Genomic DNA, 57,149 nt, shown 5'->3' with positions numbered 1-57,149 from the left:
ACACGGTCCGTTCGCACGGTTGTACGGCTTCCCGTCGAGCGAGGTGCCGACGACCGAGTCGTTCTACGAACGGGCGATCCATCCCGACGACCGCGACGACATCGTCCACGCGCGGGAGACGTTTCGGACCACGCCGGACGACCGCGTCGAATACGAGTACCGGACGCACCCCGACGCCGGCCCGGTCCGCTGGATTCGTTCCGAGGCGTACGTCCACGCGGGTCCGAACGGCGACCCGCAGAAGCTCGTCGGGTTGGCGACCGACATCACGCGCCTGAAGCGGCGCGAACACGAACTCGAACGCCGGAACGAACGACTCGACGAGTTCGTCAGCGTCGCCTCTCACGACATCCGCAACCCGCTGAGCGTGGCAGTGGGTGCGCTCGAACTGGCGCGCGAGGAGTGTGACAGCGACCGACTCGACACCGTCGCGGACGCGCACGACCGGATGCAGACGCTGGTCGAAGACCTCCTGCGACTGGCGCGCGAGCAGACGGCCGACGTCGAGGCCGAACCCGTCGCGCTCGCCGACCTCACCGAGCGGTGCTGGCGAGACATCGAGACCGACGGGTGTGCGCTCGCAGTCGAGACCGACCGGGTCGTCCTGGCGGACGAGACCCGCGTGCGCCACCTGCTGGAGAACCTCGTGACGAACGCCGTCGAACACGGCCGTGAGCACGGACAGGGACACGGACACGACCCTGCGGCGCGTCAGTCGGCGTCCGACCGCAGCGTCTTCGACGGGGACGTTATCCACGTCACCGTCGGCGACCTCACAGACGGCTTCTACGTCGAGGACGACGGCCCCGGAATCCCTCCCACGGAGCGCGACCGGGTGTTCGAGCGCGGATACTCGACCGCCGACCGGGGGACCGGCCTCGGGCTGAGCATCGTCGCCGACATCGCCGAGGCGCACGGGTGGGACGTCGCCGTCACCGACGGAAGCGACGACGGAGTGCGGTTCGAGATAACCGGCGTCGAGTCGGTCGAGTGACCGTGTCACGGCGCTGACGGGGCGTCGGCTCACGTCGGTCGTGACTGGTCGTCGGTAACCGCTCCATCGCACCCGAACGCGGTCCCACGCCCTTTTGTCACTCAGCCACCTCTCACGACGCGTGCTCACGAAGGACCTCCTCCGCGTCTCCCGACGAGGTGGCGGCTACCGCCCGGAGTTCGTCGACCGGGAGGAGCGCCCGCTCGCCGCGCGCGTGCTCGGCGTCTACCGCGACCACGTCGGCGAAACACGTACGACGCTGGAGACAGCCCTCGAAGGGGTAGAACGGGAGGTCGAGGACTTCAAACTCGTCCGCGGCTTCGCGGCTCTCCTCGACAGGGAGGCGACGTTCGAGACGCGCTCGGCGCTGCCCCCCGAGCGCGCGCGCCGAGCGGCGTTCGAGGCGAGCGAGGCCGTCGGCGTCGCGAGCGAGGAGGAGCGACAGCGCGCGCTCGCGCGGGCCGCCGATTCGCTCGGGTCGACGGTCGGAGCGGTCGAAGCGTCGTTGTACGCCGACCGCGAGGTGAACCAGGTGCTGACCCGGTTCGACTCCCCGTGGGACCCCGACGACCTCCTCGACCGGTACAACCTCTCGCTCGCACAGACCGCGCTGTTCGACGCGACCGAAGTACGGGTCAGGTCGTCGGACCCGCGGGCGCTCGTCTCGGCGGTCAAGCGCCTCCGACTGATGTACGAGATCAGACGAGTCGACGGCGAGCGGGAAGTCGTCGTCACCGGCCCCGACGCGCTCTTCCGTCGGACCCGGCGGTACGGGACGGCGTTCGCCCGCCTGCTCCGAACGCTGGTGAAGGCACCCGAGTGGCGACTCGACGCGACCATCGACGACCGCGGCACCGAGCGGACGCTCTCGCTGTCCGATTCCGACCTCACGCTCCCCGCCGACGAACCACTCGCCGAACCGACGTTCGACAGCGGCGTCGAAGCCGACTTCGCCGCGCGCTTTCGGGGTCTGGAACTCGACTGGGAGGTCACGAGAGAGCCGGAGGCGCTGGCGACCGGGAATCGGGTGATGATCCCGGACTTCGCGTTCGACTACCGGCCCGCAGGGTCGGCCGAGGCGACCGAGTTCGATTCGAACCCGGAGGGGTTCCGCGTTTACTTCGAGATCATGGGATTCTGGACGCCCGACTACGTCGAGAAGAAGCTCACACAGCTAGCGGAGGTCGAGGACGTCGAACTCCTCGTCGCGGTCGACGAGTCGCTCGGCGTCGGCGAGGAGGTCACGGCGCGTGACCACCGTGTCGTTCCGTACTCCGGCCACGTCCGGGTGAAGGACGTCGTCGACGTGCTCCGCGAGTACGAGCAGGAACTGGTGGCGGCGGCCGCAGCGTCGCTCCCCGCGGAACTGGTTCCCGAGGACGACGTGGTGTCGCTCGCGGCGCTCGCAGAGAACCGAGGAGTGAGCGAAGAGGCGCTCTCGTCTGTGACGTTCCCCGACCACGAGCGCGTGGGTCGGACGCTCGTCCGTCCCGCGGTGCTCGACCGCGTACGGGAGGACGTCGAGGCGGGGATGTCGCTCGCCGACGCGGAGGCCGTACTCGGCGGCGTGGGGCTCGAAGACACGAGCGCGACCCTCTCGCGACTGGGGTACCGCGTCGAGTGGGAGGGGCTGAGCGGCGGCGTGCTTCGAAAGAAGGAGTGAGGGGATGCGGAGTCCGCGTCGGGCTACTCCGGCAGGTCCTCCTGCGTGCCCTTCGGAACGACCGACCGGAGTTCGCCGTGGAGGTACAGCCCCACGCCGAGCGGGGCGCGCTCCCCGGCGACTTCCCGGGTGGCGATGAGATAGCCCCAGTCGCCGTCCCAGTCGAGTTCCTGGTCGTCGCCGGCGGCAAAGCGCGCCGCTTCTGTGGGTCGGAGGTCGACGACGTTCTTCGTTGCCCGGTGACCAAACCGCTGAGCCGCGACCGTCGTCGGCTTCCAGTGTTCCTGGCGCGTCCGGAGGAACGTCATGCCGAGTCCTTCGACGTCGGTCGTCGACGGCGACTCGCCCGCGAACACCCAGAGCTTTCCGGCACCCTTCTCCCAGAAGGAGAACTCGTCGAACGTCTCCGGGGAGACGCCGAATCGGTCGTCCCACCAGTCGAGCACCTCCTCGCGGGACGCCCGTCCGGGAACGACGCGGTCGGCGGGCGTCTCGGGGAGGCGGTCGAACCGCTGACCGTCGTTCTCTCTGTCCGCCCCGTTCTCGCTCATCCGGTCACCTCCAGTTTCGCACAGAAGAAGCCGCCCGTGTCGTTCTGGTGGGGGTAGACTCGGTGTGCCTTCTCGACCGACGGGTGGAACTCCTCGCCCTCCCACTCGGTGACGCCCGGCGACGTCTCCAGCCCCACCTCGTATTCGACGAGTCGGCACGGTTCCTCGCCGAGGACGTGGTCGAGGACGGCCTCGTTCTCCTCCGGCGCGAACGTGCAGGTGGAGTAGACGACCGTGCCCCCTTCGCGCGTGGCCTGCACCGCGCGCTTGAGGATTCCCTTTTGAATTCCGGCGACCTGCCGGACGTGGTCGAGCGTCCAGTCCTCTAGTGCCGTGGGGTTCTTCCGACACGTCCCCTCGCAGGAGCAGGGCGCGTCGACGATAGCGCGGTCGAACGCCTCGAACGCCAGGGGCTTGAGCGAGAAGTTCCGCGCGTCCTGGTTCGTGACGACGAGGTTCGTCACGCCCAGGCGTTCGGCGTTGTGTCTGAGGGCTGAGAGCCGCCCGAGGTTGTTGTCGTTGCCGACGAGCGTTCCCCTGTCCTGCATGAGCGCGGCGAGTTGCGTCGTCTTCGAACCCGGGGCGGCGCAGGCGTCCCACACCCGTTCGCCGGGCTGGGGGTCGAGCACCGTCGCCGGGAGCGCGGAGACGACCTCCTGGCCGTGGACCCATCCGAGGAAGTACGGCCAGGTCCGCCCGGCCTTCCCCTCCAGCGTGAGGAGGTCGGGGTTCCAGTCCGTCGGGGTGTAGGGGACGCCCTCCTCGTCGAAGGCGGTGCACACCCGCTCGCGGTCGGCTTTGATGGTGTTGACCCGGACGGCGTAGGGGAGCGGCCGCTCGCAGGCCGCGCGAAACGCCTCGCGGTCGTCGACGAGCGGTTCGTATCTGTCCAGAGGGTTCTGGGTCTCTGTCACGAGAGGGACCTCCCGCGTCGAGAGACGAGTGCGGGTCGAACGGGCGGAGTCATACGCCGGCTTCGACGGGTGCGCGTTTGTGGGTTTCGGAGTGAGGAGCCAGCGGAGGAGCGGCCGACGAACGTGTTCGGCGTGTGGTGACTCGTCTCGGTTTGGGAGCGGTTCACGGGACCGTCGGGAGACTCAGCGACGAGACAGCGAGCGCGCGACACACGCGGGAGTCCTGCGTTCACCGACTCCCCCGACGACCCCAGAGAGACGTGTTCACCGGCTCCCTCGCCGACGACCACCGATACACTCGCCGCGCGTCTCTCACCCGTCGCCCGTAGCGTTATCCGCCTCCCCCGTTTACACCTACTCATGGCACACGTCGACGTCCTCGCGTCCGTCGAACTCGACGCGCCGGCGATGGTCGAAGGGCTGCCCGGGGTCGGACTCGTCGGGAAGATTGCGGCCGACCACCTCGTCGAGGAACTGGGGATGGTCCACTACGCGAACGTCCACTGCGAGACGCTCCCGAAGGTCGCCGTCTACCAGCAAGGGGATGCAACGCTCCACCCGCCCGTCCGACTGTACGCCGACCCCGGGACGAACCTGCTCGTCCTCCAGAGCGACGTTCCCATCTCGCCGGCGGCGGCCCAGGAGTTCGCCGACTGTATCGGCGACTGGTTCGATGACGACCGGGTGTTCCCGATCTACCTCTCGGGCATCGGTCGGGAGAAGTCCGAGACGGTACCGGCGATGTACGGCGTCGGCGTCGGCGACGGCATCGAACGGCTCGACGCGGTTGGTATCGAGACGCCCTCCGAGACGGGACTCGTCTCGGGACCGACGGGTGCGCTGTTGAACGACGCGGTCGAACACGGCCGGGACGCCGTCGGACTCGTCGTGGAGTCTGACCCGCGCTTCCCCGACCCGGCGGCCGCGCAGGTCCTCATCAGGGACGGCATCGAGCCGCTGGCGGACGTCGACGTCGAGACGGACAGCCTCGTCGAACGGGCCGAGGAGATCAGAGCGGCGAAGGAACGACTCGCGAAGCGGATGCAGGACGCGGGCGAGGAGAGCAGTCAGGCGCGGCCGCTCGGGATGTACCAGTAAGGAGGGGAGCCCGCGGTGAGAACTGTCGGGTCGTTTCTACAGCCTTAAGCCTCGTCGGTCACTTCGTGCAGACATGAGCGACGACGCCGACATCGACGCCGACGTGGACGCCGAACACGCCGCCGAGAACGTCGAATCGGGTCCTGCGGTCAACGGCGAGTCGGTCCCGCCGGAGACGGACGGAGCGACCGAGGCCACCGGCGACGCCACAGCGGGCGAGACGGAAGCGTCGACGGAGACGGGACTCGCCGGCGAGGTGGCCGAAGTGGACGACGAACTCGCCGAGGAGGTGGCCGAGTTGGAGGCACGGGTCGCCGAACTCGAGGACGCGCTCGACGACGCCCGGTCGAAGCTGACCCGGAAGCAGGCGGACTTCCAGAACTACAAGAAGCGGATGAAGAAGAAACAAGAACAGGTCACCGCCCGCGCGACCGAGGACCTCGTCGAGCGCCTCGTCCCCGTCCGGGACAACCTCGTCAGGGCGCTCGACCAGGAGGAGGGTGCGGACATCCGACCGGGAGTGGAGTCGACGCTCGCCGAACTCGACCGCGTGCTCGACGCCGAGAACGTCACCGCCATCGAGCCGCAACCGGGCGACGAAGTCGACCCGCACCGCCACGAGGTGATGCTCCGCGTCGACTCCGAACAGCCGGAAGGAACCGTCGTCGACCTCTACCAGCCGGGGTACGAGATGGCCGAGAAGGTCATTCGGCCCGCGCAGGTGACGGTGAGTGCCGGCGAGGGCGACGCGGAGTAGGTCACCGACCAGCCCTCCCTGACTACCCTTCCCCGAGTCCCGGTCAGCCCCCGCCAACCACGCCTCCCCGGGTCCCAGCCAGTCCTCCTACCAACCTTCCCAGGCCCTGATCGACCTCTCAACCGATCTTTCCACGTCCTGATCGGCCCTCCCCGGATGCCTCAGTCGCCGTTCGCCCTCGCGGTGCGTCCGACGACGAACGCCGCGGCCGAGAGGGGTTCGTGCGAGGGCTCGCAGGGCCGTCGTCGACTCGCCCATCGTTGGGCGTGCGGTTCGTGATAAGTCCCGCGGCTCTCGACCGTCGGCACGCGAGTAAATCGCATGACAGCGGAGCCCTCATCTGTTCCGAGAGGGAGTCGAATCTAGTAACCTTTAACCGACGCAAGCCGATAGTTGAACCCAAGATGGCGAGCAACAAGATTCTCGGTATCGACCTCGGTACCACCAACAGCGCCTTCGCGGTGATGGAAGGTGGCGACCCCGAGATCATCGTGAACGCCGAAGGAGACCGCACGACACCCTCCGTCGTCGCCTTTTCCGAAGACGGCGAACGACTCATCGGCAAACCCGCCAAGAACCAGGCCATCCAGAACCCCGACCGCACGATCCGCTCGATCAAGCGGCACATGGGGGAGACGGACTACACCGTCGAGATCGGAGACGACGAGTACACGCCCGAGCAGATCTCGGCGATGATCCTCCAGAAGATCAAGCGCGACGCCGAGGAGTATCTCGGCGACGACGTCGAGAAGGCCGTCATCACGGTTCCCGCGTACTTCAACGACCGCCAGCGCCAGGCGACGAAGGACGCCGGCGAGATTGCCGGATTCGAGGTCGAGCGTATCATCAACGAGCCAACCGCGGCGTCGATGGCGTACGGCCTCGACGACGACTCCGACCAGACCGTGTTGGTGTACGACCTCGGCGGCGGCACGTTCGACGTCTCTATCCTCGATTTAGGAGGGGGAGTCTACGAGGTCGTCGCCACGAACGGCGACAACGCTCTTGGAGGAGACGACTGGGACGAGGCGGTCATCGACCACCTCGCCACCGAGTTCAAGAACGACCACGGTATCGACCTCCGCGAGGACCGTCAGGCGCTCCAGCGGCTGAAGGACGCCGCGGAGGAGGCGAAGATCGAGCTGAGTAGCCGAAAGGAGACGACGATCAACCTTCCCTTTATCACGGCCACCGACTCGGGACCGGTCCACCTCGAACAGAAGCTCTCGCGGGCGAAGTTCGAGTCGCTCACCTCGGACCTCATCGAGCGCACGGTCGGTCCGACGAAGCAGGCGCTGGAGGACGCCGGCTACTCGAAAGACGACATCGACGAGGTCATCTTGGTTGGGGGGTCGACCCGGATGCCCCAGGTCAGAGAACAGGTCGAAGAGATACTCGGTGTCGAACCGAAGAAGAGCGTCAACCCCGACGAGGCCGTCGCGCTCGGCGCGGCCATCCAGGGCGGCGTTCTGTCCGGAGACGTCGACGACATCGTCCTCCTCGACGTGACGCCGCTGTCGCTCGGTATCGAGGTGAAGGGTGGGCTGTTCGAGCGCCTCATCGACAAGAACACCACCATCCCCACCGAGGAGTCGAAGATATTCACCACGGCGGCGGATAGTCAGACTCGCGTCCAGGTCCGCGTGTTCCAGGGCGAGCGCGAAATCGCCGAGAAGAACGAACTCCTGGGAGAGTTCCAGTTGACGGGTATCCCGCCCGCACCCGCGGGGACGCCGCAGATCGAGGTGTCGTTCAACATCGACGAGAACGGTATCGTCAACGTCTCCGCCGAGGACAAAGGCTCCGGCAACAAGGAGGACATCACCATCGAGGGCGGCGCCGGCCTCTCCGACGAACAGATCGAGCAGATGCAGAGCGAGGCCGAAGAACACGCCGAGGAGGACAAGATCCGCCGCGAGTTCGTCGAGACCCGCAACGAGGCCGAAAGCACCGTCCAGCGCGCCGAGACGTTGTTGGAGGAGAACGAGGACAGCGTCTCCGACGACCTCCGCGAGGACATCGAGGAGGAGGTCGAGAACCTCGAGGAAGTCCTAGCGGAGAACGAGGAGGCCGACGACCTCGAAGCCGCCACCGACGACATCGAAGACGCCATGGAAGACCTCGCCGAGGCGCTCCAAGAGATCGGCAAGCAGATGTACGAACAGCAGGCCCAGCAGCAGGCCGCGGGCGGCGCCGGAATGGGCGGCGCCGGTCCCGGTGGCATGGGCGGCGCCGGTCCCGGCGGCATGGGCGGTGCCGGCGACGGCCCCGACGCCGACGACGACGAGTACGTCGACGCCGACTTCGAGGACGTCGACGACGACGAAGACGAGTAGTCGCTCTCGCCTGCCCATCGGAAATCTCTGATTTTTTATTTTTCAGACGTAGATAAAGACGAAGACGAGTGGTGACAGAAAGCGTGTGTCTCGGTCACGAGTGAGACAGTGGTGTGCGGGGCCAAGACGTCGTGTCGTACAGCGAGTGTGCGTCTCGAAGCGTGTTGGAGGTGCGTCGTCGAGTCCGTCGGCGAGAACAGGTGAACCGCATCGGGGCACGGGCGGTCGTCTGCGTCGCCTCCCCCTCCGCTGTCGAACAGATGCTGAACACAGTGTCCAACCAGTAGATCGACTCCACTCACCATGCCCGAAGTTCGATCCGTCGAATCGCCTGCTCACGGCGAAGGCGCGTTTTTCAAGTAGTTCGGTCGTGAATGGCCTTCTAACGGATGAGCGAGGACTTCTACGACGTACTCGGGGTGTCGCGCGACGCCTCGAACGACGAGATCAAGAAAGCCTACCGGAAGAAGGCCTCGGAGTACCACCCCGACGTGAGCGACGACCCAGACGCCGAGGAGAAGTTCAAGAAGGTCCAGAAGGCGAAGGAGGTCCTCACCGACGAGGAGAAGCGCCAGATGTACGACCAACTCGGCCACGAGCGCTTCCAGCAGGCCCAGAAGCAAGGCGGCGTGGGCGGCGGTGGAGGACGAGGCGGCGACCCGTTCGGCGGCATGGGCGGCGGCGGTGGCATGGGTGGCTTCGAGGACATCTTCAACCAGTTCTTCGGCGGCGGTGGCGGTGGACGACAGAACGGCCCCCGCCAGGGGAAGAACATCCGGACGAGCATCACGCTCGACCTCGAAGAGGCGTACGAGGGCGTCTCCAAGCAGTTCACCATCACCCGGCCCGAACGCTGTGACGTGTGCGACGGCGCGGGCCACCCCCCGACGCCGACGTGAACACCTGTCCGGAGTGTAACGGCCAGGGGCAGACCACACAGGTGAGCCAGACCCCCTTCGGGAGGGTCCAGCAGACACAGACGTGTCGGCGCTGTGGGGGCGAGGGCGAACTCTACTCCGAGGAGTGCTCGGAGTGTGGCGGCGTCGGGCAGGTGCGCCGCGAGGCCGAACTCACGGTCGACATCCCCGCGGGCATCAGAGAGGGACAGACCCTCCGGATGAACGGCGAGGGCGCGCCCGGGGAGAACGGCGGGCCGAACGGCGACCTGCTCATCGACGTCGCCATCCGCGACCACCCCGACTTCGAGCGCGACGGCGACGACCTCTACCACCAGTTCGCCATCTCGTTCCCGCAGGCGGTGTTCGGAGCGAGCGTCGAGGTGCCCACGCTCGAAGGCAGCGTCGAGATGGACGTCCCCGAGGGGACCCAAAGCGGCGAGACGTTCCGCCTGAAGCGGAAGGGGATGCCCAAACTCGACCAGCGGAGTCGACGCGGCCGCCAGCGGTACGGCGACCTCTACGTCCAAGTGCAGGTCGTCACGCCCGACGACCTCAACAAGGAGCAGCGCCGGGCGCTGGAGAAGTTCGCCGAGGCCGGCGGCGACGAAGTCGAGGTCAAGGAGGGCTTCTTCGAACGCATCAAGAACTCGTTCTAACCGGCCGCTCGGACCCTCCGTTCGGCACCGGCTATTCTTCCACTCGCACCGTCGTCGTCACCGTTTCGTTCTCCGTCCACACGCCGACCGTGTACGTCCCCGGCGAGAGGTACCGCGGAATCAACACCGGACGGGAGACCGAGTACGTTTCCTCGGAATCGAGTTCGACGGTCTCGTGGACGACCGGGTCGAGGGTCCCGTCACCGTCTTGGTCGACGCCGGCCCAGACCGTCTGTGTGCCCGCGCGCTCACCGGTGTTCGTGACCGTCGCCGCCACCCGGACGTGGTCGCCCCGCTGGACCGTCTCGGGGGTCGACAGCGGGCCGACCTCGAACCGTGGCGGGTCGGGGTCCGCGGCCTCGACGGTGACCGTCACCTCGCTGTCGATGAACCGCTCGGTCGCCGTCGGCGGGGCCGTCGCCGTCACCCGGTAGGTCCCCGGTCGGTCGAATCGGACGACGGCTGTGCCGTCCGTTCCCGCGATGGTCTGTCCACCGTCGCGCAGGAGCGTGGCGTTCACCGGCGCACCGGTGTCCGCACGGACGACGGTGAACGTGACGGGCTCTCCCGTCTCGACGGTCGTCGTCTCCGCGGAGAGTTCCAGCGAGACGGCCGTCGGCTCGGGTCGTTCGACCACCGACAGTTCGTACGGGAACGTGTCCCGTTCCCCGAATCCCGCCGCGACGACGGTGTACCGGCCGGTGTGGGCGAACGTGTGGACGAGGCTCGCGTTCAGTCCGGCCCCGCCGTCGTCGTCCTGTGCGACGACGCTCCCGTTCGGCGCGAGGAGGAAGAGGTACGGGTCCCCTCCCCGCTCCGTCGACCGCATCTCGATGTCGACGCGGACGCCCTCGACGCCCGACAGCGCGACGCGTTCGTGGGTGCCGCGGAACGCGGGTGCGAACGGGTCCTGCGGGTCGAGGACGCTCCGCCGCGTCTCGCCGACGCCGATGACACCGAGGTCACCCTGGCCGAACACCGCCCGGGTCGCGTTCAGTCGACCGTACCCGCTCGTCGTATCCGGCCCCACGGGGCCGACGTCGACGGCTCCCTCCTGGAGCCGTCGTTCCACCTCCCGGGGCGACGCGCCCGGTTTCCGCTCGCGGACGAGCGCGCTCACGCCGGCGACGTGGGGTGCGGCGGCGGAGGTGCCGGCGAACGAGAAGTACCGACTCGTCGAGACCCGGTCCGGCGCGACGACGTCGATCCCTCGCCGACCGTCGTTCGTCGGCCCCCGGGAACTGAACGGTTCGACGCCGCCGCCGAGCCAGTCGAACGCGCCGACGGCGACGACGTCGTGCGCGGTTGCGGGCGCGGCCAGACTGCTCTCGGGCGTCTCGTGTTCGAGCGACCCGGCCGCGTCGCGGGTGTACAGTTCGAGGACGTGACTCCCGTCGGCGTCGTAGTTCGCGACCGTCACGTAGTAGACGCCGCGTTCGACCGTCGGGCCGACGAACTCCGTCGGGCGCTGGAAGCCGGTCTGTGCGCGAGTCGACCGGGCGACGAGAACGTCCTCGCCCTGTGAGCGGGAACCGTACGGCGGCACGTCGCGGTAGAGGAACAGGTCGTAGTCGTTGTCCGACTGCGGCCAGTCGTTCCAGCTGAGGCTCACGCCGACGCGCCCGTCGAACGGTCGACCGTCGTTCAGGTAGTTCCGCTCGTCGCCCGGAGCGAACTCGATCCATCGGTCGCCGTCCGTGTTTCTGTACTCGGATTCCCAGTGGCGACGCGCGTAGTTCCCCGCCGAGTTCGTCCAGACGATTCCGTCGGCGACGGCTTCGTCGGCGACCTGCGAGACGAAGCCGGTCCCGTCGTACGGCTGGTTCACCCAGTTCACCGAAGCGGTGATGACGTCGACGTCGTTCGCACGGAGCCACGACACGGCGGCGGCGAACTCCACGTCGGTGTCGACCGTCGCGAGGTAGAGGCTGGCGTTCGGTGCGGTGTCGACGACCAGTTCGGACACGGCCGTCCCGTGAGAGCGGTCGTTCGCTCCGGGCTGGGTCGCCCTGAACGACCGCGAGGCGACGACGTTGTCGCGTATCTCGGTGGCCGACGGGTCGAAGCCCAGGTCGACGACGCCCACCCGGACCCCGTCGCCGGAGACGCCCGCGGCGTGAACCGTGTCGGCGTCGACGACGGAGACGCCCTCGCTGACGACGGTCGGTGTCGGCTGGGCGGGTCGCCGCACCCGCTGGACCCACGGGAGCGCCTCGACCGTCGTGACGTTCGCCGTCGGGAGTCTGACCTGAACGAGCGTGTCGTGTTCCACCTCGATTCGGGCGCCGTGCGTGCGGAGCCGTTCGCGGTACGCCGTCGGGTGCTCCCCGTCCAGTTCGACGACGACCCGGACTCGCTCCTCGGCGGGCGCCGACGCTTGTGCGGATGCCGACGCTCCCGCGGACGCGACCGACCCCGTGACGCGCTCGTCACGGAGCGACTGTGACGACTTCGAGGGCGGTCCGGGCGCTTCGGCGACAGTCGCGTTCCCGCCCGGTCCGTCTTCAGAACCGGGCGTGCCGACCGGCGTCTTCGCGTCCTGAACCGCCTCTGCCGCCCCGAGTCCGGGCGCCGCGGCGATGACGCCGGCGAAGACGACGACGAGTGTCAGACACGAAACGGCGAACCGGGACGAGTGCGACGTCATCGACGCACCCTCCCGTAGAGGCCGACCGCGACAACCGCCACCACGACGGCGACGACGACGACGAGGACGTCCGTGTTCCGCGTCGTCGGTCGGGACTCTGCCTCTCGCGCGTCCGTCTCCCGCGCAGTCGACCGAGCGTCCGGCGCAGCCGTCCGCTCACCCTTCGAGGGAGCGCTGGCCGACGCCGACCCGCTCGCGTCGGCCCGGTCGGGAAGCCTGACGTACGCCACTCCTGGCTCTTCGGCGAGCGGGACGACACGGTCGACGGGGACCCACGCCTGGACGAACGTCTCGCCGCCCACCGTCGCGGTCTGTTGGACCGTGGCGTCGTACCCGTCGGGAAGCGTCGAGCGGCCACGGAGTTCGACGACGACGACGACCCGCCCGTCCCGCAGGTCGATGCCGTGTGCCGACGCGAACGCCTCGCGGTCGTCCGCGTCGACCAGTCGATGGAGGGTCGAACTGACGTTCGGCGGCGTCTCGCCCTTCGTCTGGTCGGCGGGCGTCGGTCGCGTGGCATCGGCGGTTTCGACCGACGAGGTGGTCTCGGCGAGTGGAGGGGCGGCGACGGCCGTGGCGCTCACACCGGTCGCGACCGAGACACCCACGAGCGTCGCGGCGGCGACTCCCACGAGAAACGTCCCCCGATTGGGGGTCTCTCCTCGGCGCATGCCCGGTAGATGTCAGTCGGTGGTTTAGTCGTGTCCCCACGTCCTCTCGGAGCGGAGTGTCTGGTACGGTTCGAAGTTCCCGTCTCGGTCGCCCCGCACATACTTACCTGCGGCCCGTCTTCTCTCTCGCGCATGTCCTACACGAAGGTCAACCACCGCGACGTCGACCCGGTCGCGGACAGCATGTACTTCCTCCGCGACGCCCTCGGCTGTGAGAACCTCGGCTTTTCCGTCGTCGAGTGTGAACCGAACTGGACCGGAAAGGAACACGACCACGCCGACGGCGACCACGAGGAGGTGTACTACCTCGTCTCGGGCGAGGCGACGCTCCACGTCGACGGCGACGAGGTGCCACTGGACCCCGGCGACGCCGTCCGCGTCGCGCCAGCGTCGTCCCGACAACTCGAGAACGGACCGCGAGAGAGCACGCTCGTGGTCGTCGGCGCGCCCTGACGATTAGCTGCCGCGGTGACATTATTACCGCTCGGTCCGAACGACGCCTATGACCGACGGCTCCGACGACCGCATCCCCGTGACGGTACTCAGCGGTGCGCTCGGCGCGGGGAAGACGACGCTCGTCAACCGACTGCTCGCGAACCCCGCCGACCGGACTATCGCCGTCGTCGTCAACGACGTCGGCGACGTGAACGTCGACGCCGAACTCATCGAGGAGGAGAACGAGGAGACGGGCGTCGTCGACCTCTCGAACGGGTGCATCTGCTGTGGTCTGCAGGGTGACCTCCTGACGGAGGTGTCGCGTCTCGCCGAGGAACGGACGTTCGACTACCTGGTGGTCGAGGCGTCCGGCGTCTCCGAACCCGTCCCCATCGCACAGGCGTTCACGCTGGGGACGGAGGAGTCGGATATCGACCCGACCGAACGGTTCCGCCTCGACACGATGGTCTCGGTCGTCGACGCGTACGGCTTCTGGAAGGAGTTCGACCCCGCGACGAACCGGGAGGACTCCGCGGGCGGGGGACGGTCGCTCTCGGAGGTGTTCGTCGACCAGATCGAGTTCTGTGACGTCCTCCTCCTGAACAAGTGCGACACCGTCCCGGACGACGCGCTCGACGAGGTGGAGGCGCTGGTGCGCGAACTCCAGCCACGAGCGGTCCTGTACCGAACGGAGTACTCGGAGATCCCCCCCGACGCCGTCCTCGGCACCGGCCGATTCGAGTTCAGCGAGGCCCGACGCGCGGCGGGATGGAAACGACACCTCGCCGGGGAGGGCGGGCACGGTCACGAACACGGAGACGAAGGAGGAGGAGACCACCACGGAGATACCGAACACCATCACGCCGGTGCCTCTCACGCCGTGTCGACGTTCACCTACGAGACGGACGAACCGTTCCACCCCGAGCGGTTCGACGCGTGGCTCGACGAGTGGCGCGGCGACGTCGTACGGGCGAAGGGATTCTTCAAACTCGCGGGTCGGCCCGACACCGTGATGGGGTTGAGCCAGGCCGGCCCTTCGGTACAGGCCGGTCCGCTCGGCGCGTGGGACGAGCGCGACGACCGCCGGACGCGACTGGTGTTCATCGGGACGGACATGGACGAGGCAGAGATCAGACGGGAACTCGACGCCTGTCTCGTCGGGGAGTCGGAGTCGCTCGACAGCGTCACCGACCCGTTCCCGGCGTGACCTGCTCGCGGAGGTCGTCCCACTCCTCGTAGAAGCCGTAGTTCGTCTCCCGCGCCCGCTGGGCCGCGATGGCCTCCTGATAGACGTCGTCGTAGTCGAGAAGCGCCGTCCAGCCGTCCTCGCGGAACGTACAGTACATGCACATGGGTCGACTCAGGGGCGGCACCGTCAAGAGGCTTCTCCGCGCGGCGAACGGGAGCGGGCGGGAAGCGGACGGGAAGCGGACGGGAGTCGGTCACTCCCCGTCGTCGCGCTCCGCGCGTGCGTCCGAAGTCGAGACCGAAGCGTTCGTCGACTGATACGGGTCGAACCGGACGTTCGAGACGCCGGAGTCGGTGCGGTTCTCCGACACGGCGTCGCCGCCGCCGTCGGCGAGCGCGCCGGTGACGGGGTCGGCGAACGGCGCGTCGGGGTCAGTGGGACTCGACGGGCCGTCCGGCGCTCCCCAGCCGTTTTCGGTCGCGTTTACGACCGTCCTGCCGACGTTCTCGACGCCGAACGCCCGGTTGTCCGCGAGCAGGTTGTCGTGCACCTCGACGCCGGTCGCTTCCCGCTCTCGACCGGGTCCGAGGAACGTGATCGGTTCGACCCGGACGCCGACCCTGCCGTCGACGAGTCGGTTGTCGAGGACGCGGGTGTCGTTCCCGCCCCGGACCAGCACGTTCACCCGCCTGCTCTCCACGACGTTGTCCTCGATGGTCGTCGCCAGGGAGGGCGTGATACTCCGCCCCTGCCGGTCGCTCTGCCGACCGAAGTCGACGACGACGCCGTGTTCGTTGTCCGAGACGACGTTCCCCGCGACGGTCGTGTTCGTCGTCCCGACGAGTTCGACGCCGGCGTCGGCGTTCCCCGCGATGCGGTTGTCGCGGACGGCGACGTTCGACTCTCTGACCAGGACGCCGACGCCGTCGTTGTCGACCACGCGGTTTCGGTCGACCCGGACGTTGTTCGAGACGACGACCCCGCCGTGGCTGAAGCCGTCGTCTCGGACGCCCGCACCGTTCTCTCTGACCTCGTTGTCCGCGACGACGGCCCGCCCGCTCGCTCTGATACCCAGTTCGGCGTTCCCGACGGCGCTGTTGTTCCGGACGAGGGTTCGACCCGGCGACGACACCAGGAAGCCCATCTCGTTTCGCGCCGCGACGTTGTCCGTGTAGCTGTTGTTCTCCCCGCTGGCCCAGATTCCCTGGTCGTTCCCGACGACCCTGCTCTCGGTTATCCTCCCGTCGTCGCTGCCGGTCGGACCGATGCCGGCGTTGCGGTTGTCGGTCGCGACGCTGTCGACCACGGACCAGCCCTCGACGCCCCACAGGTCGATACCGTCGGCCCGGTTCCCGTCGGCCGTCACGTTCCTCACGCGTGCGTCCCGACTGCTCTCGATGTATATCCCGCTCCAGCCGTTGTCGGTCGTGTCGGCCGACTCGACCGTGAACCGGTCCGACCGCCTGACCTCGATGCCGTCGTCGAAGTTTCGGTGCACCGCCACGTCGACGACCCCGACCCCGTCGCTCTCGGTCACGCTGAGGCCGACCTGCGCGTTCCGTGAGACGTCGACTCCCGCGACCGTGGCCCCGTTCGAGCCATCGGCGATACTGACGCCGTTTCCGGCGTTGGCTCGGACGACTGCGTCGGTGACGGCCGTCCCCGGACTCGCGTCGAGGTCGATGCCCGCACGGTTGTTCGTCACCGTGACGCCGCGGAGGGTGGTGTTCGAGGCGTCGCTGATAGTGAGACCGTCGCCGAAGTTCTCCGTAACGGTGCTGGCCGAGAGCGTGTTGTTCGCGGGCGCGAGCGGGTCCTGTCGCCAGTCTCCCGAGTCGGGAGCGATGACGACCCCGTCGCCTTCGTTGTTCGAGACGGTGACGTTCGTGGCCCGAGTGTCACGGGTGCCGGCCAGTCGGAGTCCGTGCCCCGCGTTGCCGCGCACGACGGTGTCCGAGACGACGCTCTCTCTCGAACGCGACACCACGAGACCGGCCCCGTTGTTGTCGCGGACGAGGCTCTCCGTGACCTGAACATCGTCACCCGACAGTTCGAGGCTCGCGCGGTTGGAGTCGACCTCGTTCTCGGTCACGCGCACTCCGACGAGGCGTGCGCCGGGGGCGCCCCGGAGGTCGACCCCGGCGTCGTTGTCTCTCGCAGTGACCCCGACGAACGACAGTCCCTCGGTCCCCCTGCCGACCACGGGGTCCTCGTTCCGCTCGACCGTCGCGTTCTCGATCAGGTGATCCCGGCCGTCCTGGATCCACACGGCGAGTTCGGTTTCGGTGACGGTCAGCGTCGAAACCCGATTCCCGACGCCCTCTTCGACGTGGACGCCGGTACTCGTTACCGTGCCGGGATCGCCGCTGACCGTCGTGTTCACGAGGACGTTCCCCGCTGCGTCGTCGAGGTGGACGCCGACGGGCGTCTCGCTGTACGACGCCGACCCGACCTCACGGACCCGAACGTCGCGGAGGCGACTGTCGTCGGTCCGCAGCAACCGGACGCCGACGTCGGCGTCGACCGCAGTTATGCCCCGGACGTCCGTCGAGCGACTCCCGGAGAGGAACACGCCGACCTCGCCGCCCTCGACCGTGAGGTTCCGGAGCGCGTTGTTCGGCGCGCCGCCGAGACGGACCCCGACGCCTCGACTGTCTTCGACCCGAACGTCCCGGAGGAGCGACCCGCTCGTGGAGAAGATTTCGACGCCGTGGGCCTCGCTGTCTCTCACCTCGCTCTCGACGAGCGTGACGTCCCGACTGTTCGTGACTTCGATGCCGGTCTGTCCCGGTCTGTCGACCGCGGCGTTCGAGAGTCGAACCCCCGACGACTGGGCGACCTCGACGCCGTACTGCCCGCTCCCGACGACGACAGTCCCGCGGAGCGTGCTGTTCCTAGCGTTCTGGAGGTGAACCCCGCTCCGTTCGGTGCCGATGAGCCGACCGTCGACGATAGCAGTGTCCGTTGATCGCTCCACGAGGACACCCCGCTGGTTTCCGAACGCGGAGAGACCGACGACGGCGCTGTTCGCACTCCCGTCCGAGACGCGGACGCCCGCCCCGTCGTTGTCGACGGCGACGGCGTCTCTGACCCGAATCTCACGTGTCCGCGCGAGTCGAACCCCGTCGCCGTTCCCTCGCGCTTCGACGTCCGTCACCGACCCGCCGTCGACGTTCCCGAACCCGACGCCGACGCGCCACCCGGAGACGGTCACGTTCGAGACGGTCACGTTCGAAACCCCGGCCCGGGAGCCGACGCCCACGCCGACCGTGCCGCTCCCGCGTCCGTCGATACGGTGACCACCACCTCGGAGACGCACGTCGCTCGCGCGGACGTACAGGCAGACGTCGGTCCCTGGTGGCGCCCGAAGGTCCGTGGTGAGGACGTATCGTCCGGGGGTGTCGATGGTGGTACAACCGGTGACGGCCGTCCCCGCCGGAGACGACACGTCGCCGGCGGGGAGAGATGGCGCGGCGACGGCCGCCGTCGTACACACGAGAAGCGTCACGACGGCCACGGCAGCGACCCGCCACCACCCACGACAGCGAACGGTTCGTCCGGGCCGCCGGACCGTCTCCCGAGAAGTCATGACACGGGATTCGGAACGATGACACTTAACAAATTGTCAGTTCAGCAGGAATGTCGGTCGAACACGACGACAGTGACACCGGACGCCTCGCGGCGCGTGAGCGCTCTCAGCGCTGAGAACCAGGCCAGAAGATACATAATAAATACCAGTCGACGGGTGGTATGTGCTACAAACCCTCACGGCAACGGCGAACCGCGGTCACCGGTCGGTGTGACCACTGCGAGTGGACGGCGATAACGACGTCGTACCCGGAGATGGTCAAGTTCTACCAGGACCACCTTCGCGCCTCTCACCCGAAAGCCTGGCTCCGCGTCTGAGATTTTCCGACTGGCCGGCCCGTCGCAGCCTCGCTCGCTCTCTCGGGTCACCGTCCCGGCGACAGGTACACGCGTCTCCGTTTCCTATCGACGGACATGGTGCTCGAACGGTCCACCGACGGTGCCGACCGGGTGACCGGGCGGTGTGACCACTGCGAGTGGTCGACCGTCGCGATGGGGTATCCGGAACTCGTGCGGCGGTATCAGGACCACCTGCGCGACGCCCACCCGCAGGTGTGGCTCCGTGGGTGACGTCGGAAAAGAAATCGAGCGGTGGAGCGCTGCTGCGCTAGGGTTCCAGCAGGACCTTCGTGACGCCCTCTTCGCGCTTGTCGAACGCCTCGTACATCTCGGGCGCCTCGTCGAGGTTGACCCGGTGGGAGACGACCCACGAGGGGTCCGCGCGGCCCTCGATGATGAGGTCACGAAGTTCGCGGTTGTACTCCTTGACGTTGCACTGGCCCGTGCCGAGCTTCTGGCCCTTCTCGAACAGTTTACCGAAGTCGATTCCCAGCCGGCCTTGCGCGGCCATCTCGTCGGGTGCGCCGGGGTCGGAGGGGACGTACAGGCCCGGAATCCCGAGTTCGCCCGTGGGTCGGACGACCTGGATGAGCTGATTCAGGACCACGGCCGGGTTCTCGCGGGCCGGGTCGTACGCGTCGGAGCCGGGGTCGGTCTCGGGGTCGATGGCCTGGTAGCCGACGGCGTCGACGCCCTTGTCGACTTCGCCCCCGTGGTCGTCGATGATCTGCTCGACGGGGTCGCCCTCCTCGAAGTTGATGGGCGTGGCGTCACAGTGTTCTTCGGCCAGGTCCAATCGACTCGGAACGCGGTCGACGGAGTAAATCTTCGACGCGCCCTTGATCTTCGCGCTGTAGGCGGCCATCAGCCCGACCGGGCCGGCACCGAAGATGGCGACCGACTCGCCGGGCTGGAGGTTCGCCAGTTCCGTCCCGTGCCACCCTGTCGGGAAGATGTCGGCCAGTAGCGCGAAGGCGTCCTCGTGTTCGTCTCCCTCGGGGAGTTTGAGCGCGTTGAAGTCCGCATAGGGGATGCGGAGCTTCTCGGCCTGTCCGCCCTTGTACGGACCCATCGCGACGTAGCCGTACGCCCCGCCGGCGAAGCCGGGGTTGACGTTCGTACAGAAGCCGGTGTAGCCGTTCTCACAGTTCTGACAGAAGCCACACGCGACGTTGAACGGTGCGACGACCCGGTCGCCCTCCTCCAGCGTCGAGACGCCGTCACCGACCTCGGTGACGATTCCCATGTTCTCGTGGCCGAAGACGATCCCCTCTTCGGCCGCGGTTCGGCCCTCGTACATGTGGAGGTCCGACCCACAGATGCACGACGTCGTGATGTCGATCAGGACGTCGTTCGGATGTTGGAGCTCTGGCTCGTCTACTTCTTCGACGGCTACCTCTTTCGGTCCCTTGTACACGACAGCTCTCATGGACATTGTACTGATACCTCAGCCATTTGTCGGGCCAATGATTATTATGTTTACTGGCCGATATCTGTTCACTACCATCGTACTCATCCACCGCCGTGACGGTCCCGGGTTCGTCCACGTCGACCGTTCGGCGTGCGTCTCGAACCGCTCGACCTTTGGGAGCGACTCGCTTACCCCAGGTATGGACGTTCTCGGAGACCTCGTCGCCCGCGACCGGCGGAGCGAACGCCCCGCGTTTTACGCCGCCGAGACGAACCGCTCCGTCTCGTATCACGACTTCTGTACGACCGCGTACAAGGCGGGGAACGTCCTCCGGTATCTCGGCGTCCGCGAGGGTGCGACCGTCGCCGTCGGCGGCGGCGTCGGTCGCCACCCGCTCTGGGCGTTCTACGGCGCCGGTCAACTCGGGGCGACGACCCGGTTCGTGGACGGTGAGGCGGCAGCGACGGGCGACCCGCGCGTCCTCTTGCTCCCCGTCGCGGACGAGGAAACCGTCTCTCCCGGTCCGAGCACGAAACTCGCCACCTACGGCGGTGCGCCCGCGCAGGCGACCACGCTCCACTGGGAGAAGGAACTGTGGAGCGAGAATCCTGCCGTTCACCCGACCGACGTCGACCCGGCCGACCCGCTGCTCGCGGGAGGTGAGGAGACGTACACCCACGCGGACCTCCTCGACGCCGCCCGCGCCGTCGTCGACGCGTTCGACCTCGGCGAGGCCAGTCGAATCGCCGTCCGCGGGCCGCTCGTCCAGCCACACGTGGTCGCGGCCGGTCTCGTTGCGCCGATTCTGGCCGGGGGGACGGTCGTCGTCCCCGACGAGGGAGCGTCGGCCGACGTCGCCGTCGTCGGGGACGACGACGAGAACCCGCCCGAACCGCGGGCCTGCCGCGCCGCCGACGTGCCGCTCTGACTCTCGGCCCGACTACCCACCCATCAGGCGGCGTCTCGGAGTTCGTCGAGCGCGGCGGGGTTCTCGATGCTCGACATGTCGCCGAGGTCTTCGCCCTGGTAGATCGACGAGATGGCCCGGCGGATGATCTTGCCCGACTGGGTTTTGGGGAGCTCCGAGACGAACAGGAGTTCGCGCGGGCGGAACGGCTTGCCGTGTTCCTCGCCCACCAGCGCCGATAGCTCCGCGCGGAGGTCGTCGCTTCCCTCGAAACCGTCTTCGAGCACCACATAGGCCACGACGGCGGTCCCCGTCGTGTCGTCGGGGACGCCCACGGCCGCGGCCTGGTTTACCGAGTCGTGTTCGGTGAGCACGCCTTCGATTTCGGCCGGTCCCACCTTGCGTCCCGCGACGTTCAGCGCGTCGTCGGCCCGTCCGTGCAAAAACCAGAAGCCGTCTTCGTCTTTTTGCGCCCAGTCGCCGTGGTCCCACAGGTCCTCCCACGTCGACCAGTACTCTTCGAGGTATCGGTCGTCGCCCTCCCAGAGCGATTTGGTCATCGACGGACACGAGTCGCGCGCGACCAGAAAGCCCCGCTCGTTCGTGTCCGCAATCGAGTCACCCGCGTCGTTCACGATGTCGATGTCCATGCCCAGGCCTGGACCGCCCAGTGAGGTGGGTTTCAGTGGCTGGGTGGGCATCGGCATGAGGAAACACCCGCAGATTTCGGTCCCCCCCGAGATGTTGATGATGGGCGCGTCCCCGCCACCGACGTTCTCGTAGAACCACTGCCACGACTCGGGGTCCCACGGTTCGCCCGTCGACCCCAAGAGTCGGAGCGACGAGAGGTCGTGGTCGTCGACCCACTCGTCGCCGTGCTTGCGAAGGGCGCGGATTGCTGTGGGCGAGATACCGAACGTCGACAGGGAGTGGCGGTCGATCATCTCCCAGAACCGGTCTGGCTCTGGATGGTCGGGCGCGCCCTCGTACATGAAGACGGTGCCCCGAACGTGTGGTTGCCGATGAGCGTCCACGGGCCCATCATCCAGCCGATGTCGGACACCCAGAAGAACCGGTCCGAGGGCTGGTGGTCGAAGCCGAAGTACATCTCTTTGGCACACTGCATCTGCACCCCCGCGTGGGTGTGGACGATGCCCTTGGGTTTGCCCGTCGTACCCGACGAGTACAGCAGCATCGACTCCTGGTTCGAGGGCAACGATTTCGTGTCGTACGCGTCCGAGTGGGTCTCGATGGCCTCTGACCACCACTCGTCTCGGTCGTGCATCGGGACGTCGGCGTCGTCGCCCAACCGGTCGTACACGACCGTGTGTTCGACGTGGCCGGCCTCGTCGATAGCCTCGTCGGCGCTCTCTTTGAGCGTCAGGGGCTTTCCTCTCCGATAGAACCCATCACCGGTAAAGAGGACCGAGCATTCGGAGTCTTCGATTCGGGTGGCGGTGGCCTCGACGCCGAATCCAGAAAAGATGGGGACGGCGATGGCGCCGACTTTGAAACACCCATACAAGATGGAGATGACCTCGGGGACCATCGGCATGTACAGGCCGACCGTATCACCGGTGTCGATGCCGCTCGCTTCGAGGTAGTTCGCGATTTTGTTCGACTGGCGGGCGAGTTCGTGGTAGGTAATCTCGCGGACGTCGCCGGGTTCGCCTTCCCAGAGACACGCGATTTTGTTTCTGGTTTGAGAGTCGACGTGGGCGTGTCGGTCCACCACGTTGTGCGCGAGGTTCAACTCCCCGCCGGGATACCACTTCGAGAACTGGGGGCCGTCGGTATCGTCGCGGACCTGGTCGTAGGGGGTGTCAAAGTCGATACCGAGATACTCGGGAAGGAGGTCCCAGAACCACTCGATGCCCGACTCGTCGACGTGTTCGACACGGGAGGTGGTGCGCTCGATGAGTTCGTCGTAGTCGTCGATACCGTACTCGCGCATGAACGCGGCGACGTTGGTCGACTCGACGAACTCCTCGCTCGGTTCGTGGACGACCTCGTCGGGGTCTGGTACGCGGTCCATGTCGGCACCTGTCCCGCGAATCTACCTAATCTTTCGGACGGGTCCAAATCAGCACGATTATGAGGGAAATTCGAGACGGTTGAAACGGTATGTCGACGAGTACCAACGAGACCGCGATACAACGGTTCGGGAGTCGAATCTCCGACAGCGTCGAGCGGTGGATGCCGAGCCCGTTCCTCTTCGCCGTCCTCTTGACGTACGTCGTGTTCGTCGCCGGTGTCGTCGTCGAAGGGGCGTCACCGGTCGCCATGGCGCAGTACTGGCGGGACGGCTTCTGGGTGCTGTTGACGTTCGCGATGCAGATGGTGCTGATCCTCGTGACGGGCTACGCGCTGGCGTACCACCCGTGGGTCCAAAGCGGCATCGCGTGGCTGACGGGACTGCCGAACGACGGCAAGCAGGCGGTCGTCCTCGTGGGCGTAATCTCGATGGTCGTCGCGTGGGTCCACTGGGGTCTCGGTCTCATCGTCGGGGCCGTGATGGCCCGAGAGATGGGCCGACAAGCGAGGGAGCGCGGACTCTCCGTTCACTACCCGCTCCTCTGTGTCGCCGGCTACATGGGAATGGGGCTGACGTGGCACTGGGGACTCGCCGCGTCCGCACCGCTGTTGATGAACACCCCCGACAACGTCTTCATCCAAGAGGGAGTCGTCAGCGGACTCATCTCCACCTCACAGACCATCTTCCACCCGTACACGCTCGCACTGGTCGTCACCGGCATCGTGTACACCGCGATCGTCCTGTACCTCCTCTCCCCGCCCGAGGAGGCGACGGAGCCGATCACGGAGTACGTCCCGGAACGGGAACTCAGTTCGGCGGCGGCCGACGGCGGCGCGACCGACACGGCCGAGGCGTCCGAGACGATAGGGGACCGCATCGACAACAGCCGACTGCTCGGGGCGGTCATCGCGCTGACCGGCGTCGCGCTCTCGGTGTGGACGTTCGTCCAGCAGGGTCTGGGCGCGCTCAACCTCAACGTGGTCAACTTCCTCTTCGTCTTCCTCGGTCTCGCGCTGTTCACCCGACCGGCAGCGTACCAGGAGGCGTTCTCGGACGCGGTGCCGGCCACGAGCGGCATCATCCTGCAGTTCCCGTTCTACGCCGGCATCATCGGGATGATGAACGCCTCGGGGCTCTCTCAGACGCTCGCAGAGGCGCTCGTCTCGCTGTCGACGCCGGCGACGTTCCCCGTGGTCGCGTGGGTCACGGCCGGCATCATCAACGTCTTCGTTCCCTCCGGCGGTGGCGAGTGGACCGTCATCGGAACCACGATTCTCACGGCGGCGAACGAACTCGGCGTTCCCGCCGGACAGGCGACCATCGCCTACGCCGTCGGCGACGCGCACACGAACCTCTTCCAGCCGTTCTGGGCGCTTCCGCTGCTCGGTATCACGGGCATCCGCGCCCGTGAGATGTTCGGATACGCCGTGACGATGCTCATCCTCCTCATCCCGTTCCTCGCGGTCGCGCTGACGGTCATTCCGTACTGACTCCGGCGCCGACAAACCCTTTTACGACACCGTCGTTAACTCCCGAGCATGTACGTCCGGGATGCCAAAAACAGGGAAGAGGTCTGGTTGCTCGACCACATCGAGGCGATGGGCCTGGACGACGCGGCGTTCCGCTCTCGCGACTACGTCGTCGCGCTCGACGAGGAGTCGAACGAGAAGGCCGGCTTCGGCCGGATTCGCGTCCACAAGACCGACGAGGACGACTACTGCGAACTCACCGGCATGGGCGTCCTCGACGCGTGGCGCGGACAGGGCGTCGGCGCGCACGTCGTCGAGCGTCTCGTCGAGAAGAGCGGCGACGCCGGCTTCGACGTGGTCTACTCGTTCGCGCTCGAACCGACCTACCTCGCACAGTTCGGCTTCGAACCGGTCCCAAAGGGTGACCTTCCCGACCCGCTGCGGGAGCGACTCGAGGCGAAGCGTGAGTCGATGGCCGGCGACATCGTTCCCATGCGGCTCGCGGTCGACGCGTTCGAGATGCCCGAGCGCCTCCGCGAGGCGTTCAAACTCGCCGCCCCGGCGGCGGAAGAGAGCGCGCCCGAGGAACAACCGGAAGACTTCGGCATCGACCCCGACAGCGCGACCTACAAGTACGACACCGGCCGGTAAGCGGACGTCGAGTCAGCGAGTCGGGGAACGTCGGGAAAACTCAGGTCCGGTCCTCGAGGAAGTCCGTGCTGAAGACGATCCACGCCAGTACCGAGCAGAAGAGGATCGGTGGCAGGATAGCAAGTCCCCACAGCGGCTCGATACCCCAGAAGAGGAGGAGCACCACGTCCGCGAGCCCGATACCGAGAAACGGCAACACGGCCAGGGCGGCGCGCTTGCGGTTCTTCCCCGTCCCCTCGACGAGCGTGCTGGACATACTCGTACTCGGAATCGGAGGGACAAAAGGGGTCCGTTCCGCCCGCTTCTGCGGGGCTACTCCCGGTCCTCGGCCGCGTCGACGTCGACGTCCTCGAACCGCGACGCGAGCGTGACGAGACCGAAGAGGACGCCGAGCGAGACGACGGCCAGGAGCATCCCGTAGACGGCCATCGTCACCGGCGTGGTCGGCAGGACGAGTCCGCCGAACAGAGTGATCGTCGGCGCGACGCTGGCTCCGTTCGCGCCGACGAAGAAGCCGATGCCGCCCGCGATGAGTACCACGGTCACGGCGACCACGAGGAAGACCCGACGTCCGTCGGTGCTGTCGTCTGCCACGGGAGTCACAGCGGAACTTGGGAGTCGACCGTATAGACCCTTTCTTCCTGTGTCGAACGGCCGAGGCCCGAAGTGGTGGCGTGTGAGGAGTACGGGGAACGCACATCGCAAGGCGGACGGGTGGAGTCGTGGTCGTCCGTGTCCGCGAGAACCGGATGGTGGACAGAACCGGATGGTGGACAGAACCGGATGGTGGACAGAACCGGATGGTGCATGATACACGGGCGCGGTGATCCGCAGCCTCGTGCCTCCCCAACCGGTCGCTCGCGGACGGAACCGCGAGCGGACCCTCGCGCGTTCACTCGCTCCCGCTGGTCGCTCGTTCATCGCGCGCCAACAGCTATGAGAGAGAGAAATCGGTAGCGTGTGACGTCACGTGAGGAAACCGAGTGAACGGCTCGAAGCGGCAGAGCCGCTTCGGGGGATGGCTGAGTGAGCGGAGTGACCGAAGGAATCGGCCGGAGAGGGTGTGGTTGCGGTCACCGCGTCCGTGCACCGCGCAGTCGCCGTTCCGTCGCTTTTCAGCGTCACGCTCTCCCAGAAAGGCCCCACTGTGCCACGCATCACTGATACGCAATACCGAGAGGGCCCCCACGATCCGACTATCGCTGCCCGTTTCGTTCGCGGTGGCCGACGGGTCAAACGAACCACGCTCCGTCGACGCTATCCGGGGGTATTTCACCGGCAGCGTCGAACCCCCACACATGACGGACACGACGCGACCGACCGACGCAGACCTCGTCGACGCCGCCAGGGAGGCGCTCGCGGACGCGTACGTCCCGTACTCGGAGTACCGGGTCGGGGCGGCGCTGCTCACGAGCGACGGGACGGTCTACACCGGCTGTAACATCGAGAACGCCAACTACTCGAACAGCCTGCACGCCGAGGAGGTCGCCATCGCGGCGGCGGTCAAGAACGGCCACGCCGACTTCGAGCGCGTCGCCGTCTCCTCGGGGGTCCGCGACGGCGTCACCCCGTGCGGGATGTGTCGGCAGACGCTCGCGGAGTTCTGCGACGACGACCTGGTCGTGATCTGTGACGAGGGCGACCGGGTGAGCGAGTACACGCTGGGTGAACTCCTCCCGAACACCATCTCGCTCGACACGCTCGACGCGGCGGACCGAGCGGGAGCAGACGACGGCGAGTGAGGACCTCGGGAAGTCGTCGGGAGAGTGAGTGCGTCGGGGACCACGTGCGGTGCGAAATCGGTGGGAGGACCGTCGGGAGCGGATGGAGGCGGAGTCGCGCGGAGGGGACGGGGCAGGGGCAGGGTGGAGGGCCGGGGGGACGGCAGGGTGGAGGACCGGAGGGCCGAGGCGTCAGCGGGCGTGGTCGTGTCCGAGGGTCAGCGCGAGGACGTTCCCCGCGAGGAGCGCGAGGAACGAGAGGAGTTCGCCGCTTCCGATGCCACCGGGCAGCAGGGGGAGGTACGCGAGCGGGAAGACGACGGCGAGCCAGAACGCGAGGCCCCGAGTCGTCTTCGAGGCGAGCGTGGAGAGGTTCGCGAGCGCGCTGGTCGGGAGGGAGCCGAACCGTGGGGACTGCGTTCGAGAGTGGGCACCGGACATGGGCAGTTCACCGTAGGAGCGGGACCACGATATAAGGGGGAGAGCGTTGCCTCCGTTTCGCTCGAATTCCGGACCGTTCACCGCCGGAAACGACGGTTTATTCGTGCCTTCGAACGTTTCACGACGGTTTCTCTGTCCCCGAAACAGTTTATCGAGCCCGCTGAATCGTTATCTCGGCTCAAGTCGTATCAAAGCGTCCGGCCCGCCGCGGCGACGACAACCGGGGGCTTCTTGCCCGACCCGTGGGTGCGTTCGGGCATGACCGACGGCCCGACGCTGCGGACGGACGGTGGCGCGGACGAGGCGGACGAGACAGACGACTCGGGAGAGGGGTTGACCTACGCCGAGACCGGCGTCGACATCGAGGCGAGCGAGGCGGCGACGGCGGCGCTCGTCACGGCCGCGGGCGACGCCGGGTCGGGTGACTACGCCGGCCTGCTCGACATCGGCGACCGCTACCTCGCGCTCGCGACGGACGGCGTGGGGACGAAGCTCCTCGTCGCCGAGGCGCTGGGCGACTACTCGACGGTGGGTATCGACTGCATCGCGATGAACGTCAACGACATGGTCGCCGCCGGGGTTCGCCCCGTCGCGTTCGTCGACTACCTCGCCGTCGACGAGCCGAACGAGACGTTCTCGGCGCAGGTCGGCGAGGGCCTCAAGGCCGGGGCCGACGAGGCTGACATCGCGCTCGTCGGCGGCGAGACGGCGGTGATGCCCGAGGTAGTGAGAGGACTCGACCTCGCGGGCACCTGTGCGGGCCTCGCCGCGAAAGAGGCGCTGTTCGACGGCGAATCCAGAGAGGGGGACGCCGTCGTGGGCTTTCGCTCCTCGGGTATCCACTCGAACGGGCTCACGCTGGCGCGGACGGCGGCCACCCGCCGCCACGAGTACACCGATCCCTATCCCATCGAAGGAGGGGACGACGAACCCGACTACGACAGCGTCGGAGCGGCGCTCCTGGAACCGACCCGCATCTACACGCACCTGCTCGACCCCATGAGAGAACACGGCGTCCACGCCGCCGCACACGTCACCGGCGGCGGCTGGGCCAACCTGAAACGCATGGGCGAGTTCGACTACGTCGTCGACGACCCGTTCGAGCCCCACTCCGTCTTCGAGTTCGTCCAGGAGGAAGGAAACGTCTCAGACGAGGAGATGCACCGAACGTTCAACATGGGAACGGGCTTCGTCTGTACCCTCCCGCCCGAAGCGGCCGAGAAACTGGCTGCCGAGACCGAGGGCCGCGTGGTCGGCCGCGTCGAAGCGAGCGAGGACGAGGCGAACGTCTCCGTCCGCGGACTCGACCTCTGAGAAGGGCTGGTGTCGGTCGCCGCCTGCTGTCGCTGCCCCCACGACGACCGGCACACGGTGAGAACCGCACGAACGGCCAGAGAGGGGGAACGGACAGGTTCTTCACGGCGACCGAACCGCCAGGTACCAAGCCATGACCGAGCGGCCACCGTCGCCGGCGGGCCTCCCGCTCCTCGGGAACACGGTCGCGTTCGCCCGCGACCCGTTCGGCTTTCTCGACCGGTCCGTCGCCGAACACGGCGACGTCGTCGACCTGATATCCTCGGAGCCGACGGTCCGTACGTGCTCGCACACCCCGCGTACGTCGAACGGGTGCTCGTCGACGACCGGGAGGCGTTCGAGAAGACCGACGATTTCACCGAGGCGTTCGGGCGGGGACTCGTCGTCGTCGAGGGCGAGGAGTGGACCGAGCAGCGCGAGTTCCTCCAGCCGCTGTGTTACGGGGACGCTATCCGCGCGTACGCCGACACGATGGTCGACCGCATCGAACGCCGCGTCGACCGCTAAGAACCCGGCGAGACGCGCCCCATCCGCGACGAGCACCAGAGAAGAGCGGACTCAGGGCATCTGCGCCGCGATGTCGGCATCGGTGATGATTCCCACGGTCGTCCCGTCCTGCATGACGAGGACGGCGTCGTGGCGGTCGAGGTAGCTGTCGACCTCGTCGAGCGTCGCGTCCGGTTCGACGGTGGTGAACGACTCGCGCATCACCTCGGCCACGGGGAGGTCCGTCACGTTGTCCTCGTGGACGTGTCGGATGTCGCTGTTCGAGATGAACCCACGCGGGCGACCGTCGAGGATGACCGGCAGTTGTGAGAACCCCTCCTCGAGCATCCGGTCGCGTGCCTCGCGCACCGAGTCGTCGGGCGAGACGGAGACGACGTTCTCGTTCATCACGTCCGCGGCTCGGACGACCTCGCCCTCGGCCTCGTTGAGCGCGTTGACGATGCGTCGCAGCGTCGAGAGCCGCGGGTCGACGTCGTCGCCCTCGATCCGGGCGATGAGCGGCTGGGAGACGTCGGCCATCTCCGCCAGCGCGCTCTGGGTGAGTTCGAGCGACTCCCGGCGGTCTTTCAGTTCCTGCGGGGTCGGGAGTTCCATAGCCCGTATAACCAGAGGTTATGACAAAAAGGTTGTGGGGCTCACTCGTCCTCGGGTTCGGTCTCGACGATCTCGATGACCGAGAGCGGGACGTCCCGGAGGGCGCCGCCGACCTCGCTCTTCGCGATGCGCGCGGCGTGCTGTTCGCTGTCGGCGTTGAACACCTCGATTTCGAGGTCCAGCCCCACCAGCGCCGTGTTGGCGGCGATGAACGCCGAGTCGAACCCCTCCCCGCAGAAGGGACAGCCGGTGATGCCGACGTTCACGTCGACGAACTCCTTGTTTTGATCGTTCAGTCGTTTCCCGGCTTCACTGACGGCGACGCCGATGGCGTCGTCGACGTCGTCGACGTCCCGCACGAGCCACGCGGCTTCGAGCGCGACGAGGTAGTTACTCATACCCGTCAATCGAGGCTCAGGGTTTCGTCTCTTGCGGTTCGACCGCCCCGTGCGTGGGGATGTCAGCCGTGACCGCGGTCACGCTCTCGCACGTGTCCAACTGGCCGCCGGGCGGCCGTGAGAGAGGCGCACCCCCTGTCGATTACGCCGATAACTTATGGGAATACTCGCCGTGAGTAACCCCGTCAGTACCTTATTCATTTTCGATACTCAGTCGGAGTTGTCTCTACCGCAAGTTCAGTTGAATCGCATGACAGCGGCGGGGTCACCTCGACCGGCGAGGGAGAAAGCTTATGTATCAAACCCCCCGCCAGAGAAGTACGCAGATGATTGAAACCACGTATCGCGCTGGCCTGCTGGTCGCGTACCAGTTCGCCGTCTTCGTCGGCATCCTCCTGATGCCCATCGCCCTGCTCGCACGTCGGGCCGGGGTGACGCTCCCGATCGGTCGCCTCGTACAGACGCTCGACGAGGCGTACACAGAAGCCGCCGACGCAACCGACGTGCGCTGAGGAGAGACCGCTCGTTTTCGAGACACGAACCCCGACCGCCGAGCGACGCGAGCGAACCGTTCGACGACTGGGAGGCGCCCGAAAGACGGCACTCGACCGGCGGGACGACACCTCTCCTGCCCGTTCTCGCCGAGGCGGCAACGGCGGGGGAAGGACTGCATTTATCAGCGCTGGACGACAAGGTCCGTCAATGCGTACCCCCACCCACGACGACTTCTCCGGCGGGTTCGACTCGAGCAGCTCTCGACCGGTGTTCGGCCCGGAACTCGGCGAGTTCCCCAACGCCGACCAGCGTCGAGAGTCGGCGGGAGAAGGCGACACCAAGGAGATGAAGACCGGGACGACGACCGTCGGTCTCAAGACCGACGAAGGCGTCGTCCTCGCGACGGACATGCGCGCCAGCGCGGGCTACATGGTCGCCTCGAAGGACGTCCAGAAGGTCGAGGAGATCCACCCGACCGGTGCGCTCACCATCGCCGGGTCGGTCTCGGCGGCCCAGTCGCTCATCCGCTCGCTGAAGGCGGAAGTGCGCCTCTACGAGTCCCGTCGCGGCGAGAACATGAGCATGCAGGCGCTCTCGACGCTCACGGCCAACTTCCTCCGGTCGGGCGCGTTCCTCATCGTCCAGCCGATTCTGGGAGGCGTCGACGACGAGGGCCCCCACATCTACAGCATCGACCCCCTCGGCGGCACCACCGAGGAGGAGTACACCGTCACCGGGTCGGGCAGCCAGTACGCGTTGGGTGTGCTCGAACAGGAGTACGACGAGGGACTCTCCATCGAGGAGGCGAAGACCGTCGCCGCCCGTGCCATCAAGAGCGCCGTCGAGCGCGACCTCGCCTCGGGTAACGGTATCAACGTCGCCGTCGTCACGGAGGACGGCGTCGAGATAGACCGGTACAAGGAGTTCACGGAACTGCTCTGAGCCGGCGACTCGTCTCGCCGTCGAACCGAACCGCGGTTTCTTGACCATCACTGCGACACGAGAGACCGAGCGTCTGCCAGCGGAGCGTCTCCGCTCCCACCGCGCTCACGCCACGCCGACGCTCGACATCTCGAAGCGCGCCCCGCCCCGTCGCCCCTCCGTCACGCCGATGTCCCACCCGTGAGCGTCGGCGATCTGATTGCAGATGGCGAGCCCGAAGCCCGTGCCGTCCGTGTCGGTCGAGTAGCCCATCTCGAACACCTTCGCCCGTTCGGTCTCGGGGACGCCGGGGCCGTCGTCCTCGACGTAGAACCCGTCCCGTTCGTCGAGGGGACCGACCCAGACAGTCACGTCCGGTCCGGCGTGAGCGACGCTGTTCGCGAACAGGTTCTCGAACAGTTGCTGCAGGCGCGAGGGGTCCGCGACGACGGTCAGGCTCCCCTCGACGACGAGTTCGGCGCCGCCCGTCTCGACGAGGGACCACGCCGTCTCGGCCACCTCGCAGAGGTCGGTCGGCTTCGGGGTGAGAATCTGCGTTCCCTCTTTCGCCAGTCGCCCTAGGTGGTCGAGTAGCTCTGTCGCTCGCTCCAGCGCCTGGCTCGTCGCGTCGAGTCGAGAGAGGTCGTCCGTCCGTCGGGCCAACTCGACGTTTCCCGCGGCGACGGAGAGGGGGCCCCGAAGGTCGTGGGAGATGGCCGAGATGAGGTCCTCCAACTGCTCTTTCCGTTCGAGCAGGTCGCGTTCTCGCTTCTGCTCGGTGCTGTCGCGAGTGACTTTCGCGTAGCCGAGGAACTCTCCGTCCTCCCGAATCGCCGTGAGTCGCACGTCCGCCCAGAAGGTCGAACCGTCCTTTCGTACCCGCCAGCCCTCGCCTCGGAAGTGCCCCTCGGCTTTCGCCTCGCGGAGGTTGCGCTCGGGGACGCCGGCCGCGACGTCGTCCTCGGGGTAGAAGACCGAGACGTGTTCGCCGACGACCTCCTCTCGCGCGTAGCCCTTGATGTTCTCGGCTCCCCGGTTCCACGTCTGGACGCGGCCGTCCGGGTCGAGGAGGAATATCGCGTAGTCCTCGACGGTGTCGACCAGCAGCTCGAACTGGGCTTCGGTGCGCTGAGAGTCACGTTCGAGTTGGCGTTCGTACGCCTTGCGGTCGGTGACGTCCAGGGAGGCACAGGTCAGCCCCACGACCGCTCCCGACTCGTCGCGCAGCGGTTCGACGGTGAGGTCGTACGTCACGACCCCGCTCGGTAGCTCGTAGGTCACCTCCTCGCGGACGCGCTCGCCCGTCTCCAGCGCCCGCCGCTTCGGCTCCATAACCGTCTCGGCGGCCTCCGGCGGGAGGAGTTCGTCGTCGCGCTTGCCGAGGACCTGCTCCACCTCGAAGTCCTCGTGAGGGTTACCGACCCACGTGTATCGAAGGTCCGTGTCCAGCCTGAACGCGACGAACGGCGAGTTCTCCAGCGCCATCCGGAAGTGTTCCTTCTCGATCCGGAGTTCGCGCTCGAGTGCGGCGCGGGCGCGTCGCTGTTCCACCGCCTTCCGAACCCGGTTCAGCAGCAGCGCGAACTGGAGCGCCCCGGAACGCTTCTGGACGTAGTCGGTCACGCCGGCGTTGATCGCCTTTTCGGCTATCTCCTCGTCGCCCTGCCCAGTGAAGAGGATGAACGGCAGATCCGGCCACCGCTGGCGGACCGCGTCGAGCAGTTCGAGTCCGTTCGTCCCGGGCATCTCGTAGTCGCTGATCACGCAGTCCACGTCGTTCGTCTCGAGATAGCTGAGGACGCCGTCGCAGTCGTGCATCGAGTGTAGAGAGATGTCGTCGTGGCTCTGGACCACGAGGTCGTTCAGCAGGCCCGTGAGCAGTTGGTCGTCGTCGACGTGAAGCAGCCTGATCGGGGCTTCGACCCTCACACTGTCGACTGAATGACTCATCATCGCGAATATATTCCAATCGCTGTCTATCCAAATAAAAATGAGGGGCGCACGTGCAACCGGGCGAGGCGGGACGATACACGGGTCGTGTCCCGCGTTCGCCGCCGACACCGATAGCCGGACCCGACCCGGACGGAAGAGAACGGGTCAGAGCCAGTCGGTGAAACAGCCTTCGAGCAGCGTCTCTTTCTGGCGGCCGATGTACGAACGCTGCATTCCCGTAACGGCGTCAGCGAACGCATCGCCGTCGTCGAGTCGCGTCCGAACCTCGCTGCGCTTCCACGCGGCGGGTGTCGTGGCCGTCTCCACCCGTCTCCGGAGCGGGTCGACGTAGTACGCCGCCTCCGCCTCCGAACAGCCGGCGGATTCGAGGCCGTCGGCGGCGTGGTCGAGGAGGTCGTCGTACAGTTCGGCGGCGTTCGTCGTAGTGTCGCCGGCGTTCGTCACCCAGGTCAAGTCCGCGTCGATGCCGTCGCGGGCGGCGGCGTAGAAGTTCTCCCGCGCCGTCTCCCAGTCGAGTCCCTCCACGGGATGCGCACGCCGCGGGAGGCTCTCCATCAACCCGGCGAAGGCCGCCTGGAAGGCGACCGAGTCCCGTACCGTGGGCTGTGCGCCGATGGGACGGAACTCGATTCGGGCGTTCGCGTCCGAACGGGTGGGGCCGTCGAACACCGGTCGGACCCACCGCCAGTAGGTACCGTGTTTCCGTCGGAGCGTGGCGAAGCGGTCGTCGTAGCGGTCGCCGCCGGAGACGGCCATCGGGACGACGCTCGGGTCCCCCGCCACGCGGTCGACCGCCTCCTCGACGGTGTCGACGTCGCGGGGGAACCGCACTTTTTCGGAGTCCTCGGCGTTGAGCACCGACTCGAACACCGTGATCCGCCCCTCGTCCCAGCCGTCGGCGAGAACCTCCTCGGCGCTCGTCCCCGCGTCGTACAGGTCCGGCGGGAAGAACGGCGCGTTGACGCCGAGCGCGAGGAGCGGGCCCGCGACCCGCAGCGCGTACCCGAAGTACGTGGGGAGGTCGGCGGCGTGGGCGACCTGATAGTGGGGCTGGATGGAGGTGATGAGGCTCTCGGGCATCACCGTCGGGGCCTCGAAGGAGACGTGCGGGGCGTCGACGCCCATCGACTCGGGGGCGTTGGGACCGTTAGCCATCGCGTGGTAGCGGACGGCGTCGCTCATGTTCGTCGCCAGGCGCACCCCGTCGACTTCGACGGCGTCCGTGAGGTACCCCCGCGCCGTCTCGCCCGCGGGCGGGATGGTCCAGAGCGCGTCGCTCACGAGGCGCATCCCCTCCGACCGGGCGCAGTCGAGCGCGGCGGCCAGGCGGGCTTTCACCTCCGACTCCTGTGCCCGTAGCCCGTACGCCGATAGCGGCTGTGGCGACGTCGTCATCTCGGCGTTGTGCAGGCCGAGTTCCTTCTCGAACCCGATGAGTTCGAGGAGCCTCCGGGGGACGCGCGTGAGCGCGTGCACCTCGTCGTCGGCGCGCCAACGGCCGTCCGCGACGGCGTAGAACTCGTACTCGAGGCCGACGATGGCCTGATGGTTGTCGAACACCCCGTCCCGCAGTCCCTCCTTCACTACCTCGGCATCGGCCCGCGCCTGTGCCTCGAACGCCTCGGCGTCGACGTCGAGGACGTCCTTGACACGCTCGGCGAGGTCGGCGGTCATACCCCCCGGTTTCTCCTCATACCCCTTGAACGCGCCGCATCGCTCGGTTGAGCCCGAAGGGGAAGCGTTTATCCGTCGCTCCCCGGAGGGTGGACCGATGACAAGCCAGTCGATGCGCTTCGACGCGTTCTGCGACGCGCTGACCCGGGTCGAAGCGCTGTCGGCCGACACCGATATCGTGGCCGCGGTGGCCGACCTGTTCGCTGCCGCGGACGCGGACCTCCCGGTCGTCGCGCGGTTCGTGCAGGGGCGGGTCTTCCCCGCGTGGGACGCGACGACGCTCGACGTCGGACCGCGACTCTGCTACGCCGCCCTCGCTCGCGCGGCCGGTCCGAACGTGTCGGGTGACGACGTCGAGCGCCGGGTGGCGGAGACGGGCGACGTCGGCGACGTCGCGGCCGAACTCGACCTCGGGAGCCAACAGGGGCTCGGCGCGTTCACCGACGACGCAGCCTCGGCACTCACGGTCGCGGTCGTCGACGAGGAACTCCGCGCGCTCGCGGGCACCGCCGGCGGCGGGAGCGAGTCGCGGAAGGAGGACCGCCTCTTCGGCCTGTTCAACCGGTGTACGCCGGACGAGGCGCGCTACCTCGCCCGTCTCGTCCTCGGCGAGATGCGCGTCGGCGTCGGCGCCGGAAGCGTCCGCGACGCGACGACGGACGCGTTCGAGGTCCCTCCGGAGGCGGTCGAACACGCCCTGCAGGTGTCGAACGACTACGGCCTCGTGGCACGGGTCGCCCGCGACGAGGGCGAGACGGGGCTCCGGGGGCTGTCGCTCGAAGTCGGTCGACCCGTCCAGGCGATGCTCGCGCAGGCGGGGACGGCCGAAGAAGCGCTCGACGCGTGGGAGACGGTCGCCGTCGAGACCAAGTTCGACGGCGCGCGGATCCAACTGCACTACTCCGGCGAGGAGACGTGGGTGTTCTCCCGAAACATGGCCGACGTCACCGACGCCCTCCCCGAGGTCGGGGAGTTCGCGGAGCGCTCCCTCGCGGAACCGGCCATCCTCGACGGCGAGGTGGTCGCCGTCGACGACGACGGGGCGCCGCTGCCGTTCCAGGAGGTGCTCCGTCGGTTCAGACGGAAGCACGACGTCGAGCGGGCGCGGGAGGAGGTCTCCGTCGCCGTTCGACTCTTCGACTGTCTTCACGCGAGCGGGGAGGACCTGCTCGACGTTCCCTTCGCAGAACGGCACGCCCGCCTCGAGGCGGTGGTCGACGACGCCGAGGACGAAGGCGAGGGCGAGACCGTCCCGGAACTCACGCTCGCCTCGGACCTCGAAACCGTCGAGACACACGAGGAACGGGCGCTCCGGACGGGTCACGAGGGCATCATGCTGAAGAACCCCGAATCGACGTACACGCCCGGTCGCCGCGGGAAGAACTGGCTGAAGCGCAAGCCCGACGTGGAGACGCTCGACCTCGTCGTCACGGGGGCGGAGTGGGGCGAGGGGAGACGCGCGTCGTTCCTCGGGACGTTCGAGGTGTCCGCGCGCGTCGAAGGGGAGAACGAAGGGTTCGCTCCGGTCGGAAAGGTCGCGACGGGCATCACCGACGAGACGCTCGCCGACCTCACCGAGCGACTCGAACCGCTCGTCGAGAGCGAGTCGGGGAAGGCGGTCGACCTCCGCCCGGACCTCGTCCTCGAAGTCGGGTACGAGGAGATACAGACCTCACAGAACTACGACTCGGGGGCGGCGCTCCGCTTTCCGCGACTGGTCGCTATCCGCGAGAAACCGCCCGAGGAGGCCGACACGCTGGCTCGGATTCGGGAACTGAGCCGCGGCGAGTGAGGTCGACCCGAGTCGCGCGCGCCGTCGGACGCGACCCCGTGGGTTAAGACGCCGCCCGTCCTCGAACCACACATGACCGTTCGCCACGACGGCCTCTCCATCGACTGGTTCGGCTACGCGACGGCTCGCATCGAGACGCCCGACGGCTTCGTCGTCTACCTCGACCCCGGCCGGTACGGCGTCCTCACCGGCGAGTGGACGGGCGACTCGCCCGCAGCCGAGGCGGCCCACCCAGAACCGACCGACTACCACGCCCGCGACGCGGACCTCGTGTGTGTCACCCACGGCCACCACTACGACTCCGACGGCGTCGAACGGGTCGCGAGCGAGGACGCGACGGTACTCGTCCACGAAGCGGTCGACGCCGAGGACATCGACCGCGACGTCGTCTCGCCCGAGGACCTCCCGTACGACGTCGTTCGCGTCACCGACGACGACCACCGGGCCGTTTCGGACGGAGTCGACGTCTGGACCGTCGCGGCGTACAACGACCCGGACGGCCCCTACACCCGGGACGACGGCTCCGTCCTCCACCCGCGAGGGGAGGGCTGTGGGTACCTCCTCTCGCTCGACGGCACGACGGTGTTCTGGCCCGGCGATTCGGACGCCCACGACGCCTTCGCTCGTCTCGAAGTCTCGCTCTTCCTCGCCAACATCTCGGGGTCGGTCTGCATGGACCGCCACGACGCGGCCGACCTCGCCGAGGCGCTCGACCCTGACCTCGTCCTCCCCATCCACTACAACACGCGCGACTTCCTCGAAGCCGACTCGGGGGCGTTCGCGAGCGACGTGGCCAAGCGCGGCGTGCCCGTCGTGCTGGACGAGTAGCCTCACTCGACTTCGACGTCGACCCCTTCGGCGCCTCCGGGGTCAGTGTCAGCGCCCGTATCGGTGTCTTCCTCGGCGTCGCTCGCCCACGATGTCTCGTCGGGAACGACCGGCGGTTCGTCCGGCCAGTCGGGAGAGGTCGTGTACGCGATTCCGGCCTCGTCGAGGATACGCTGCATCACCGCGTTCCCCCGGGGGACGTCGATACCCAGGTGGTCGAGATGTTCCTTCGGATGCTCGGCGGGTTCGGCCTCGAAGTGTGCGGTCAGTTCGAGTCCCGGCGGGTCGTCGTGGCGGTATCCTCGGATGTGGACCTGCCACCAGGGCAGGTCGGGGTACTCCGGGACGTGCGCCCACTCGACGCGCCGGAGGTTCAGAATCTCGCCGCGGAAGCTGTACGACATCTCCCACCCCGGCTCGAAGTGGCGCCCGCCGAAGAACTCCTGAGCCTCCCCCTTCGTCATCTCGACCACGAGGTAGGGGTTCTCGCTCTTCTCGTGGGTGAAGACGGTCTTTCGAAGCCACCAGTACACTCGGAGTATCTGTTCTGCGACGTCCGGGAGCGCCTTGATCCGACCCGGGTCGGTTTCGAGTGTGACGTTACCACGCACCATGGTACACAGAAGCGCCCCGAGACGATTAAGCTGTCTGTGAGTCGAGGTGTGCCGACCGTCGGGGGCGCGCTCGGGGGCCGACAGTATCGGCTCACGGGTTCGGCTGGACTTCGACGTGGGAGGGCGTCAGACGAGTCTCCCGAACAACCTGCCGAGAGCGAGGACGCCGACGAAGAGACCGACCCAGAAGAGGAGGACCACGAAGAACTCACCGAGGCTCCCAGCCCCTTCGGCCCGGTACTGCAGGGGGAGGTACATGTCAGTCGAGTCGAGATGTGCAGTGGTCCGGCATAACGACTGGGGTTCCGGACGCGGTGCGCACGCGCGCTCCGTTCAGCGCGTCGTCGTGCCGACTCCCGGGGAGTCGACGGTCCGAGTCCCTGACGATAGAGACGTCGAACGGACGGCCGAACCACCACACGGGAGACGCGACGGCTTCAGATGACGCCCATCGCGTCGAGCCGTTCGGGGAGGTACGTATCCGTCACGAAGTCCAGCCCGCGGGAGGCGAGCGCCTGCTGTTCGGCCTTCTTTCCGATGTCGAGTTGGAGTTCGATCTGTTCCTCCCAGTAGTCGGTCATGAACCGCGGGTCGTCGAGTTCGGACTGGAGGGCGTTTATGTCGGAGTCCGAGAGCGGGTCGGTCGGGAGGTCGTAGTCGACGATGTCCTGCGGCTGGATGCCGATGAACTCGGCCTCGGGGGTGGCGAGGTACTCCGAGAGGTGCGCGGACTTGATCGACCCGTACGCGACGGAACCGAAGATGCGGTAGCTCCAGGGGTCGCCGTCGGTAAAGACCACCACGGGGACATCGAGTTCGTCGTGAAGGCGCTTGGTGATGCGGCGAGTCGCCCGCGCGGGCTGACCCTTGAGGTGCACGACCAGCACGTTGTACGCATCGTCGAAGCCGTTCTCGACCAGTCGGTCGCGCATCCCGCCGGTCTCCACGCAGAGGACGAAGTCGATGTCGTGTTCGAGGAACTCGATGGTGTCGGGGTTGTTCGGGATCTGATACCCGCCCTCGCCGACGTCCTCCTGGCAGTGGATCTCGCGCTCGCCGCGGCGGGTCTGTTCTCTGAGCTTCAGCGGCCCCATCAGCGTCGCGCCCGACTCCTCGGGCCGCATGTGGAAGTCCTCGCGGGTGACGTGCGAGACGATTTCGAGGTCCTCGACCAGTTGGTTGGACTCGTCCTGGTCGGAGAAGTGCGCCTCCTCGGAGTCCCACGACTCGGAGAGGTAGTACAGCTCACGCAGGGTCGACGAGCGTCCCTCGTCGAGTTGGCGGGCGAGGAACTCGATGGTGTACGCCGCTTTGAGCAGCTTTCGGGCGCCGCGCACCGAGTTCGCCGAGCGCGACGAGGTGCGGTCGCCGTACTTCCACACCTTCGACTCCTCGTCGTACTCGATGTTGCTCTTCGTCCGGGTGGGGAGCGTCATCTCGGGGACCTCCCCGCCCTCGAACTGGTCGTAGAACTCCGCCGCGAGGTCGATGAGGCGCTCGCGCGCCAGGTCGTCTTTGAGTTTCGTCTGGGACATTTACGTATTGATGGTGAGTTTCTCCGCCTCGACGCCGTCGACGGCGATGTCGAAGTCGGTGTCTGCGGGGAGCGTGTAGCTCAACTCCGCTGTCTCGCCCGCCGGGACCGACGGGGACCACTTCACGAACCACTCGCCGTCGAGGTCGACCACCTGGGCGTCGCCGTTGACGCCCGAGGGTTCGGCGGCGAGGATGTCGGTTATCTCGGGCTGTTCGCTCCGCCCGGAGTAGTTCTCGACGACGAGGGTCACGGTGTCACCCTCGACCACGCGCTCGACGCTGACGTTGTTCATGATCCGAGCGAGCGCACCGTCGATGTTCGGGCGCTCTCGGCCAGTCACCTCCGAGAGCTTGTCGGCCATCTCGGGGAGGATTTTCCCCAGGACCTCCTGCTTCTTGCGGCGCTTCTGCATCGACCGCCGGCGGTTGAGGTACGATTTGAGTTCGCGAGCGGCCTCTCGGATGGCCAGTTCCACCTCGTCCTCGATGGCCGGGACGTTGGCGACGGCGTCCTTCGACTCGCTGGTGAAGGGGACGTTCGTCGAGGCGACGTGGACCGCGATGACCGCGGGGCCGTTCGGGATGCCGGAACCGCCGGGCTGGTCCAGGCCGTAGTTGCGCCAGCCGATGTTCTTGACGACGCCCGTGATGGCGCAGGCGCCCTGCTGGTAGACGAGGGGCACGCGGTTGGCGAAGCGCAGGAGGTCGACAGAGCCTTCGGAGGCGAGGTCGCCCCCGTAGGCGATGCCCGCCTCGACGACGAACGGGTCGCCGGCGTGGACCTCGGCGTCCCTCGTCGCGGCGGCGTAGAAGTCGGCGTCGAACACCTCGCGGAGGCCGGCCTCGATGAGGTCCGCTGAGATGGGCGACAGGCACGTCGTCGGGGGCGCGAGGATGTCCGTCTCCCGCATCGCCTCCAGCAGGGCCCGCGCGCAGTCGCGGTCGTCGACTATCTCCTTCACCTTCGGGGGGTCGTCCGGGACGGTCCGAGCACTCGACCAGAGCGCCTCGATCACGTTCTCTCGGGCCGTCTCGCCGAACGTGACCTCGTCGTACTCGACGGTGTCGTCCGCGGCACCGTTCACCAGGTCGGCGAGGGCGCGGTGGGTGAGACGGTGGCGACCGTCGTCCAGTCCCGAGACGTTTCGAGCGAGGCGTTCGGCCATCCCCTGCTTCGTCGCGTCGTCCTTCCGGGTGGAAGTGACCCCGTCGACGACGGCGTAGAGGTCCGCGGTCAGTCGCCCGTATCCGGCGTCGTCCTCCACGTCGTCACCGTCTTCCTCCCCGGGCCCGGTCACGGCCGCCCAGAGCGCCTCGACCGTGTTCTCCCGCACCGTCGGCCCGAACCGGGTGCCGGAATCGGCCTCGACCTCGTCGGCACAGGTGGCGACGACCTCTCTCACTTCGTGGTGTGCGACCCGCTCGCGGTTCGAGAGCACGTCGGAGACCCGGCGGGCGAAGTCGGCCGTCGCAGAGGCGCCCTTGTTGGCGACCGCCCCCTCGACGACGCTCGTGAGGTCGACACCGTCGTGAGCCTGGGGAGGCGTCCACGACAGTTCGCGCCCGAAGTGACGGTCGCGGAAGTTGTCGATGACCTTGTCGGCGGTCTTCTTGCCCACCCGGGTGAACTCCTCCTGGAGGAACCCCGAGGCGGAGTACGACTCCGTCGCGGCGAGCATCTTCCGCAGCGTGCCGAGTTCGACACCGTGCGGATGGGGGCGAATCTCCTCGGTCGGGTCCGGGAGCTGATCGGTCGCCCGCTCGTACTTCATCGGCTCTTCCAGCCCGGGTTCGCGGAGTTCGATGCGCGCGTGGGGGTTGACGACGGCCGTGTGGCGGATGTAGTCGTGGAGTTGCCCCCGGGCGCGCATGTTCGCCTCCATCTCCAGTTCGATGCGCGTCCCGTGCGAGCGGTCCCAGGAGGTCTCCCGGGACTCTTTGATCTCGGGCTCGTTCGTGTCCGTATCGATGATGAGTTCGAAGTACTGTGCCTCCGGCTTGCCCTGCGTTCGGCTGGTGATCTTCGCGGGTTTGCCCGAGGTCAGCTGCGAGTACAGCACCGCCGCGGAGATACCGATCCCCTGCTGACCGCGGGACTGCTCGCGGGCGTGGAAGCGAGAGCCGTAGAGGAGCTTCCCGAAGACCTTGGGGACCTGTTCTTTCGTGATGCCGGGGCCGTTGTCCTCGACCACCAGCCGGAGGTAGTCGTCCACTTCCCTGATTTCGACGTAGATGTCGGGCAGAATGCCGGCCTCCTCGGTCGCGTCGAGAGCGTTGTCGACCGCCTCCTTGACGGCGGTGACGAGCCCCCTGGCGCCCGAGTCGAACCCGAGCATGTGCTTGTTCTTCTCGAAGAACTCGGCGATGGAGATCTCACGCTGGCCCTTGGCCAGCTCCTCGGCGATACCCTCGTCTCCCTCGCCGAGTGTCGACTGTATCGAGGTCATCGTCTGTCCACCAGTTCCGTACCGACGGTTAAGAACTCTCCGCTGGTACGGTGAAAGTGAAATCGCGAGTTACACACCGTCGGAGCCCAGTCGTCGGACGGTTCGTCGCGGCACCCTGGCACGTGGTACCGGGTAGCGTACAGGGGAGCCGATGGCTCGCACGGGGACAGGGTTATCCCGCCGCGCCGAGTTACCCCGAGCGGGAGAAGACGAAGATATCTTGGCCGTTCGCGGCCATCGTTTTCGTTCTTGCGAATGCTACTTCATGTAGTCGCACGCGCGCGTGCGAGGGTTTAAGCAACACCGAATCGTAGCAACGTTCAGATTCTATGTCAGGCGAAACCGAATACGGAGCCGACCAGATCCAGGCTCTCGAGGATCTGGAACCGGTCCGACAACGACCGGGGATGTTCATCGGCTCGACGGGGCCGCGGGGCCTCCACCATCTGGTCTACGAGGTCGTCGACAACTCGATCGACGAGGCGCTCGCGGGCTACTGTGACGACATCGAGGTCACCCTCCACGATGACGGTTCGGTGAGCGTCACGGACAACGGGCGCGGCATTCCGGTCGACACCCACAAGAAGTACGACCGGCCGGCCGTGGAGGTCGTGATGACCGTCCTCCACGCCGGGGGGAAGTTCAACAAGGACTCGTACTCCGTCTCCGGGGGCTCCACGGCGTCGGCGTCTCCGTCGTGAACGCGCTCTCGAAGTGGCTCGAAGTGGAGGTCAGACGCGACGGCGGCGTCTGGACACACCGCTTCGACCACGGCATCCCCGAGGAGGGGGCCTTCGAGCGGGTCCGCGACCTCGCGCCCGACGAGGAGACGGGCACGACGGTCCGCTTCTGGCCCGACGGCGAGATATTCGAGACGACCGACTTCGACTACGACACCATCGCCAACCGACTCCGCGAACTCGCCTTTCTCAACTCCGGCGTCCGCATCTCTATCGAGGACGAACCGTCGGGCGAGTCCGACGTCTTCGAGTACGAGGGCGGGATCAGGGCGTTCGTCGGCTACATCAACGAGACCAAGACGACGCTCCACGACGACATCATCTACTACGAGGACGAACAGGAGGGAATCCACGTCGAGGTGGCGATCCAGGCGACAGACGAGGTGCAGCCGTCGATCCACGCCTTCGCGAACAACATCAACACGCGCGAGGGCGGCACCCACCTGACGGGGTTCAAGACGGCCCTCACGCGGACAGTCAACGACTACGCCGAGCGCCACGACATGCTCTCGGACCTCGACTCTACCCTCAAGGGAGAGGACGTCCGCGAGGGACTCACGGCCGTCCTCTCGGTGAAACATCCCGACCCACAGTTCGAGGGGCAGACGAAGACGAAGCTCGGGAACTCGGAAGTCAGAGGCATCACCGAGACGGTCACGAACGACAAACTCGGCACCTACTTCGAGGAACACCCCGACGTCGCCCAGTCCATCGTGATGAAGGCCGTCGAGGCTGCGAAGGCACGGATGGCCGCGAAGAAGGCCAAGGAACTCACCCGGCGGAAGTCGGCGCTCGAATCGACGGCGCTCCCGGGGAAACTGGCCGACTGTCAGAACCGCGACCCGAGCGAATCGGAACTGTTCATCGTCGAGGGCGACTCCGCCGGGGGAAGCGCGAAACAGGGACGTGACCGCTCGTTCCAGGCGATCCTCCCCCTCAGAGGGAAGATACTGAACGTGGAGAAGCACCGCCTCGACCGCATCCTCGAGAACGAGGAGATTCGCGCGCTCATCACGGCCATCGGGGCGGGCGTCGGCGAGGACTTCTCCGTCGAGGACGCGCGCTACCACCGGGTCATCATCATGACGGACGCCGACGTCGACGGCGCGCACATCCGGACCCTCCTCCTGACGCTCCTCTACCGGTACATGCGTCCGCTCATCGAGGCGGGGTACGTCTACGCCGCCAAACCGCCGCTGTATCGGGTTCGGTACCGAGGAGAGACGTACGACGCGATGACGGAGGCCGAACGGGACCGCATCGTCGAGGAGAACTGCAACGGGAACCCGACGCAGGTCCAGCGCTTCAAGGGCCTCGGCGAGATGAACCCCGACCAGCTCTGGGAGACGACGATGAACCCCGAGAACCGAGTCCTGAAGCAGATCACGGTCGACGACGCCGCCGCCGCGGACCGGATGTTCAACGTGCTGATGGGCGACGCGGTCGAGCCGCGCAAGCAGTTCATCAAGGAACACGCGACGGACGCCGAGTGGGTGGACATCTGAGATGAGTTCCGATTCCGATCCCAAGATCGCCGCACAGGTCGAGAACGCTCGCATCGAGCAGGAGATGGAGCAGTCGTACATCGACTACGCCATGTCCGTCATCGCGGGGAGGGCGCTGCCGGACGTCCGCGACGGACTGAAGCCGGTCCACCGGCGCATCCTCTACGCGATGCACCAGGCGGGCATCTCCTCGGGCTCCTCCCACCGGAAGTCCTCCTCCATCGTCGGCGAGACGATGGGTGACTACCACCCCCACGGCGACTCCGCCATCTACGACACCTTGACGAGGATGGCACAGGACTTCTCGATGCGCTATCCCCTCGTGGACGGGCAGGGGAACTTCGGCTCCGTCGACGGCGACCCCGCCGCGGCGATGCGATACACGGAGGCGCGGATGTCGTCTATCGCCGAGGAACTCTTGGAGGACATCGAGAAGGACACGGTCGACTTCCAGTCGAACTACGACGACCGCACGGAGGAACCCACCGTCCTGCCGGCGGCGTTCCCGAACCTGCTCGTCAACGGTTCGTCGGGTATCGCCGTCGGGATGTCGACGAACATCCCGCCACACAACCTCGGTGAAGTCATCGACGCCACCGTCAAACTCATCGACGACCCCGACTGCGGCGTCGAGGACCTCGTCGACACCCGCGACGGCCGTGGCAACGGTTCCGACGGCCCGGTCAAGGGGCCGGACTTCCCGACGGGCGCGAACATCGTCGGCAAGAACGCGGTCCACAAGGCGTACACCACGGGCCGCGGCCGTATTCGCGTTCGGGCGGACTTCGAGGTCACCGAGGAGCGAATCGTCCTCAACGAACTTCCCTACCAGGAGAACAAGGCGCGGCTCATCAAGCGCATCGCCGACGACGTCAACGACGGCTCCCTCGAAGGGATTCGAGACATCCGCGACGAATCCGACCGCGATGGCATCCGCGTCGTCATCGAACTCAAGCGCAACGCCGACCCCCAACTCGTCAAGAACCACCTGCTCTCCTCGCACCTGGAGTCGACGTTCGGCGTCATCAACCTCGCCCTGGTCGACGGCGAGCCCAGGGTGTTGGACCTCAAGCAGACGCTCGTCGAGTACCTCGAACACCGAAAGGAGGTCGTTCGCCGACGCTCCGAGTACGACCTCGCCGAGGCCGAAGACCGCGCGCACATCCTCGAAGGGCGGCTCACGGCGCTCGAACACGTCGACAGCGTGGTCGACATCATCCGCGACGCCGACGACCGCGACGGCGCGAAGGCGGCCCTTCGGGAAGCGTACGGCTTCTCCGAGGCGCAAGTCGACCACATCGTCTCGATGCAACTCGGCTCGCTGACGTCGATGGAGACGGAAGCCATCGAGACCGAGTACGAGGAGGTCCAAGCCACCATCGAGCGCCTGGAGACGATTCTGGGCGACGAGTCCGAACTGCTCGGCGTCATCGAGGAGGAACTGCTCGAAATCAAGGACCGGTACGGCGACGACCGCCGGACGAACTTCGTCGAGAACGACGGTGAAGTAACGCGAGAGGACCTCGTTCCCGAGGAGGACGTGGTCGTCGTCGTCACCGAGGACGACTACGTGAAACAGATGCCGCTGTCGTGGTTCCGGGCCCAGCGCCGCGGCGGCAAGGGTATCATCGGCAGCGAACTGAAACAGGGTGACAAGGTCGCGAGCGTCTTCGTCGCCAACACCCACGACTACCTGCTCTGCTTCACCGACCGCGGACAGGTGTACAAGCTGAAGACGTACCAACTCCCGCGGCCGGAGACGCGCTACACCCGGGGGAGCGCGCTCGTCAACTACCTCGACCTCGACGCGGGCGAGGAGATTCAGGCCGTCGTGAACTGCGACGACCTGGAGGTGAACGACGACGATGACGAGGGTGACGAGAAGTTCCTGACGATGGTCACCCGAGGCGGGAGAGTCAAGCGGACGAACGTCGACCGCTTCCAGAACATCCTCTCGACCGGGATTCGAGCCATCACCCTCGAAGAGGGCGACGAACTCGCCGACGTCGAGGTAACGGACGGGAGACACGACCTCATCGTCTCTTCCGAACGGGGGATGAGCATCCGCTTCGACGAGGAGGAGGTCCGCGCGATGGGACGCAGCGCACGCGGCGTCGGCGGTATCGACCTCAGAGAGGGCGACCGGGTCGCCGGACTCGCGGCCGTCGACGAGGGGCGCCACGACTGGACGCTCACCGTCACGCGGAACGGCTACGGCAAGCGGACGAAGATCGCCGACTACCGCAAGCAGTCACGCAACGGCAAGGGGCTCATCGACATCAAGACCGAGGGGAGAAACGGTCCCGTCTGCACCATCGAGACCGTCGGTCGCGGCGACCACATCGTCGTGATGAGCGAGAAGGGCCAGATCATCCGGACGGCCGTCGACGACCTCTCCGTCATCAGCCGAAACACCAAGGGCGTGACGGTGATGGACGTCGAGGACGGGGACGCCGTCGGCGCCGTCTCGGTCGTCCCGGCCGCGGTGGCGCAGGCGAGCGACGACGACGGGGATGGGGACAAGGACGGAGATGGCGACGAGTCGGCCGCTGAACAGTAGACGAGAGGGACGACTCTCGGCCTCGGATCGAACGCGATTCGACCGTGTTCCCGGCCGCGTTCGCACACCGCTGTTCTTCCCGTCACCGCTCTGACCGGGGAATCGACCGGCTACCTCGGAACGACCCGCTCCCGCGCGGCGCCGACCGGAACACCGACTGCGCGCGACGGGTCGGTCACGCGGGCAGGGCTAGTGTAGGGGACGTGTTTGACGCGGACCGTGACCGGCGACCCGGTTCGGGATTCGAGTTCGGTCTTCAGCCTGTCGGAGAGTTCCGGGTACGACCGGCCGACCGGGCGCTCGACAGTAACCGTCACCTCGTGTGGTCGGTCGAACAGTAGCGGGTTCGTGTACGGTGTCGAGACGCCTGTGAGGAAGACCCGGTCGTAGGCCGGTCGGTCGAGCACCGTCTCGACGCCGGCGTTCACGTCGCGTTCGTACCGCATCTGCGCGCCGGTCGCGGCGACCGCCGCGACGAGTACCGCGACGACAAGGAGCGCCGCGACGACGGTCGTGCGGTCCCAGGTCGGCGACCGCATCAAGAAGTAGGCGTCGGAGCGGTAACCGACGAGGAGAAGCGTCGCCACGATGCTCACGTTGACGGCGACGAGCGTGGCGACGAGGAGCAGGAGGGCACCGACCGTGAGGACGGGATCGCTCCACGCGATGCCGATCCCGACGACGCCGGCCGCCGGAACGAGCGCCGCGGCGATCATCACGCCGATGATCGAGATCGGTCCGTTAGTGGTGAGTCCGATCGCGGCCGCCGCGCCGCCCGCGACACCGATGAGCAGGGCGACGAACCCCGGCGCCATCCGGAGCGTGACGAGTTCGAGCGACATCGGGTCGAGCGAGGGGTGACGATGCCGAGTGCGCGGAACGAGACGGTCACGACGGCGGCGCCGACGATGCCCACCGCGATGCCGACGACCTGCTGGCGGAGACTCGCGGTGAGCATCGCCCGATCGCCCGTGACGGTTCCGACACCGGCGGTGAGCATCGGACCGACGAGCGGCGCGATGACCATCGAACCGACGACGACCGCGGGCGAGTCGATGAGGAGGCCCGCCGCCGCGATGACGGCGCTCAAGAGCACGAGGACGACGTACGAGAGGGTATCGTGGCTCATGTCCTGCGCCTTCGACCGGAGCGAGAACGGGGCGAGCGGGGTGTAATCCTGCGAGTACTCCCGTCGGAGCCCTTCGAGTCCGGGCGTCATCGCGGTCTCGGCGGTGTCGATGACGGTGTAGGCGTCGGTGTCGACGCCGGCGGCGTCGAGTTCCGAGAGGACGGGTTCGACGGCGTTCGTCGGCAGCGGGAACTGGACGAGCGTGCGGTCGGCCTGTGCCGCGCTCGAACCGCTCGTCGCGTAGTCGATACCGAGGTCGTCGAGCGTGTCGTACACCGCTTGGCTCCGGTCGTCCGGAACGAACAGATGGATGAGACGCACAGGGTTCGTACAGGTGGAGGGCGGAAAAGGAGATGGCACGGAAGTGCAAACGTCGCGCGCGGACGGCCGGCGGGAACGTCCGGATATCGATGGTGCTCTGGGAGCACCCGGTGGTCGTCACGACCGAGGCGGTCCGCGTGTTCGACCCGTCGTCCCGCAACAGGTGACCGGTCCGGGTCTCGCTCCGACCGCACGACTTCGTGCGGTCGGTACCGAACTGATACTGTCGACCGCGTCCGTGTGAGGGTTCCGGCGTCCCGGGGTGCCGAACGCTTTCACCGACTCACAGCCGACCGGATGGTTGACAGCGGCTCCCGTCTCACAGCACCCGCTTTCCGAACGCGCTCGCCGCGAGTTCGACCGCGAGAGCGGCCGTCTCGTTGTGCTGGTCGAGGACGGGATTGACCTCGACGAGTTCCATCGACCGGAGGTCGCCGCTCCGTGCGACGGCCTCCATCGCGAGGTGTGCCTCGCGGTAGGTGACGCCGCCGCGGACGGGCGTTCCCACCCCTGGTGCGACCGTCGGGTCGAGCCAGTCGAGGTCGAGCGAGACGTGGATGCCGTCGGTTCCGTCGGTGGCGACGTCGAGCGCGTCCGCGACCACGCTCGCGATGCCGCGTTCGTCGATAGCGGACATGGTGAACGCCGTCACATCCGAGTCGCGGATGGCGTCGCGTTCGTCGCCGTCGAGCGACCGGAGGCCGACGATGGCGACGTTCGAGTCGTCGAGGCCGAGCGCGTTCGCCCAGTCGTACGCGCCCTCGGAGAAGTCGCCGATGCCGAGCGCGGCCGCGAGCGGCATGCCGTGGACGTTTCCGCTCGGTGAGGTGGTCGGGGTGTTCATGTCGCCGTGCGCGTCGAACCAGATGGCGCCGATCCGCGCGTCGCGTGCCGACCCGGCGAGCGACCCGATGGCGATGGAGTGGTCGCCGCCGAGCGCGAGCGGGGTCGCGCCCGCGTCGATGCTCTCGGCGACACGGTCGGCGAGGGCGGTGCACACCTCTCGGGTCTCGCGGAGGAACTGCGCCGTGCCCGCCGGTGGCTCCTCGGTGTCGGGGTCGCGCTCTTCCATCCGCGGGACGGGGAGGTCACCCTCGTCGAGAGGGACGACGCCGGCGACTTCGAGTTCGGACGCGAGGTCGGCGTATCTGATGGCGGACGGTCCCATGTCGACCCCGCGACGGTTGGCCCCGTAGTCGGTCGGCGCACCGAGGATTCGGACACGACGTGGCATGCACGAACCGTGAGCGAGTCATCAAAAAGCCGTTGCGGTCGCCGGAGCGTCGTGGACGACCCGAGAGAGATGCAACCAGGGATGTGGTATGTGAAAAAAGGGCACAGCAGCGGTGTCGAGCCGAGTCCGTGCTAGTCTATCCATCGAATTTAAGGAGGCCACCCACGAAGTACTCACTATGTCATCAATCGAGCTTACGTCGAGTCAGAAGACCATTCTGACTGCACTCATCAACCTCTACCGGGAGTCCGAGAGCGCGGTGAAAGGCGAAGACATCGCCGAGGAAGTGAACCGTAACCCGGGAACGATCCGCAACCAGATGCAGAGCCTGAAAGCGCTCCAGTTGGTCGAGGGCGTACCGGGGCCGAAAGGTGGCTACAAACCGACCGCGAACGCGTACGAGGCGCTCGACGTCGACCAGATGGACGAGCCGGCGTCGGTTCCCCTGTTCCACAACGACGAGCAGGTCGAAGGCGTCAACGTCGACGAAATCGACCTCTCCAGCGTTCACCACCCCGAACTGTGCCGCGCCGAGATTCACGTGCAGGGCTCGGTCCGTGACTTCCACGAGGGCGACAGCATCCGAGTCGGTCCGACGCCCCTGTCGAAGCTCGTCATCCGCGGGACCGTCGACGGCAAGGACGACACGAACAACATCCTCATCCTGCAGATCGACGGGATGGAAGCACCGGTCGGCGAACCGTCCCACTGAGGACGCCTGGTCGTCGCTGTCGACCGCAGGGAGTCCTGCCAACTCTTCTCGTTCTTCTCACTGCCGCTCGCCCGCGTAGCGCCGGACACGTCAGCACGATTGAGAAAGTTTATTATCTCTTTAGAGAATATTCAATATAAGAGTATGTTCGCTACATTGGGGGAATACGGTCGGGAGAGGGGTGATATCTCATGTCATATCTGAGATTAACCGTTATGATAACGATGGTCGTCGCGTTCGCACCCGCCGCGACGATGATGACCGTCGGGGCACACGCGTCGGCGTCGGGTGACGTGTCGGCGGAGACGACTTCGCTCGCGGTCGACCAGTCCGTCGTCGAGTCGGTCGGCGTTCAGCCCGCAGGCGACAGTGGCCTGCGAGACCAAGGAGAAGAGAGCGATGACGAGGACAGTGATCGCGGGGATGGGAAGAGCAACGGGAACGGGAACGGAAACTCGGGCTCGAATGAGGACGACAGCTCCAACTCCGACTCGGACGGGGGTAGCGACTCCGATTCGGACGGGGGTAGCGACTCCGATTCGGACGGGGGTAGCGACTCCGATTCGGACGGGGGTAGCGACTCCGATTCGGACGGGGGCAGCGACTCCGAGTCGGACGAGGGCAGCGACTCCGAGTCGGACGGGAACGACGGCTCCGAGTCGGACGGGAACGACGGCTCCGAGTCGGACGGGAACGACGGCTCCGAGTCGGACGGAAGCAGCAACTCGAACTCGAACGGGAACGACGGCTCCGAGTCGAACGGGAACGGCAGTTCTAACTCCAACTCCGACGCGAAGAACGAGAGCGAAGACGAGGACACGGAAAGCAAGGGGAAAGCGAAGGGGAAGAACGAGAACACGGAAAACAAAGGTAAGGACGAAGGTAAGGCGAAAGGCAAGGACGAAGAGAAAGACGAGAACGGAAACGAGGGCAAGGCCAGAGGCAAAGGCGGCGACGTCGTCGTAACCACGCACGGCACCGTCATCTCGCGGACCGCCGGGAACGCCTCCGGGTCGAACGGGAAGGCCGCTCCGTCGGTCGACTTCACGGTGAGCAACGTCACGACCGGTCGTCCCATCTCGCTCGTGTTGTCGGAGCCGACGACTGGGAACGCAAGCGGGACTGACGGGGAGGACGCCGCGTCGAACCAGTCGATGTCGGTCGACCGACTCGACGTCACCGTCACCAACGACTCCGACTTCACGATGAACGTCACGACGGCAACCGACCCGCTCGACACGACGCCCGCGTTCGAGGGCGTCAACGGCACGGAGTCGCTGGCGCACCTGCGCGTGAACCACTCGGTCTCCGACGCCGACATCGAGAACGTCTCCTTCACGTTCAGGCTCTCACAGGAGCGACTCGCGGAGATGGAGACGGCCCCGGAGAACGTCGCGCTCTACCGGTACCACGACGGCGAGTGGACCGAGCTTCCGACCGAGGTGCTGAACGTGACGGCGGAGGGCGTCGTCTTCGAGGCGCTGTCGCCGGGGCTGTCGGAGTTCGCCGCCGGGGCGAAGCGACCGAAGTTCAAGCTCGACGGCGCGACGGTCAGCGTCGAGAAGATCACCGAGGGCGACACCATCGACGTGTACGTCACGGTGTCGAACCTCGGGAGCGCGAGCGGGCGCTTCCACGCTGACCTCATCCTCGACGACATCATCGTCGACAGCCAGGAAGTGAGCGTCGCCGCAGGCGGGGAGCGCCGTTTCACCTTCGAGCGAGCGCTCGACATGGCGGGAACGTACGAGGTCCGCGTCAACGGTCTCGTCGCGGGTGAGGTGACGGTCGAGAACGTCGAGGCCGAAAGCAACCGTGAGGCGTACGCGGACGAGACGACCCAGCGCTCGACCAGCACGCCCGGGTCGCTCACCGCGCTCGACACCGTCCGTGCCGGGGGCGTCCCCCTGTCCGCTGCCGGCGTCGCGTTCGTCGCTGTCCTCATCGTCTCCCTGCTCGCGGTCGCCCGTCGACGCACCGACTGACCACTCTTCATCCTCGTTTTCGTCCCCTCGGTTCCGTTTCTCACCCCGACAGACCGCCGTCCGTCTCGTCGTCGCAGCGGTGAGAGGGCGGTGGACGTCGAAGTGGACCTCGGCGGTGGATCACGGAGAATACGGCGCGTTTCCCTCAGAAACGGCCGACTGGTCAGCGGTCGGGGTGGTCGTACGGGGACGAGGCCGTATCGAGTTCGATCGTCACGACGGTCCCTCGCGGCTCGGCCTGCTCGACGGAGAGGTGGCCGTCGGACCCGTCGACGACCCACTGGACGAGCCAGAGACCGAGACCGCTGCCGTGGTCGAGCGCCGTCTCGTGCCCACGCTTGAGCACGTCGATCTCGTACAAGGGGATTCCCGGGCCGTTGTCGGCGACGGTGATGCGGAGGCGGTCGTCGCCGAGGAACGTGAGCGAGACGTCGACACACGCCGTCTCGGCGTCGTTGTACTCACACGCGTTCTCGCAGACGTTCCGGAGCGCGGTGTCGATGCCCGAAATCGCGGACGCGTACGCCGGAATCGGCACGTCCGTCTCGAACCGAACGGCGGGGAACTCCGTCGAGAGGCCGTCGACGGTGTCGAGGAGTATCCGCCCCACGTTGACGGGTTCGGGTTCGGTGACGTCCGCCATCAGGTCCTGGGTCTCCCTGGCCGACTGGCCGAGTTCGACGAGGGTGCTAGCCCGTTTGTGGATGATCTCGGCGAGGTTCCGTGGGTCACTCGCCTCACCCTTCCGGATCATGTCCGCGTATCCGAGGACCACGCCGAGGTCGTTGCGGAGATTGTGTCGGAGGACGCGGTTGAGTACGTCGAGTCGCTGTCTCCGTCGTTCGAGGATGCGTTCGCGTTCGGACAGTTCACGGAGCAGGTCGTCGAAGCCGTCCGCGATGTCACGCCACTCGTCGCCGCCGGACAGCGAGAGGTCGTGGTCGTACCGACCGCTGCCGGCGGCGTCGAACGCGCGCTTGAGCCGGTTCATCTGTGTGACAGTCGTCCGGTACTGCCAGCCGCCGACCACGCTCACGATGCCGAGGACGAGAATCAACCCCAGTGTCTGTGCCACCCTGACCTCGTTGAGTAGGGCGTCGAGGCTCGTCCGGTCGCGCGTGATTCGGACCGTCCAGCCGGTGGCTTCGACGCGCGCCGCTCCGGAGATGGTCCGCTCGAACGTGGGGCCCGCCCGATACAGGGTCTCGTTCCCCGCGAGCACGGTGACCGCACGATGCTCCGAGGGGAGCGGCTGAAGCGGCGTGAGGAGCGTGCTCGTGTCGATGTACACCGCCGCCGCCAGCACGCCGACCGTCTCCCCGTCGTCGACGATCGGTGCACTGATGACCGCGACGTACTCTCCCGTCGAGGCGTACTCGGGGTCCGAAACGTAGATTCGCCCGGCGAGCGCCTCCCGCACGTACGGTTCGTCACCGACGTCCGATCCGATCGTCCGCTCGCGGGACTCCGCGGTGACGTCGCCGCTGAACGCGACGACGGTCCCGTTGGCCGCGACGACCTGCGCCGCGTAGAACCGAGAGTCGTTGACGAAGCCCCGGGCGAAGCGGTCGGCCCGGTCGAACGACGACGCGTCGGGCCGTGAGGCGGCGAAGCCGACGAAGTCGCGTCGCTCCTCGACGGTCGCATCGATCTGCGCCGCGACGACAGCCGCCGTCTCCTCTGCTCTGTCGTGCTCGCGCGCCGTCGCTTGCTCCTTGTAGAGTTCGAGCCCACCGTACAGGCTCGTACCAAGGACCAGCGCCAGAATCACGAGGACCACGATGAGCTTGGTTCGGAGCCTCATCACCGTTTGTTGACTGAGCGAGGTGTGTGCGGAAGAACGTTACCGTGCTGGCCCCAAGTTTGAGAATCGGCCGCCGTCGCTGACGTGTCGCGGGAAGGAGGAGTAGTCGACGATTGGAGAGAGCGGTTGGGGGGAGGGAGATCAGCGGCCGCCGAGCCGGCCGGTCGTCACCGGTTCGGACGTGTCTGCGGTCGTTGCCGAGCGACCGTCACATGTCGCTCCACGAGTCGATCGCACGGGAGACGCTGGACACGTCGGCGATCCAGCGGGCGGCGATGGCTTTCTTCAGCACGCGGGCGGGCGCCCCACCGAACACGTTGATGGGCACGCCATCGACGTCGTGGGCGACAGCGTCCTCGCCGACGGAGACGACGGTCCCCTTGTCGTCGTGGGTCCACGTCTTCAGCGGCTGACCGCGGACGGCGCGGGCGACGTTCTCGCCGGCGACATCGGCAGCCTGCCAGGCGGCCTGTGCCGTCGGCGGCGCGATGGCGTCGGGACCCTGCTCGACGAGTGCCGAGTCACCGACGGCGAACACACGGTCGTCCGACGTCTGGAAGTCGGAGCCGGCGTGGACGCGGTTCGATCGCTCGTCCTTGTCGACCTCGCAGGCGGCCATCTCGGGCTGGCCCGTGATACCCCCGGTCCAGATGAAGACGTCGTAGGGGAGCTCCTCGGGCTCGGTGTCCTCGCCGCCGCCGATGTAGATGGTCTCCTCGTCGACCTTCGAGACGAACTCGCCGCACATGATGTTGATACCGCGCTCTTCGAGACGGCGACGCAGCGCGCCCTGGAGTTCGGGGTCCATGTTCGGGAGCACCTGGTCGAGACCCTCCACGAGGTGGAGGTCGAGGGGGGCGTCGTGTTCGTCGCGGAACTCCGCGATTTCGCCGGCTGACTGGATGCCGGAGAGCCCCGCACCGCCGACGACGACGCTCGCAGGCTCGGTCGGCGTCGCGGCCTCGGCGGCCTCCGTCACCTGCTGGTTGATCTCGCGGGCGTCGTCGAGGCCCTTCAGTTCGAGCGAGTACTCTTCGAGTCCCTCGATACCGTAGAAGGCGGTCGTGCTGCCGAGGGCGACGAGGAGGTAGTCGTAGCCGAGTTCGGTGCCGTCTTCGAGCGCGACGGTTCGTTCGTCGACGTCGACGTCGGTGACGCGGCCCTTGACGAACTCCGTCGACGGCGACTTCACCTCGTCGATGGGAATCGCGACCTTCGACTCGGCGCTCGGAGTGCTGATGCAGCGGTGGACCTCGTGGAGGACGAGGTGGTAGTCGTGTTCCGACACCCACGTGATGTCCGCGTCACCGTCGAGTTCGTTCTCGAGGCGCTGCACCGCACCTGTCCCGGCGTAGCCCGAACCGAGGACCATAACCTGCGTACTCATGACTGTGTCGTGGTGGGGATTCATCCGATAAAGGGATGTTGAAACGATGGCGAAATCCCTCACGAACGACCGTTAGTGAGCCTATATCGACAGTCCAGCGTGCCACTCGTTCACACCTGCCTCGCGTTTTACCTCGTCCATCCGCGCGAGGAGCGACACGGCGAGACTCGCCGTCTCTGACGCCTTCGACTCCCCTTCGGTCTGGAACTCTCCGGTCACTCTGTTGGCGAACACCGAACAGACCGCACCCGCGCGGAGACCGTAGAGGTTCGCGAGGGTGAGAATCGCCGAGGCCTCCATCTCGATATTGGCGACGTTCGCCTCCTGTAACTCGTCGACGAGCGTCTCCGACCCCGCGGCGACGAACCCCTCGAACCCTTCGCGGCCCTGGCCGGCGTAGAACGCGTCGGCGCTCATCGTCAGCCCGACGTGGTAGTCGTAGTCGAGGCGTTCGGCGGCGGCGACGAGCGCCGAGACCACCTCGTGAGACGCGACGGCCGGGTAGTCACCGCGGACGTACTCGTGGCTCGTCCCCTCCTGTCGGACCGCCCCCGACGTGATGACGAGGTCACCGACGTCCATGCCCGGTTGAATCGCGCCGCACGAGCCCACGCGGATGAACGTGTCCGCACCGACGCGAGCGAGTTCCTCGACGGCGATAGCGGTGGAGGGTGAGCCGATTCCCGTCGAGGTGACCGTGATGGGCGCACCGTCGTAGGTGCCGGTGGCGGTGCGGTATTCGCGGTGGTACGCCTGCTCTTCGAAGTCGTCCCAGAGGTCGGTGATGACGTCGACGCGCTCTGGGTTCCCCGGGAGGAGGACGGGCCCGGCGGTGTCGCCGGGGGCGAGTTCGACGTGGTACTGGACTTCGTCGTTCGGGTCTTCGGCGTCGCCGGTCATGGCTCCTCGTGGGTCGGGGGCGGACATATAAGCACGGTGTGGCCGCGAGCGGAGCAACGGGTGTTTATCACTCCGCGTCGAAGGCGCTACACCGACACCGACCCTCGATGGACCTCACGACGACCGCTCTCGACATCATTCGTCTGTACGGCCCGCTGGCGCTGTGTCTGTTCGTCTTCTGCGAGACGTCGATGCTCTTTCCGTTCCTGCCGAGCGAGGTCATCGTCCCGGCCGCCGCGGTGCTCCTCGTCACGGACCTCGCCTCGTTTCTCGTCTTCGTCGCCGCCGCCGGCGTGGGCGGTACGGTCGGCGCGTTCGTCCCGTTCGCGGTGAGTTCCCGGGCGGACGTCGGCGAGTGGACCTGGCTGGAACGGTACGTCCACGTCTCCGAGGGGCGGGTCGAGCGGTCGCGCGTGTGGTTCCGTCG

General features: G+C 67.1%; 48 protein-coding genes and 3 pseudogenes (2 of these 51 cut by a window edge). 26 read left to right on the top strand and 25 right to left on the bottom strand.

Going from position 1 to position 57,149, the window contains the following annotated elements:
• Both C2R22_RS09750 and C2R22_RS09745 read left to right on the top strand, forming a co-directional pair.
• Positions 1-994 carry the 3' portion of a hybrid sensor histidine kinase/response regulator gene (locus tag C2R22_RS09750; RefSeq protein WP_103425584.1) on the top strand. 863 nt of this gene lie to the left of the window's left edge, so 994 of the gene's 1,857 nt are visible here — the last part of the coding sequence; its start codon lies off the left edge, out of view; its stop codon occupies positions 992-994.
• A gap of 121 nt (positions 995-1,115) precedes the next feature.
• Positions 1,116-2,657 (top strand): DUF790 family protein, encoded by a 1,542-nt coding sequence (locus C2R22_RS09745; RefSeq protein WP_103425583.1) that lies wholly within the window; start codon positions 1,116-1,118, stop codon positions 2,655-2,657.
• A gap of 23 nt (positions 2,658-2,680) precedes the next feature.
• On the opposite strand, the gene C2R22_RS09740 is transcribed toward C2R22_RS09745, so the two are convergent.
• Together C2R22_RS09740 and C2R22_RS09735 are read right to left on the bottom strand one after the other, a co-directional pair.
• Positions 2,681-3,208: a DUF7122 family protein gene (locus C2R22_RS09740; protein WP_103425582.1), complete on the bottom strand. Its 528-nt coding sequence runs from the start codon at positions 3,206-3,208 to the stop codon at positions 2,681-2,683.
• Positions 3,205-4,122: an RsmB/NOP family class I SAM-dependent RNA methyltransferase gene (locus C2R22_RS09735; RefSeq protein WP_103425581.1), complete on the bottom strand. Its 918-nt coding sequence runs from the start codon at positions 4,120-4,122 to the stop codon at positions 3,205-3,207. Before C2R22_RS09735 ends, C2R22_RS09740 begins: the two co-directional genes overlap by 4 nt.
• A gap of 360 nt (positions 4,123-4,482) precedes the next feature.
• On the opposite strand from C2R22_RS09735, the gene C2R22_RS09730 reads away from it, so the two are divergent.
• The 4 genes and pseudogenes from C2R22_RS09730 (at position 4,483) to dnaJ (ending at position 9,868) form a co-directional block, all read left to right on the top strand.
• Positions 4,483-5,220, top strand: coding sequence for a proteasome assembly chaperone family protein (locus C2R22_RS09730; protein WP_103425580.1), 738 nt, complete (start codon positions 4,483-4,485; stop codon positions 5,218-5,220).
• A gap of 73 nt (positions 5,221-5,293) precedes the next feature.
• Positions 5,294-5,977 (top strand): nucleotide exchange factor GrpE, encoded by a 684-nt coding sequence (locus C2R22_RS09725; RefSeq protein WP_103425579.1) that lies wholly within the window; start codon positions 5,294-5,296, stop codon positions 5,975-5,977.
• A 404-nt stretch (positions 5,978-6,381) separates the two neighbouring features.
• Positions 6,382-8,313, top strand: a complete 1,932-nt coding sequence (gene dnaK / locus C2R22_RS09720) for a molecular chaperone DnaK (RefSeq protein WP_103425578.1) — start codon at positions 6,382-6,384, stop codon at positions 8,311-8,313.
• A gap of 389 nt (positions 8,314-8,702) precedes the next feature.
• Positions 8,703-9,868, top strand: a pseudogene (dnaJ, locus tag C2R22_RS09715) (molecular chaperone DnaJ).
• 31 nt (positions 9,869-9,899) lie between these two features.
• Here the strand turns inward: dnaJ and C2R22_RS26930 are convergent.
• A complete protein-coding gene (locus tag C2R22_RS26930; protein WP_162562442.1) occupies positions 9,900-12,515 on the bottom strand; it encodes a S8 family serine peptidase in 2,616 nt (871 codons plus the stop codon).
• Positions 12,512-13,186, bottom strand: a complete 675-nt coding sequence (locus tag C2R22_RS09705) for a hypothetical protein (RefSeq protein ID WP_103425577.1) — start codon at positions 13,184-13,186, stop codon at positions 12,512-12,514. Before C2R22_RS09705 ends, C2R22_RS26930 begins: the two co-directional genes overlap by 4 nt.
• 132 nt (positions 13,187-13,318) lie before the next feature.
• On the opposite strand from C2R22_RS09705, the gene C2R22_RS09700 reads away from it, so the two are divergent.
• Both C2R22_RS09700 and C2R22_RS09695 read left to right on the top strand, forming a co-directional pair.
• The gene (locus tag C2R22_RS09700) at positions 13,319-13,639 is read left to right on the top strand and encodes a cupin domain-containing protein (protein WP_103425576.1); all 321 of its coding nucleotides are present in this window, start codon (positions 13,319-13,321) and stop codon (positions 13,637-13,639) included.
• A gap of 49 nt (positions 13,640-13,688) precedes the next feature.
• Positions 13,689-14,828 carry a CobW family GTP-binding protein gene (locus C2R22_RS09695; RefSeq protein WP_103425575.1) on the top strand — a complete coding sequence of 380 codons (1,140 nt, stop codon included), beginning with the start codon at positions 13,689-13,691 and terminating at the stop codon, positions 14,826-14,828.
• Here the strand turns inward: C2R22_RS09695 and C2R22_RS25610 are convergent.
• Positions 14,806-14,973: a hypothetical protein gene (locus tag C2R22_RS25610; RefSeq protein WP_173862792.1), complete on the bottom strand. Its 168-nt coding sequence runs from the start codon at positions 14,971-14,973 to the stop codon at positions 14,806-14,808. The two genes, C2R22_RS09695 and C2R22_RS25610, sit on opposite strands and share 23 nt — an antisense overlap.
• Before the next feature lie 90 nt (positions 14,974-15,063).
• Positions 15,064-18,399 (bottom strand): right-handed parallel beta-helix repeat-containing protein, encoded by a 3,336-nt coding sequence (locus C2R22_RS09690; RefSeq protein WP_103425574.1) that lies wholly within the window; start codon positions 18,397-18,399, stop codon positions 15,064-15,066.
• Positions 18,400-18,560: 161 nt separating this feature from the next.
• On the opposite strand from C2R22_RS09690, the gene C2R22_RS25605 reads away from it, so the two are divergent.
• Both C2R22_RS25605 and C2R22_RS25600 read left to right on the top strand, forming a co-directional pair.
• Entirely contained in the window at positions 18,561-18,716 is a 156-nt protein-coding gene (locus C2R22_RS25605) for a hypothetical protein (RefSeq protein ID WP_173862791.1), read from the top strand.
• 96 nt (positions 18,717-18,812) lie between these two features.
• Positions 18,813-18,968: a hypothetical protein gene (locus tag C2R22_RS25600; protein WP_173862790.1), complete on the top strand. Its 156-nt coding sequence runs from the start codon at positions 18,813-18,815 to the stop codon at positions 18,966-18,968.
• A 37-nt stretch (positions 18,969-19,005) separates the two neighbouring features.
• On the opposite strand, the gene C2R22_RS09685 is transcribed toward C2R22_RS25600, so the two are convergent.
• Complete coding sequence (locus tag C2R22_RS09685) at positions 19,006-20,166, bottom strand: glutathione-independent formaldehyde dehydrogenase (protein ID WP_103425573.1); 1,161 nt, start codon at positions 20,164-20,166, stop codon at positions 19,006-19,008.
• Between the two features lie 181 nt (positions 20,167-20,347).
• On the opposite strand from C2R22_RS09685, the gene C2R22_RS09680 reads away from it, so the two are divergent.
• Positions 20,348-21,076, top strand: a complete 729-nt coding sequence (locus C2R22_RS09680) for an acyl-CoA synthetase family protein (RefSeq protein ID WP_103427633.1) — start codon at positions 20,348-20,350, stop codon at positions 21,074-21,076.
• Positions 21,077-21,099: 23 nt separating this feature from the next.
• Here the strand turns inward: C2R22_RS09680 and C2R22_RS09675 are convergent.
• Positions 21,100-23,090: pseudogene (locus C2R22_RS09675) on the bottom strand (AMP-binding protein).
• Between the two features lie 89 nt (positions 23,091-23,179).
• On the opposite strand from C2R22_RS09675, the gene C2R22_RS09670 reads away from it, so the two are divergent.
• Both C2R22_RS09670 and C2R22_RS09665 read left to right on the top strand, forming a co-directional pair.
• On the top strand, positions 23,180-24,580 hold the full coding sequence (locus C2R22_RS09670) for a short-chain fatty acid transporter (protein ID WP_103425572.1): 1,401 nt from the start codon (positions 23,180-23,182) through the stop codon (positions 24,578-24,580).
• 48 nt (positions 24,581-24,628) lie between these two features.
• Positions 24,629-25,210, top strand: a complete 582-nt coding sequence (locus C2R22_RS09665; protein WP_103425571.1) for a GNAT family N-acetyltransferase — start codon at positions 24,629-24,631, stop codon at positions 25,208-25,210.
• A gap of 40 nt (positions 25,211-25,250) precedes the next feature.
• Here the strand turns inward: C2R22_RS09665 and C2R22_RS09660 are convergent, their stop codons facing one another.
• Positions 25,251-25,466, bottom strand: a complete 216-nt coding sequence (locus tag C2R22_RS09660) for a hypothetical protein (protein ID WP_103425570.1) — start codon at positions 25,464-25,466, stop codon at positions 25,251-25,253.
• Between the two features lie 56 nt (positions 25,467-25,522).
• On the bottom strand, positions 25,523-25,804 hold the full coding sequence (locus C2R22_RS09655) for a DUF7520 family protein (RefSeq protein WP_103425569.1): 282 nt from the start codon (positions 25,802-25,804) through the stop codon (positions 25,523-25,525).
• Between the two features lie 704 nt (positions 25,805-26,508).
• On the opposite strand from C2R22_RS09655, the gene cdd reads away from it, so the two are divergent.
• On the top strand, positions 26,509-26,952 hold the full coding sequence (gene cdd, locus C2R22_RS09650; RefSeq protein ID WP_103425568.1) for a cytidine deaminase: 444 nt from the start codon (positions 26,509-26,511) through the stop codon (positions 26,950-26,952).
• A gap of 171 nt (positions 26,953-27,123) precedes the next feature.
• Here cdd and C2R22_RS09645 read toward each other — a convergent pair whose 3' ends face one another.
• Entirely contained in the window at positions 27,124-27,372 is a 249-nt protein-coding gene (locus tag C2R22_RS09645; protein WP_103425567.1) for a hypothetical protein, read from the bottom strand.
• Between the two features lie 258 nt (positions 27,373-27,630).
• Between C2R22_RS09645 and purM the strand changes: the two genes are divergently transcribed.
• Entirely contained in the window at positions 27,631-28,686 is a 1,056-nt protein-coding gene (purM, locus tag C2R22_RS09640) for a phosphoribosylformylglycinamidine cyclo-ligase (RefSeq protein WP_103425566.1), read from the top strand.
• Between the two features lie 282 nt (positions 28,687-28,968).
• Positions 28,969-29,193, top strand: a complete 225-nt coding sequence (locus C2R22_RS09630) for a hypothetical protein (protein ID WP_103425564.1) — start codon at positions 28,969-28,971, stop codon at positions 29,191-29,193.
• A gap of 51 nt (positions 29,194-29,244) precedes the next feature.
• Here C2R22_RS09630 and C2R22_RS09625 read toward each other — a convergent pair whose 3' ends face one another.
• Together C2R22_RS09625 and C2R22_RS09620 are read right to left on the bottom strand one after the other, a co-directional pair.
• The gene (locus C2R22_RS09625; protein ID WP_103425563.1) at positions 29,245-29,787 is read right to left on the bottom strand and encodes a CBS domain-containing protein; all 543 of its coding nucleotides are present in this window, start codon (positions 29,785-29,787) and stop codon (positions 29,245-29,247) included.
• 41 nt (positions 29,788-29,828) lie between these two features.
• Entirely contained in the window at positions 29,829-30,185 is a 357-nt protein-coding gene (locus tag C2R22_RS09620; protein WP_103425562.1) for a DUF555 domain-containing protein, read from the bottom strand.
• Positions 30,186-30,511: 326 nt separating this feature from the next.
• Here C2R22_RS09620 and C2R22_RS09615 point away from each other — a divergent pair, with 326 nt between their 5' ends.
• Both C2R22_RS09615 and psmB read left to right on the top strand, forming a co-directional pair.
• On the top strand, positions 30,512-30,697 hold the full coding sequence (locus C2R22_RS09615) for a hypothetical protein (protein WP_103425561.1): 186 nt from the start codon (positions 30,512-30,514) through the stop codon (positions 30,695-30,697).
• A gap of 190 nt (positions 30,698-30,887) precedes the next feature.
• The gene (psmB, locus tag C2R22_RS09610; RefSeq protein ID WP_103425560.1) at positions 30,888-31,622 is read left to right on the top strand and encodes an archaeal proteasome endopeptidase complex subunit beta; all 735 of its coding nucleotides are present in this window, start codon (positions 30,888-30,890) and stop codon (positions 31,620-31,622) included.
• A gap of 105 nt (positions 31,623-31,727) precedes the next feature.
• Here psmB and C2R22_RS09605 read toward each other — a convergent pair whose 3' ends face one another.
• Together C2R22_RS09605 and C2R22_RS09600 are read right to left on the bottom strand one after the other, a co-directional pair.
• Positions 31,728-33,530, bottom strand: coding sequence for a hybrid sensor histidine kinase/response regulator (locus tag C2R22_RS09605; protein ID WP_162562441.1), 1,803 nt, complete (start codon positions 33,528-33,530; stop codon positions 31,728-31,730).
• A gap of 168 nt (positions 33,531-33,698) precedes the next feature.
• The gene (locus C2R22_RS09600) at positions 33,699-35,228 is read right to left on the bottom strand and encodes a glutamate--cysteine ligase family protein (RefSeq protein ID WP_103425558.1); all 1,530 of its coding nucleotides are present in this window, start codon (positions 35,226-35,228) and stop codon (positions 33,699-33,701) included.
• Between the two features lie 112 nt (positions 35,229-35,340).
• Between C2R22_RS09600 and ligA the strand changes: the two genes are divergently transcribed.
• Positions 35,341-37,020: an ATP-dependent DNA ligase LigA gene (gene ligA, locus C2R22_RS09595; protein ID WP_103427632.1), complete on the top strand. Its 1,680-nt coding sequence runs from the start codon at positions 35,341-35,343 to the stop codon at positions 37,018-37,020.
• Between the two features lie 72 nt (positions 37,021-37,092).
• Positions 37,093-37,848, top strand: coding sequence for an MBL fold metallo-hydrolase (locus C2R22_RS09590; RefSeq protein WP_103425557.1), 756 nt, complete (start codon positions 37,093-37,095; stop codon positions 37,846-37,848).
• A 2-nt stretch (positions 37,849-37,850) separates the two neighbouring features.
• Here the strand turns inward: C2R22_RS09590 and C2R22_RS09585 are convergent, their stop codons facing one another.
• The 4 genes from C2R22_RS09585 to C2R22_RS09575 form a co-directional block, all read right to left on the bottom strand.
• On the bottom strand, positions 37,851-38,462 hold the full coding sequence (locus C2R22_RS09585) for a hypothetical protein (protein ID WP_103425556.1): 612 nt from the start codon (positions 38,460-38,462) through the stop codon (positions 37,851-37,853).
• A 126-nt stretch (positions 38,463-38,588) separates the two neighbouring features.
• Positions 38,589-38,720 (bottom strand): hypothetical protein, encoded by a 132-nt coding sequence (locus C2R22_RS26925; RefSeq protein ID WP_281259281.1) that lies wholly within the window; start codon positions 38,718-38,720, stop codon positions 38,589-38,591.
• 179 nt (positions 38,721-38,899) lie between these two features.
• Positions 38,900-39,997, bottom strand: a complete 1,098-nt coding sequence (locus C2R22_RS09580; RefSeq protein ID WP_103425555.1) for a DNA topoisomerase IV subunit A — start codon at positions 39,995-39,997, stop codon at positions 38,900-38,902.
• Complete coding sequence (locus C2R22_RS09575; RefSeq protein ID WP_103425554.1) at positions 39,998-42,445, bottom strand: DNA topoisomerase VI subunit B; 2,448 nt, start codon at positions 42,443-42,445, stop codon at positions 39,998-40,000.
• Between the two features lie 329 nt (positions 42,446-42,774).
• On the opposite strand from C2R22_RS09575, the pseudogene gyrB reads away from it, so the two are divergent.
• Both gyrB and gyrA read left to right on the top strand, forming a co-directional pair.
• A pseudogene (gyrB, locus tag C2R22_RS09570) lies at positions 42,775-44,690 on the top strand (DNA topoisomerase (ATP-hydrolyzing) subunit B).
• Between the two features lies 1 nt (position 44,691).
• Entirely contained in the window at positions 44,692-47,250 is a 2,559-nt protein-coding gene (gyrA, locus tag C2R22_RS09565; RefSeq protein WP_103425553.1) for a DNA gyrase subunit A, read from the top strand.
• A gap of 110 nt (positions 47,251-47,360) precedes the next feature.
• On the opposite strand, the gene C2R22_RS09560 is transcribed toward gyrA, so the two are convergent.
• Both C2R22_RS09560 and C2R22_RS26920 read right to left on the bottom strand, forming a co-directional pair.
• The gene (locus C2R22_RS09560; protein WP_162562440.1) at positions 47,361-48,065 is read right to left on the bottom strand and encodes a DUF389 domain-containing protein; all 705 of its coding nucleotides are present in this window, start codon (positions 48,063-48,065) and stop codon (positions 47,361-47,363) included.
• Positions 47,966-48,700 carry a DUF389 domain-containing protein gene (locus tag C2R22_RS26920; RefSeq protein WP_103425551.1) on the bottom strand — a complete coding sequence of 245 codons (735 nt, stop codon included), beginning with the start codon at positions 48,698-48,700 and terminating at the stop codon, positions 47,966-47,968. Before C2R22_RS26920 ends, C2R22_RS09560 begins: the two co-directional genes overlap by 100 nt.
• Before the next feature lie 32 nt (positions 48,701-48,732).
• Here C2R22_RS26920 and C2R22_RS26915 point away from each other — a divergent pair, with 32 nt between their 5' ends.
• Positions 48,733-48,867: a hypothetical protein gene (locus C2R22_RS26915; protein ID WP_281259280.1), complete on the top strand. Its 135-nt coding sequence runs from the start codon at positions 48,733-48,735 to the stop codon at positions 48,865-48,867.
• Between the two features lie 152 nt (positions 48,868-49,019).
• Here the strand turns inward: C2R22_RS26915 and rocF are convergent, their stop codons facing one another.
• A complete protein-coding gene (gene rocF / locus C2R22_RS09550; protein WP_103425550.1) occupies positions 49,020-49,934 on the bottom strand; it encodes an arginase in 915 nt (304 codons plus the stop codon).
• 178 nt (positions 49,935-50,112) lie between these two features.
• On the opposite strand from rocF, the gene C2R22_RS09545 reads away from it, so the two are divergent.
• On the top strand, positions 50,113-50,646 hold the full coding sequence (locus tag C2R22_RS09545; RefSeq protein WP_103425549.1) for an Rrf2 family transcriptional regulator: 534 nt from the start codon (positions 50,113-50,115) through the stop codon (positions 50,644-50,646).
• A gap of 224 nt (positions 50,647-50,870) precedes the next feature.
• Positions 50,871-52,631: a PGF-pre-PGF domain-containing protein gene (locus tag C2R22_RS09540; protein ID WP_103425548.1), complete on the top strand. Its 1,761-nt coding sequence runs from the start codon at positions 50,871-50,873 to the stop codon at positions 52,629-52,631.
• Between the two features lie 163 nt (positions 52,632-52,794).
• Here the strand turns inward: C2R22_RS09540 and C2R22_RS09535 are convergent, their stop codons facing one another.
• The 3 genes from C2R22_RS09535 to C2R22_RS09525 form a co-directional block, all read right to left on the bottom strand.
• Positions 52,795-54,435 carry a sensor histidine kinase gene (locus tag C2R22_RS09535; protein WP_103425547.1) on the bottom strand — a complete coding sequence of 547 codons (1,641 nt, stop codon included), beginning with the start codon at positions 54,433-54,435 and terminating at the stop codon, positions 52,795-52,797.
• Positions 54,436-54,643: 208 nt separating this feature from the next.
• A complete protein-coding gene (locus C2R22_RS09530) occupies positions 54,644-55,822 on the bottom strand; it encodes an NAD(P)/FAD-dependent oxidoreductase (protein WP_103425546.1) in 1,179 nt (392 codons plus the stop codon).
• Positions 55,823-55,903: 81 nt separating this feature from the next.
• The gene (locus C2R22_RS09525) at positions 55,904-56,722 is read right to left on the bottom strand and encodes a nucleoside phosphorylase (RefSeq protein WP_103425545.1); all 819 of its coding nucleotides are present in this window, start codon (positions 56,720-56,722) and stop codon (positions 55,904-55,906) included.
• A gap of 107 nt (positions 56,723-56,829) precedes the next feature.
• On the opposite strand from C2R22_RS09525, the gene C2R22_RS09520 reads away from it, so the two are divergent.
• On the top strand, positions 56,830-57,149 hold the 5' portion of the coding sequence (locus C2R22_RS09520; RefSeq protein WP_103425544.1) for a DedA family protein. It continues 298 nt past the right edge of the window; the window shows 320 of its 618 coding nt (coding positions 1-320); it begins with the start codon at positions 56,830-56,832; its stop codon lies off the right edge, out of view.

The sequence above is a fragment of the Salinigranum rubrum genome, assembly GCF_002906575.1.
Taxonomy (GTDB): Archaea; Halobacteriota; Halobacteria; order Halobacteriales; family Haloferacaceae; genus Salinigranum; species Salinigranum rubrum.
The sequence above is the reverse complement of the archived record's forward strand: the minus strand, read 5'-3'. Positions and strand labels throughout refer to the sequence as shown.

What these genes read in the sequence shown, in the direction of transcription:
- C2R22_RS09695 (WP_103425575.1), top strand. Translation starts at nt 13,689, where the DNA reads ATGACCGACGGCTCCGACGACCGCATCCCCGTGACGGTACTCAGCGGT.
- C2R22_RS25600 (WP_173862790.1), top strand. Translation starts at nt 18,813, where the DNA reads ATGGTGCTCGAACGGTCCACCGACGGTGCCGACCGGGTGACCGGGCGG.
- C2R22_RS26925 (WP_281259281.1), bottom strand. Translation starts at nt 38,720, where the DNA reads ATGTACCTCCCCCTGCAGTACCGGGCCGAAGGGGCTGGGAGCCTCGGT.
- C2R22_RS09670 (WP_103425572.1), top strand. Translation starts at nt 23,180, where the DNA reads ATGTCGACGAGTACCAACGAGACCGCGATACAACGGTTCGGGAGTCGA.
- C2R22_RS09600 (WP_103425558.1), bottom strand. Translation starts at nt 35,228, where the DNA reads ATGACCGCCGACCTCGCCGAGCGTGTCAAGGACGTCCTCGACGTCGAC.
- C2R22_RS09740 (WP_103425582.1), bottom strand. Translation starts at nt 3,208, where the DNA reads ATGAGCGAGAACGGGGCGGACAGAGAGAACGACGGTCAGCGGTTCGAC.
- C2R22_RS09540 (WP_103425548.1), top strand. Translation starts at nt 50,871, where the DNA reads ATGGTCGTCGCGTTCGCACCCGCCGCGACGATGATGACCGTCGGGGCA.
- C2R22_RS26915 (WP_281259280.1), top strand. Translation starts at nt 48,733, where the DNA reads ATGGCACGGAAGTGCAAACGTCGCGCGCGGACGGCCGGCGGGAACGTC.
- C2R22_RS09680 (WP_103427633.1), top strand. Translation starts at nt 20,348, where the DNA reads ATGGACGTTCTCGGAGACCTCGTCGCCCGCGACCGGCGGAGCGAACGC.
- purM (WP_103425566.1), top strand. Translation starts at nt 27,631, where the DNA reads ATGACCGACGGCCCGACGCTGCGGACGGACGGTGGCGCGGACGAGGCG.
- dnaK (WP_103425578.1), top strand. Translation starts at nt 6,382, where the DNA reads ATGGCGAGCAACAAGATTCTCGGTATCGACCTCGGTACCACCAACAGC.
- C2R22_RS26930 (WP_162562442.1), bottom strand. Translation starts at nt 12,515, where the DNA reads ATGACGTCGCACTCGTCCCGGTTCGCCGTTTCGTGTCTGACACTCGTC.
- C2R22_RS09620 (WP_103425562.1), bottom strand. Translation starts at nt 30,185, where the DNA reads ATGAGTAACTACCTCGTCGCGCTCGAAGCCGCGTGGCTCGTGCGGGAC.
- C2R22_RS09725 (WP_103425579.1), top strand. Translation starts at nt 5,294, where the DNA reads ATGAGCGACGACGCCGACATCGACGCCGACGTGGACGCCGAACACGCC.
- C2R22_RS09660 (WP_103425570.1), bottom strand. Translation starts at nt 25,466, where the DNA reads ATGTCCAGCACGCTCGTCGAGGGGACGGGGAAGAACCGCAAGCGCGCC.
- C2R22_RS09665 (WP_103425571.1), top strand. Translation starts at nt 24,629, where the DNA reads ATGTACGTCCGGGATGCCAAAAACAGGGAAGAGGTCTGGTTGCTCGAC.
- C2R22_RS25610 (WP_173862792.1), bottom strand. Translation starts at nt 14,973, where the DNA reads ATGTGCATGTACTGTACGTTCCGCGAGGACGGCTGGACGGCGCTTCTC.
- C2R22_RS09535 (WP_103425547.1), bottom strand. Translation starts at nt 54,435, where the DNA reads ATGAGGCTCCGAACCAAGCTCATCGTGGTCCTCGTGATTCTGGCGCTG.
- C2R22_RS09530 (WP_103425546.1), bottom strand. Translation starts at nt 55,822, where the DNA reads ATGAGTACGCAGGTTATGGTCCTCGGTTCGGGCTACGCCGGGACAGGT.
- C2R22_RS09690 (WP_103425574.1), bottom strand. Translation starts at nt 18,399, where the DNA reads ATGACTTCTCGGGAGACGGTCCGGCGGCCCGGACGAACCGTTCGCTGT.
- C2R22_RS09525 (WP_103425545.1), bottom strand. Translation starts at nt 56,722, where the DNA reads ATGACCGGCGACGCCGAAGACCCGAACGACGAAGTCCAGTACCACGTC.
- C2R22_RS09700 (WP_103425576.1), top strand. Translation starts at nt 13,319, where the DNA reads ATGTCCTACACGAAGGTCAACCACCGCGACGTCGACCCGGTCGCGGAC.
- C2R22_RS09545 (WP_103425549.1), top strand. Translation starts at nt 50,113, where the DNA reads ATGTCATCAATCGAGCTTACGTCGAGTCAGAAGACCATTCTGACTGCA.
- C2R22_RS09575 (WP_103425554.1), bottom strand. Translation starts at nt 42,445, where the DNA reads ATGACCTCGATACAGTCGACACTCGGCGAGGGAGACGAGGGTATCGCC.
- rocF (WP_103425550.1), bottom strand. Translation starts at nt 49,934, where the DNA reads ATGCCACGTCGTGTCCGAATCCTCGGTGCGCCGACCGACTACGGGGCC.
- C2R22_RS09560 (WP_162562440.1), bottom strand. Translation starts at nt 48,065, where the DNA reads ATGGCGCCGGGGTTCGTCGCCCTGCTCATCGGTGTCGCGGGCGGCGCG.
- C2R22_RS09615 (WP_103425561.1), top strand. Translation starts at nt 30,512, where the DNA reads ATGATTGAAACCACGTATCGCGCTGGCCTGCTGGTCGCGTACCAGTTC.
- C2R22_RS09580 (WP_103425555.1), bottom strand. Translation starts at nt 39,997, where the DNA reads ATGTCCCAGACGAAACTCAAAGACGACCTGGCGCGCGAGCGCCTCATC.
- C2R22_RS09645 (WP_103425567.1), bottom strand. Translation starts at nt 27,372, where the DNA reads ATGTCCGGTGCCCACTCTCGAACGCAGTCCCCACGGTTCGGCTCCCTC.
- cdd (WP_103425568.1), top strand. Translation starts at nt 26,509, where the DNA reads ATGACGGACACGACGCGACCGACCGACGCAGACCTCGTCGACGCCGCC.
- C2R22_RS09625 (WP_103425563.1), bottom strand. Translation starts at nt 29,787, where the DNA reads ATGGAACTCCCGACCCCGCAGGAACTGAAAGACCGCCGGGAGTCGCTC.
- C2R22_RS25605 (WP_173862791.1), top strand. Translation starts at nt 18,561, where the DNA reads ATGTGCTACAAACCCTCACGGCAACGGCGAACCGCGGTCACCGGTCGG.
- C2R22_RS09685 (WP_103425573.1), bottom strand. Translation starts at nt 20,166, where the DNA reads ATGAGAGCTGTCGTGTACAAGGGACCGAAAGAGGTAGCCGTCGAAGAA.
- ligA (WP_103427632.1), top strand. Translation starts at nt 35,341, where the DNA reads ATGCGCTTCGACGCGTTCTGCGACGCGCTGACCCGGGTCGAAGCGCTG.
- C2R22_RS09705 (WP_103425577.1), bottom strand. Translation starts at nt 13,186, where the DNA reads ATGCGCCGAGGAGAGACCCCCAATCGGGGGACGTTTCTCGTGGGAGTC.
- C2R22_RS09585 (WP_103425556.1), bottom strand. Translation starts at nt 38,462, where the DNA reads ATGGTGCGTGGTAACGTCACACTCGAAACCGACCCGGGTCGGATCAAG.
- psmB (WP_103425560.1), top strand. Translation starts at nt 30,888, where the DNA reads ATGCGTACCCCCACCCACGACGACTTCTCCGGCGGGTTCGACTCGAGC.
- C2R22_RS09590 (WP_103425557.1), top strand. Translation starts at nt 37,093, where the DNA reads ATGACCGTTCGCCACGACGGCCTCTCCATCGACTGGTTCGGCTACGCG.
- gyrA (WP_103425553.1), top strand. Translation starts at nt 44,692, where the DNA reads ATGAGTTCCGATTCCGATCCCAAGATCGCCGCACAGGTCGAGAACGCT.
- C2R22_RS09730 (WP_103425580.1), top strand. Translation starts at nt 4,483, where the DNA reads ATGGCACACGTCGACGTCCTCGCGTCCGTCGAACTCGACGCGCCGGCG.